General features: G+C 51.6%; 59 protein-coding genes and 1 pseudogene (1 of these 60 cut by a window edge). 21 read left to right on the top strand and 39 right to left on the bottom strand.

All coding sequences use genetic code 11. The features are described 5' to 3' along the window. Positions 1–117 precede the first annotated feature (117 nt). Complete coding sequence (locus AC534G_RS13970; protein ID WP_038640361.1) at positions 118–759, top strand: riboflavin synthase; 642 nt, start codon at positions 118–120, stop codon at positions 757–759. A 47-nt stretch (positions 760–806) separates the two neighbouring features. On the opposite strand, the gene cfa is transcribed toward AC534G_RS13970, so the two are convergent. Both cfa and punC read right to left on the bottom strand, forming a co-directional pair. Further along, positions 807–1,955, bottom strand: coding sequence for a cyclopropane fatty acyl phospholipid synthase (gene cfa / locus AC534G_RS13965; protein WP_069324205.1), 1,149 nt, complete (start codon positions 1,953–1,955; stop codon positions 807–809). Positions 1,956–2,245: 290 nt separating this feature from the next. After that, positions 2,246–3,451: a purine nucleoside transporter PunC gene (gene punC, locus AC534G_RS13960; RefSeq protein ID WP_110498128.1), complete on the bottom strand. Its 1,206-nt coding sequence runs from the start codon at positions 3,449–3,451 to the stop codon at positions 2,246–2,248. Positions 3,452–3,564: 113 nt separating this feature from the next. Between punC and punR the strand changes: the two genes are divergently transcribed. Then, the gene (gene punR, locus AC534G_RS13955) at positions 3,565–4,497 is read left to right on the top strand and encodes a DNA-binding transcriptional activator PunR (RefSeq protein WP_038640367.1); all 933 of its coding nucleotides are present in this window, start codon (positions 3,565–3,567) and stop codon (positions 4,495–4,497) included. On the opposite strand, the gene purR is transcribed toward punR, so the two are convergent. Continuing rightward, positions 4,494–5,519 carry an HTH-type transcriptional repressor PurR gene (gene purR / locus AC534G_RS13950; protein ID WP_110498126.1) on the bottom strand — a complete coding sequence of 342 codons (1,026 nt, stop codon included), beginning with the start codon at positions 5,517–5,519 and terminating at the stop codon, positions 4,494–4,496. The two genes, punR and purR, sit on opposite strands and share 4 nt — an antisense overlap. A gap of 297 nt (positions 5,520–5,816) precedes the next feature. On the opposite strand from purR, the gene cydH reads away from it, so the two are divergent. Both cydH and AC534G_RS13940 read left to right on the top strand, forming a co-directional pair. Further along, positions 5,817–5,906, top strand: coding sequence for a cytochrome bd-I accessory subunit CydH (cydH, locus tag AC534G_RS13945; protein WP_003029209.1), 90 nt, complete (start codon positions 5,817–5,819; stop codon positions 5,904–5,906). Between the two features lie 175 nt (positions 5,907–6,081). Then, on the top strand, positions 6,082–7,251 hold the full coding sequence (locus tag AC534G_RS13940) for an MFS transporter (protein WP_038640370.1): 1,170 nt from the start codon (positions 6,082–6,084) through the stop codon (positions 7,249–7,251). Between the two features lie 39 nt (positions 7,252–7,290). Here AC534G_RS13940 and sodB read toward each other — a convergent pair whose 3' ends face one another. Continuing rightward, complete coding sequence (sodB, locus tag AC534G_RS13935; protein ID WP_003029205.1) at positions 7,291–7,872, bottom strand: superoxide dismutase [Fe]; 582 nt, start codon at positions 7,870–7,872, stop codon at positions 7,291–7,293. Between the two features lie 127 nt (positions 7,873–7,999). Further along, the gene (locus AC534G_RS13930; RefSeq protein WP_110498124.1) at positions 8,000–8,830 is read right to left on the bottom strand and encodes a C40 family peptidase; all 831 of its coding nucleotides are present in this window, start codon (positions 8,828–8,830) and stop codon (positions 8,000–8,002) included. Between the two features lie 334 nt (positions 8,831–9,164). Between AC534G_RS13930 and grxD the strand changes: the two genes are divergently transcribed. Continuing rightward, the gene (grxD, locus tag AC534G_RS13925; RefSeq protein WP_003832760.1) at positions 9,165–9,512 is read left to right on the top strand and encodes a monothiol glutaredoxin 4; all 348 of its coding nucleotides are present in this window, start codon (positions 9,165–9,167) and stop codon (positions 9,510–9,512) included. Between the two features lie 52 nt (positions 9,513–9,564). Here the strand turns inward: grxD and rnt are convergent, their stop codons facing one another. From rnt to AC534G_RS13905, 4 genes are all read right to left on the bottom strand, one after another. Then, positions 9,565–10,212, bottom strand: coding sequence for a ribonuclease T (gene rnt / locus AC534G_RS13920; protein ID WP_038640374.1), 648 nt, complete (start codon positions 10,210–10,212; stop codon positions 9,565–9,567). Between the two features lie 95 nt (positions 10,213–10,307). Continuing rightward, positions 10,308–10,715 (bottom strand): lactoylglutathione lyase, encoded by a 408-nt coding sequence (gene gloA / locus AC534G_RS13915; RefSeq protein WP_038640376.1) that lies wholly within the window; start codon positions 10,713–10,715, stop codon positions 10,308–10,310. A 97-nt stretch (positions 10,716–10,812) separates the two neighbouring features. Next, a complete protein-coding gene (locus tag AC534G_RS13910; protein WP_038640378.1) occupies positions 10,813–11,910 on the bottom strand; it encodes an alkene reductase in 1,098 nt (365 codons plus the stop codon). A 54-nt stretch (positions 11,911–11,964) separates the two neighbouring features. Next, positions 11,965–12,564 carry a TetR/AcrR family transcriptional regulator gene (locus AC534G_RS13905; protein WP_038640379.1) on the bottom strand — a complete coding sequence of 200 codons (600 nt, stop codon included), beginning with the start codon at positions 12,562–12,564 and terminating at the stop codon, positions 11,965–11,967. A gap of 100 nt (positions 12,565–12,664) precedes the next feature. Here AC534G_RS13905 and AC534G_RS13900 point away from each other — a divergent pair, with 100 nt between their 5' ends. The 3 genes from AC534G_RS13900 to sodC all read left to right on the top strand — a co-directional run bounded on the left by AC534G_RS13900 (position 12,665) and on the right by sodC (position 14,456). Further along, a complete protein-coding gene (locus AC534G_RS13900) occupies positions 12,665–12,904 on the top strand; it encodes a DUF1289 domain-containing protein (RefSeq protein WP_038640381.1) in 240 nt (79 codons plus the stop codon). A gap of 49 nt (positions 12,905–12,953) precedes the next feature. Beyond that, positions 12,954–13,850, top strand: coding sequence for an aldo/keto reductase (locus AC534G_RS13895; protein WP_110498122.1), 897 nt, complete (start codon positions 12,954–12,956; stop codon positions 13,848–13,850). 81 nt (positions 13,851–13,931) lie between these two features. Further along, positions 13,932–14,456, top strand: coding sequence for a superoxide dismutase [Cu-Zn] SodC (sodC, locus tag AC534G_RS13890; RefSeq protein ID WP_085049404.1), 525 nt, complete (start codon positions 13,932–13,934; stop codon positions 14,454–14,456). Here the strand turns inward: sodC and AC534G_RS13885 are convergent. From AC534G_RS13885 to AC534G_RS13875, 3 genes and pseudogenes are all read right to left on the bottom strand, one after another. Next, positions 14,432–16,472, bottom strand: a pseudogene (locus AC534G_RS13885) (FUSC family protein). The gene sodC and the pseudogene AC534G_RS13885 overlap by 25 nt on opposite strands. Next, positions 16,469–17,332, bottom strand: a complete 864-nt coding sequence (locus AC534G_RS13880; RefSeq protein ID WP_038640386.1) for an efflux RND transporter periplasmic adaptor subunit — start codon at positions 17,330–17,332, stop codon at positions 16,469–16,471. The pseudogene AC534G_RS13885 and the gene AC534G_RS13880 overlap by 4 nt, the downstream one beginning before the upstream one ends. 2 nt (positions 17,333–17,334) lie before the next feature. Beyond that, positions 17,335–17,571, bottom strand: coding sequence for a DUF1656 domain-containing protein (locus AC534G_RS13875; protein WP_038640388.1), 237 nt, complete (start codon positions 17,569–17,571; stop codon positions 17,335–17,337). 192 nt (positions 17,572–17,763) lie between these two features. On the opposite strand from AC534G_RS13875, the gene slyA reads away from it, so the two are divergent. Beyond that, on the top strand, positions 17,764–18,204 hold the full coding sequence (slyA, locus tag AC534G_RS13870) for a transcriptional regulator SlyA (protein WP_019076732.1): 441 nt from the start codon (positions 17,764–17,766) through the stop codon (positions 18,202–18,204). Positions 18,205–18,250: 46 nt separating this feature from the next. On the opposite strand, the gene slyB is transcribed toward slyA, so the two are convergent. Then, complete coding sequence (gene slyB / locus AC534G_RS13865) at positions 18,251–18,718, bottom strand: outer membrane lipoprotein SlyB (protein ID WP_003029175.1); 468 nt, start codon at positions 18,716–18,718, stop codon at positions 18,251–18,253. 273 nt (positions 18,719–18,991) lie between these two features. Between slyB and anmK the strand changes: the two genes are divergently transcribed. The 5 genes from anmK (at position 18,992) to pdxY (ending at position 23,572) form a co-directional block, all read left to right on the top strand. Continuing rightward, entirely contained in the window at positions 18,992–20,113 is a 1,122-nt protein-coding gene (gene anmK, locus AC534G_RS13860; RefSeq protein ID WP_069324196.1) for an anhydro-N-acetylmuramic acid kinase, read from the top strand. A 93-nt stretch (positions 20,114–20,206) separates the two neighbouring features. Then, on the top strand, positions 20,207–20,530 hold the full coding sequence (gene mliC, locus AC534G_RS13855; protein WP_038640393.1) for a C-type lysozyme inhibitor: 324 nt from the start codon (positions 20,207–20,209) through the stop codon (positions 20,528–20,530). Positions 20,531–20,589: 59 nt separating this feature from the next. Next, the gene (pdxH, locus tag AC534G_RS13850) at positions 20,590–21,246 is read left to right on the top strand and encodes a pyridoxamine 5'-phosphate oxidase (RefSeq protein WP_038640396.1); all 657 of its coding nucleotides are present in this window, start codon (positions 20,590–20,592) and stop codon (positions 21,244–21,246) included. Between the two features lie 126 nt (positions 21,247–21,372). Continuing rightward, positions 21,373–22,647, top strand: a complete 1,275-nt coding sequence (tyrS, locus tag AC534G_RS13845) for a tyrosine--tRNA ligase (RefSeq protein WP_038640399.1) — start codon at positions 21,373–21,375, stop codon at positions 22,645–22,647. Positions 22,648–22,711: 64 nt separating this feature from the next. After that, positions 22,712–23,572, top strand: coding sequence for a pyridoxal kinase PdxY (gene pdxY, locus AC534G_RS13840; RefSeq protein ID WP_061381401.1), 861 nt, complete (start codon positions 22,712–22,714; stop codon positions 23,570–23,572). A gap of 107 nt (positions 23,573–23,679) precedes the next feature. On the opposite strand, the gene gstA is transcribed toward pdxY, so the two are convergent. The 12 genes from gstA to blr form a co-directional block, all read right to left on the bottom strand. Continuing rightward, positions 23,680–24,285 carry a glutathione transferase GstA gene (gene gstA / locus AC534G_RS13835; protein WP_110498117.1) on the bottom strand — a complete coding sequence of 202 codons (606 nt, stop codon included), beginning with the start codon at positions 24,283–24,285 and terminating at the stop codon, positions 23,680–23,682. Positions 24,286–24,389: 104 nt separating this feature from the next. Next, positions 24,390–25,895: a dipeptide/tripeptide permease DtpA gene (gene dtpA, locus AC534G_RS13830; protein WP_038640405.1), complete on the bottom strand. Its 1,506-nt coding sequence runs from the start codon at positions 25,893–25,895 to the stop codon at positions 24,390–24,392. A gap of 613 nt (positions 25,896–26,508) precedes the next feature. Then, positions 26,509–27,144, bottom strand: a complete 636-nt coding sequence (gene nth / locus AC534G_RS13825; RefSeq protein ID WP_038640407.1) for an endonuclease III — start codon at positions 27,142–27,144, stop codon at positions 26,509–26,511. Then, positions 27,144–27,836 (bottom strand): electron transport complex subunit E, encoded by a 693-nt coding sequence (locus AC534G_RS13820; protein ID WP_038640410.1) that lies wholly within the window; start codon positions 27,834–27,836, stop codon positions 27,144–27,146. The genes nth and AC534G_RS13820 overlap by 1 nt, the downstream gene beginning before the upstream one ends. Positions 27,837–27,839: 3 nt before the next feature. Then, a complete protein-coding gene (rsxG, locus tag AC534G_RS13815; RefSeq protein ID WP_038640412.1) occupies positions 27,840–28,460 on the bottom strand; it encodes an electron transport complex subunit RsxG in 621 nt (206 codons plus the stop codon). Between the two features lie 9 nt (positions 28,461–28,469). After that, complete coding sequence (gene rsxD / locus AC534G_RS13810) at positions 28,470–29,522, bottom strand: electron transport complex subunit RsxD (protein ID WP_110498113.1); 1,053 nt, start codon at positions 29,520–29,522, stop codon at positions 28,470–28,472. Beyond that, a complete protein-coding gene (gene rsxC, locus AC534G_RS13805; protein ID WP_110498111.1) occupies positions 29,523–31,547 on the bottom strand; it encodes an electron transport complex subunit RsxC in 2,025 nt (674 codons plus the stop codon). Next, positions 31,540–32,118, bottom strand: coding sequence for an electron transport complex subunit RsxB (gene rsxB / locus AC534G_RS13800; RefSeq protein WP_032943340.1), 579 nt, complete (start codon positions 32,116–32,118; stop codon positions 31,540–31,542). Before rsxB ends, rsxC begins: the two co-directional genes overlap by 8 nt. Beyond that, positions 32,118–32,699, bottom strand: a complete 582-nt coding sequence (gene rsxA / locus AC534G_RS13795) for an electron transport complex subunit RsxA (protein WP_003029144.1) — start codon at positions 32,697–32,699, stop codon at positions 32,118–32,120. The genes rsxB and rsxA overlap by 1 nt, the downstream gene beginning before the upstream one ends. 76 nt (positions 32,700–32,775) lie before the next feature. Further along, the gene (locus AC534G_RS13790; protein WP_038640418.1) at positions 32,776–33,216 is read right to left on the bottom strand and encodes a DUF2569 domain-containing protein; all 441 of its coding nucleotides are present in this window, start codon (positions 33,214–33,216) and stop codon (positions 32,776–32,778) included. A gap of 91 nt (positions 33,217–33,307) precedes the next feature. Next, complete coding sequence (gene ydgT / locus AC534G_RS13785) at positions 33,308–33,523, bottom strand: transcription modulator YdgT (RefSeq protein WP_008784684.1); 216 nt, start codon at positions 33,521–33,523, stop codon at positions 33,308–33,310. 289 nt (positions 33,524–33,812) lie between these two features. Beyond that, the gene (gene blr / locus AC534G_RS13780) at positions 33,813–33,938 is read right to left on the bottom strand and encodes a division septum protein Blr (RefSeq protein ID WP_038643149.1); all 126 of its coding nucleotides are present in this window, start codon (positions 33,936–33,938) and stop codon (positions 33,813–33,815) included. Positions 33,939–34,178: 240 nt separating this feature from the next. Between blr and AC534G_RS13775 the strand changes: the two genes are divergently transcribed. Then, complete coding sequence (locus AC534G_RS13775) at positions 34,179–35,219, top strand: oxidoreductase (RefSeq protein ID WP_038640423.1); 1,041 nt, start codon at positions 34,179–34,181, stop codon at positions 35,217–35,219. A gap of 77 nt (positions 35,220–35,296) precedes the next feature. Here the strand turns inward: AC534G_RS13775 and add are convergent, their stop codons facing one another. From add to AC534G_RS13745, 6 genes are all read right to left on the bottom strand, one after another. After that, on the bottom strand, positions 35,297–36,298 hold the full coding sequence (add, locus tag AC534G_RS13770) for an adenosine deaminase (RefSeq protein WP_038640426.1): 1,002 nt from the start codon (positions 36,296–36,298) through the stop codon (positions 35,297–35,299). 161 nt (positions 36,299–36,459) lie between these two features. Then, on the bottom strand, positions 36,460–37,470 hold the full coding sequence (gene cydB, locus AC534G_RS13765) for a cytochrome d ubiquinol oxidase subunit II (protein ID WP_069324192.1): 1,011 nt from the start codon (positions 37,468–37,470) through the stop codon (positions 36,460–36,462). After that, positions 37,470–38,876, bottom strand: coding sequence for a cytochrome ubiquinol oxidase subunit I (locus tag AC534G_RS13760; RefSeq protein ID WP_038640431.1), 1,407 nt, complete (start codon positions 38,874–38,876; stop codon positions 37,470–37,472). The genes cydB and AC534G_RS13760 overlap by 1 nt, the downstream gene beginning before the upstream one ends. Before the next feature lie 50 nt (positions 38,877–38,926). After that, complete coding sequence (locus AC534G_RS13755; protein ID WP_038640433.1) at positions 38,927–39,433, bottom strand: ferritin-like domain-containing protein; 507 nt, start codon at positions 39,431–39,433, stop codon at positions 38,927–38,929. Between the two features lie 24 nt (positions 39,434–39,457). Further along, the gene (locus tag AC534G_RS13750; RefSeq protein WP_038640435.1) at positions 39,458–39,955 is read right to left on the bottom strand and encodes a YciE/YciF ferroxidase family protein; all 498 of its coding nucleotides are present in this window, start codon (positions 39,953–39,955) and stop codon (positions 39,458–39,460) included. 92 nt (positions 39,956–40,047) lie between these two features. After that, positions 40,048–40,233, bottom strand: coding sequence for a con-10 family general stress protein (locus tag AC534G_RS13745; RefSeq protein ID WP_006684659.1), 186 nt, complete (start codon positions 40,231–40,233; stop codon positions 40,048–40,050). 484 nt (positions 40,234–40,717) lie between these two features. On the opposite strand from AC534G_RS13745, the gene AC534G_RS13740 reads away from it, so the two are divergent. Then, positions 40,718–41,917: a zinc-dependent alcohol dehydrogenase gene (locus AC534G_RS13740; RefSeq protein WP_110498109.1), complete on the top strand. Its 1,200-nt coding sequence runs from the start codon at positions 40,718–40,720 to the stop codon at positions 41,915–41,917. A gap of 68 nt (positions 41,918–41,985) precedes the next feature. Here the strand turns inward: AC534G_RS13740 and AC534G_RS13735 are convergent, their stop codons facing one another. Beyond that, positions 41,986–43,158 carry a MalY/PatB family protein gene (locus AC534G_RS13735; RefSeq protein ID WP_110498107.1) on the bottom strand — a complete coding sequence of 391 codons (1,173 nt, stop codon included), beginning with the start codon at positions 43,156–43,158 and terminating at the stop codon, positions 41,986–41,988. A 10-nt stretch (positions 43,159–43,168) separates the two neighbouring features. Continuing rightward, positions 43,169–44,761 (bottom strand): maltose/glucose-specific PTS transporter subunit IIBC, encoded by a 1,593-nt coding sequence (gene malX, locus AC534G_RS13730; protein ID WP_038640441.1) that lies wholly within the window; start codon positions 44,759–44,761, stop codon positions 43,169–43,171. 169 nt (positions 44,762–44,930) lie between these two features. Here malX and AC534G_RS13725 point away from each other — a divergent pair, with 169 nt between their 5' ends. Further along, a complete protein-coding gene (locus AC534G_RS13725) occupies positions 44,931–45,959 on the top strand; it encodes a Mal regulon transcriptional regulator MalI (protein ID WP_038640443.1) in 1,029 nt (342 codons plus the stop codon). A 45-nt stretch (positions 45,960–46,004) separates the two neighbouring features. On the opposite strand, the gene AC534G_RS13720 is transcribed toward AC534G_RS13725, so the two are convergent. Next, a complete protein-coding gene (locus AC534G_RS13720; protein ID WP_069324327.1) occupies positions 46,005–47,513 on the bottom strand; it encodes a YdgA family protein in 1,509 nt (502 codons plus the stop codon). Between the two features lie 106 nt (positions 47,514–47,619). Next, entirely contained in the window at positions 47,620–48,795 is a 1,176-nt protein-coding gene (manA, locus tag AC534G_RS13715; protein WP_110498103.1) for a mannose-6-phosphate isomerase, read from the bottom strand. Positions 48,796–49,057: 262 nt separating this feature from the next. Here manA and fumB point away from each other — a divergent pair, with 262 nt between their 5' ends. Together fumB and fumC are read left to right on the top strand one after the other, a co-directional pair. Then, positions 49,058–50,704 (top strand): class I fumarate hydratase, encoded by a 1,647-nt coding sequence (fumB, locus tag AC534G_RS13710; RefSeq protein WP_061381392.1) that lies wholly within the window; start codon positions 49,058–49,060, stop codon positions 50,702–50,704. 140 nt (positions 50,705–50,844) lie between these two features. Further along, positions 50,845–52,248 (top strand): class II fumarate hydratase, encoded by a 1,404-nt coding sequence (fumC, locus tag AC534G_RS13705; RefSeq protein ID WP_038640450.1) that lies wholly within the window; start codon positions 50,845–50,847, stop codon positions 52,246–52,248. Here fumC and tus read toward each other — a convergent pair. Both tus and rstB read right to left on the bottom strand, forming a co-directional pair. Continuing rightward, the gene (tus, locus tag AC534G_RS13700) at positions 52,245–53,174 is read right to left on the bottom strand and encodes a DNA replication terminus site-binding protein (protein ID WP_110498101.1); all 930 of its coding nucleotides are present in this window, start codon (positions 53,172–53,174) and stop codon (positions 52,245–52,247) included. The genes fumC and tus overlap by 4 nt on opposite strands. Before the next feature lie 74 nt (positions 53,175–53,248). Beyond that, the gene (rstB, locus tag AC534G_RS13695; protein ID WP_110498100.1) at positions 53,249–54,550 is read right to left on the bottom strand and encodes a two-component system sensor histidine kinase RstB; all 1,302 of its coding nucleotides are present in this window, start codon (positions 54,548–54,550) and stop codon (positions 53,249–53,251) included. Between the two features lie 65 nt (positions 54,551–54,615). Here rstB and AC534G_RS13690 point away from each other — a divergent pair, with 65 nt between their 5' ends. Beyond that, on the top strand, positions 54,616–54,960 hold the full coding sequence (locus AC534G_RS13690; RefSeq protein ID WP_110498099.1) for a DUF1294 domain-containing protein: 345 nt from the start codon (positions 54,616–54,618) through the stop codon (positions 54,958–54,960). Between the two features lie 25 nt (positions 54,961–54,985). On the opposite strand, the gene AC534G_RS13685 is transcribed toward AC534G_RS13690, so the two are convergent. Next, complete coding sequence (locus AC534G_RS13685) at positions 54,986–55,777, bottom strand: MBL fold metallo-hydrolase (protein ID WP_496594415.1); 792 nt, start codon at positions 55,775–55,777, stop codon at positions 54,986–54,988. A gap of 343 nt (positions 55,778–56,120) precedes the next feature. Between AC534G_RS13685 and AC534G_RS13680 the strand changes: the two genes are divergently transcribed. Beyond that, complete coding sequence (locus AC534G_RS13680; RefSeq protein WP_038640460.1) at positions 56,121–57,149, top strand: HoxN/HupN/NixA family nickel/cobalt transporter; 1,029 nt, start codon at positions 56,121–56,123, stop codon at positions 57,147–57,149. A gap of 54 nt (positions 57,150–57,203) precedes the next feature. Here the strand turns inward: AC534G_RS13680 and AC534G_RS13675 are convergent, their stop codons facing one another. Next, positions 57,204–57,369: the 3' end of an L-cystine transporter gene (locus AC534G_RS13675; protein ID WP_110498097.1), read on the bottom strand. Its footprint extends 1,175 nt past the window's final position; 166 of the gene's 1,341 nt are visible here — the last part of the coding sequence; its start codon lies off the right edge, out of view; the stop codon is at positions 57,204–57,206.

The raw sequence follows: 57,369 nt of genomic DNA, 5'->3' as shown, positions 1-57,369 counted from the left end.
GAATACGTAATTCTCCAGTGAAAAAACAGGCAGCGGTGGCGCACTGCTGGCAACCTGAATTTCCACCTGCTATTGTGCTGGGCAGAGATGTCTTAATTGAGTTCAGGAGTGAGAAGTATGTTTACGGGTATTGTGCAGGGCACCGCAAAATTGGTGTCCATTGATGAAAAACCAAATTTTCGTACGCATGTCGTGGAGTTGCCTGAATATATGCTTGATGCGCTGGAGACCGGCGCATCGGTTGCCCACAATGGCTGTTGTCTGACGGTAACCGAAATCAACGGTAATCACATAAGCTTCGATCTGATGAAAGAGACGCTGCGTATCACCAACCTGGGCGACCTTAAGGTCGGGGATATGGTTAACGTTGAGCGTGCGGCAAAATTCAGCGATGAGATTGGCGGGCATTTAATGTCGGGCCATATTATGACCACCGCCGAGGTGTCGAAAATTCTGACTTCGGAAAATAACCGGCAGGTATGGTTTAAAGTTCAGGACCCATCGCTGATGAAATATATCCTGTATAAGGGGTTTATCGGCATTGACGGCATCAGCCTGACGGTCGGCGAAGTCACGCCAACGCGCTTTTGCGTGCATTTGATCCCGGAAACGCTGGAGCGTACGACGCTGGGTAAGAAAAAGCTGGGCGCGCGGGTTAATATCGAAATCGATCCGCAAACGCAAGCGGTTGTTGATACCGTTGAACGTGTGCTGGCTGCGCGTGAAAGCGCCATCAGTAACATAGCGGGCGAGGCCTGAGTCCGGCCTGAAACAAAATGCCCCCGTGAGTACGGGGGCGGCAGCCATTAGCGGGGGACGCGCAGACCGTGTTCGACACCGCGGGAGAAAACCACCTGCCAAAGCTGGATATCGCGAGCACGAAACGCACCGGCGCAGGCGTTCAGGTAATAGCTAAACATCCGTTTAAAACGCTCGGTATAGTTATCGGCGATTTCAGGCCAGGAACGCATGAAGCGTTCGTGCCATGCCATCAGCGTGGTATCGTAATCCGCGCCAAAATTATGCCAGTCTTCCATCACAAAATGCGGCTCGCTGGCGTTGGCAATCTGGCGAACTGACGGTAAACAGCCGTTCGGGAAGATGTATTTATTGATCCACGGATCAACATTATTGTCGGTTTTATTCGAACCGATGCTGTGCAGTAAAAACAGACCGTCCGGCTTTAAATTGCGATCGACAACGTCGAAATAGGTGTTGTAGTTTTTCGGGCCGACATGCTCAAACATGCCGACGGAGACAATGCGATCAAATTTGTCGTTCAGGTCGCGGTAATCTTGCAGCAAAATGGTGACATCCAGTCCCGCGCAACGCGCTTGCGCCATTTTCTGCTGCTCTGCCGAGATGGTCACACCTACCACGCTCACACCGTATTGCGATGCCATAAAATGGGACAAGCCACCCCAGCCGCAACCAATATCGAGCACACGCATTCCCGGCTTTAACTGCAATTTTTCGGCAATCATTTTTAACTTCGCCTGTTGGGCAGATTCCAGGGTATCGGCATCTTTCCAGTAGGCGCAGGAATACTGCATGTAAGGATCAAGCATGCGGCTAAAGAGGTCGTTGCCCAGATCGTAATGTTCTTTGCCGACAACCCAGGCGCGCTTTTTGGTCTGTAAATTAAACAGTCGTGCCGTGGCGATACGTAAGGTATCTTTGAAGTGGCGGGGGAGTTGATTTTCAAGCCCGGCGCGCAATACCTTAGTGAAAAATATGTCCAGCCGATCGCACTCCCACCAGCCATCCATATAGCTCTCACCCAAACCTAACGATCCTTCCTGCAGTACGCGTTTGAAAAAATCGGGGTTCTTGACACGAATATCCGCCGCAGCCGAACCATTAATGGTAATGCCTGCACGGCTCAATAATTCATTGGTGATGCGGTACCAGTTATCATCCGGTACGCTGACGTCTTCTATACACGATGAACTCATAGCTTCTCCATCACTGGTCGGTGATCAGAACCTTAAAACAGCGTAGACGCTTTTTTGGGCTTTGTGAGAAATCTCACGGAATTAATCCGCGAATCTTTAATCCGACGTAGAACAGAGGAAGGGAGGAACCCTTACCGAAAAGGCCATCCGTGGAAAAACAGGAACGTTCTTGTCCCCGTTAATACCTAAAAATTATCGTTTTTGTAACAACTGGAAATCAGTATAAGCCTGATTTTTTGACGATTCAATAGAAAACTGTTAGCGGGCTAACTATGTGCCCGCGACATTTATTAGTGAGACTCACCGTGGGCAATTTGCGCCCGGTCATCTGTTTGACGGGTGTTATCGGTCTGCGATTGCATTTTGTAACCGATGGCTGCCAGCAGCACTGTTGTCAGCATCACGCTGGTGGTGGTGAGCAGCGGGGTGGCGATCAGCCACGACACCATAAGACTTGCCAGGAAGCATAAACCCAGTTGCAGCGTATTTTGCAATGCGGCTGCGCGTCCTGTGGCCTGTGGGAAAGGACGTAACGCCTGAGCGACAACGATAGGATAGATTGCGCCGTTGGCAATCGCCATTACGCAGAATGGGATCAGAATTTCAGCCAGCGCAACATGATGAATAAAGCCGGTAGCCCAGGTGGCAACAACGCTGATGGAATAAAGAATCAGTAACCATGGCAGCATCTGACGACCTTGCCATTTTTGCAGCGCCGCACGGCAACCGTAACCACCAATTAAGAAGGCGATAGTTTGCGGAACATAGCTCAGGCCAATCACTGCCGGGCTGTAGCCCATTTCGCTAAGGATAAACGGTGAACCCGTCAGCCATGCGAAAAAGCTTGCGGAGCAGGCGGCATAAATCAGTACGTTTCCACGATAAGCTTTCGAGCGCAACAGTGTGGCGAAAGTCAGTTTATCCTGGCTGTCGTCGCGTGCTTTAACCGTCGGTTTTAAACGCAGGGCCGGAAGCATCAGAATCAGGGTAATAGCAAACAGGGTGGCGAAAATGGCCTGCCAGGAGAAATGGACCAGAATCCAGCTGCCCAATAACGGCGCGAGAGCCGGTGATAACCCGACCAGCGGCATAATGGTGGCAAAGATGCGGTTTACTTTTTGTGAAGGGTAATAGTCTGTAACCAGCGCCTGCCAGATAACCGACGCGGCACAGACGCCAACGGCCTGAATAAAGCGTAGCGCCAGCAAGCCAGTGGCGTTTTCAACCCACAGCATACCCAGACTACCCAGCGCAAAAATAGATAAACCCAACAGTAAAATCGGTTTACGGCCATAGCGGTCCGAGAGCGGTCCCCACAGTAGTTGTGCGACGGCGAAACCCGCTAAAAATAAACTTAGGCTGGCGCTGACGGCAGATGCAGGTGTTTGCAGATCGGACTGAATCGCGGCAAAGGCGGGCAGATACATATCCGTCGCCAGAAAGCCGAGCACGCTAAGGCCCGCCAACCAGACTAAAAAACCTTTCCCAGGTTGCATCATCATTTCTCTTTTTTTAGCAATAGAACAATGCCGCTGAGTGTAGTGAGTGTAATTCACGCTGTGAAACGCTAATATTTGCTTACTGATTTCAAATTTTTTGTAGGCAGAATATGTGGTCGGAATATTCACTTGAAGTGGTTGATGCGGTTGCACGCAACGGCAGTTTCAGTTCAGCCGCGCAGGAGTTACACCGCGTACCTTCGGCGGTAAGCTACACCGTGCGCCAACTGGAGGAGTGGCTGGCTGTACCGCTTTTTGAGCGACGCCATCGCGATGTGGAATTAACGCCTGCCGGCGCGTGGTTTTTAAAAGAAGGGCGCTCTGTTATCAAAAAAATGCAGATCACTCGTCAGCAATGTCAACAAATCGCCAACGGCTGGCGAGGACAACTGGCAATCGCGGTAGATAACATTGTCCGTCCCGAACGTACCCGGCAGATGATTGTGGATTTCTATCGCCACTTTGATGATGTGGAACTGCTGGTTTTTCAGGAAGTCTTTAATGGTGTCTGGGATGCGCTTTCCGATGGGCGTGTAGAGCTGGCTATTGGCGCCACACAGGCCATTCCGGTAGGGGGTCGCTATACCTTCCGCGACATGGGCATGCTGAGCTGGAGCTGCGTGGTGGCCAGCCATCATCCGCTGGCGTCAATGTCGGGGCCGCTAAGCGATGATACGTTGCGCAACTGGCCGTCACTGGTGCGAGAAGATACCTCGCGTACATTGCCGAAGCGTATAACCTGGTTACTGGACAACCAAAAGCGCGTTGTGGTGCCTGACTGGGAATCTTCCGCAACCTGTTTATCTGCGGGATTGTGTGTAGGCATGGTACCAACACATTTTGCCAAGCCGTGGATTGATAGCGGTAAATGGGTGTCGCTGCAGTTGGAGAATCCCTTTCCTGATGCCGCGTGTTGTCTGACATGGCAACAGAACGATACCTCGCCAGCACTGAGCTGGTTGCTGGACTATTTAGGTGATAGCGAAACGCTGAATAAAGAATGGTTGCGGGAGCCAGATGAGGCCCCCGCACAACAGGCTTAACGACGATAATCGCGGAATGGACCGTCAGCAACGGAGCGGCGCTCTACCAGACGCGGATGAACCTCGATAGACTGCGACTCTTCGCGTTTATTCACGATGCGGTCTAACAGCATATTAAAGGCCGTTTCACCCAGTGAATCCTTAGGCTGGTGAATGGTGGTCAGCGCTGGCGTGAAGAAGCGGGCGTTGCGCACGTTATCATAACCGATGAGCGAGACATCCTGCGGTACGCGCAGTCCCATCTCATCAGCGGCGCACAGCGCGCCCATCGCCATGATATCGCCACCGCAGAAGACGGCGGTCGGACGATGCGACTGTGAAAGAATTTGCTGCATGGCGCGATAACCGGATTCAGGTTCAAAATCGCCCTGTACAATCCAGTTTTCGGGAACCTTAATCAGCGCTTCTTCCATCGCTTTCATAAAGCCAGCCAGACGACCGGCCCCGGTATTCCGCTCCATCGGGCCCGGGATTGCGCCAATCTCGCGATGGCCGCGTTCTATCAGATACCGACCCGCCATGTAACCGCCCTCGAAAGCGTTATCAATGACCGTATCGGTAAAATCAGCCTTAGCTTCGCCCCAGTCCATAACAACCATCGGAATATGGCGATACTCTTCGAGCATCGAAAGCAGAGGTTCCGGATACTCAGAACACATCACTAACAGACCATCAACGCGCTTTTGCGCCATCATCGACAGATAGGCCTGCTGCTTTTCAAGACTGTTCCATGCGTTGCCCAGAATCAGGGTATAGCCTTTCTGGAAACAGTTTTTCTCAACGGCTTCGATAATTTCGGCGAAATAGGCCGCTTCGCTGCTGGTCGCCAGCAAGCCGATAGACTTGGTGTGATTCACCTTCAGGCTGCGCGCAACTGCGCTTGGAGAATAGTGCAGCTCTTTGATCGCAGCCCAAACCGCATTACGCGTTTCTTCCGCGACAAAGCGCGTCTTGTTAATTACGTGTGATACGGTTGTAGTGGAAACGTTTGCTCGCTTCGCTACATCTTTAATTGTTGCCATTACATCTCACTCCAGACCATATCCTAAGCTCCTGAGAATACTCCAGGTAAACGTTTGCCTTCACACACCCTTAACGCAACGTAGGGGTTGCGGCACGCCGGGAAAACGACACGGAACGTCAGGAAGGGGTCAATGGCCGGTACGCTAATCAAGTAAGCGTGGAATTTTGTCTGATCTTAACGAAAAGGGGAAGAGTTAAAAGCAGTTATCAATATAAATCGTGAGAGATTTTTGCTTTCAAGTGTGTAAAAATGCGCAATATCACTTTTTGTGTGGGAATAAAAAGGAGAAAACTTGATGAGCACCGATCTGAAATTTTCGTTAGTGACTACCATTATTGTTCTGGGTTTGATCGTCGCGGGTGGCCTGACCGCAGCACTGCATTGATTTCCCCGAGGGAGTTAGCTCTCCCTCATCCTTTCCGCATCTATTCCCCCTCTATTGTTTGCGAATAAGCAAAAGTCTTTTGCAATTTTGTTAACTTTATTAATTTTGCGATCAATGTCATGCTTTTGACTCTTATTTTATGTCGCGCCACGGCTCGACGTTACGGAGTCGATATATGAAAATCAATTATCCCTTACTGGCGCTGGCGATTGGCGCGTTTGGCATTGGCACCACCGAATTTTCGCCAATGGGATTATTGCCCGTGATTGCCAAAGGGGTGGATGTCTCGATTCCCGCGGCCGGGATGCTGATTAGCGCGTATGCGGTTGGCGTGATGGTGGGAGCTCCGCTGATGACACTGCTGCTGTCCCATCGCGCGCGACGTAATGCGCTGATATTCCTGATGGCTATTTTCACGCTGGGCAACGTGCTTTCCGCTATCTCGCCGGATTACACCACGCTGATGCTGTCACGTATTTTGACCAGTCTTAATCACGGAGCCTTTTTTGGTCTCGGCTCTGTTGTCGCCGCAAGCGTGGTACCTAAACATAAGCAAGCCAGCGCCGTGGCAACCATGTTTATGGGGTTAACGATTGCCAATATTGGCGGTGTTCCCGCGGCGACGTGGCTTGGTGAGACAATCGGCTGGCGGATGTCGTTTATGGCGACGGCGGGTCTGGGCGTCATCGCTATGGTCAGCCTGTTCTTCTCATTACCGAAAGGTGGGTCAGGAGCGCGCCCCGATGTCCGCAGCGAACTGGCGGTACTTATGCGCCCACAGGTGCTGTCGGCTCTGCTGACCACTGTGCTGGGCGCAGGCGCGATGTTCACGCTTTATACTTACATTTCGCCGGTGCTGCACAGCATTACCCATGCCACACCGGCATTTGTGACCGGAATGCTGGTATTAATTGGCGTCGGATTCTCGATCGGAAACTATCTTGGTGGCAAACTGGCGGATCGTTCTGTCAACGGTACGCTTAAAGGCTTTTTGCTGTTGTTGATGGTTATTATGCTGGCCATTCCCTTCCTCGCGCGTAATGAGCTGGGGGCGGCGGTCAGTATGGTCGTCTGGGGCGCGGCGACGTTTGCGGTGGTTCCGCCGTTGCAGATGCGGGTGATGCGCGTTGCCAGCGAAGCGCCAGGGTTATCATCGTCAGTCAACATTGGCGCGTTTAACCTGGGAAATGCGTTAGGTGCGGCAGCCGGTGGGGCGGTGATTTCCGGTGGTCTGGGCTACAGTTTTGTACCCGTGATGGGAGCGATTGTGGCAGGGCTTGCGTTACTGCTGGTCTTTATCTCGGCAAGAAGGCAATCTGAAGAAGTCTGCACTGCCTCCAGCTAAGGCTAAAACGCAGAAGGGAGTCCCTTCTGCGTTATCATTTTATGCTGCGAAGTTCTTCGCAACAAATTCCCAGTTCACCAGCGCCCAGAAGTGCTCCAGGTAGCCAGGACGGGCATTGCGATAATCGATGTAGTAGGCGTGTTCCCATACGTCAACGGTCATCAGCGGCGTCGCGTCGGTCGTCAGCGGAGTACCTGCGTTGGAAGTAGAAACGATAGCCAGTTTGCCATCCGTTCCTTTAACCAGCCAGGTCCAGCCAGAACCGAAGTTTTTGATAGCGGCATCGGTGAATTGCGCTTTGAAATCCGCAAAGCTGCCAAAGGAGGCGGCAATTGCATCGGCCAGTTTACCGGTCGGCTCGCCACCTGCGTTCGGCGCCAGGCAGTTCCAGTAGAACGTGTGGTTCCATACCTGTGCAGCATTATTGAATACACCGCCTTCAGAGCTACGAACGATCTCTTCCAGTGATTTACCTTCAAACGCCGTGCCTTTGATCAGGTTGTTCAGGTTGGTCACGTAGGTTTGATGGTGTTTGCCATAGTGGTATTCCAGCGTTTCGGCAGAAATGTGCGGTGCCAGAGCATCTTTGGCATACGGTAATGCAGGTAATTCAAACGACATTGCTTCTCTCCTTATTATTTATATTGAGTACACACAATAGCCTCATTGTGAGTAAGGATAGGGTAGCAAATTGAAAGGTTATGCAAAAGAAGAACTTACCCTACAGCATGTTCTGTAGGGTAAGTTTTTAGCGAATTGTTTTCGGTGTCATTACCCGGCGAGCGCCCACATAGTGGCGCTGCCAGTAATCTTCGCTCAGAGAAGTGATTTGAATTTCCTGACCGCTGCGCGGTGACTGAATAAATTTACCGTTACCCACGTAAACACCGACGTGATCGGCTGTGCCGCGACCTTGCGTGCGGAAAAAGACCAGGTCACCGTTTTTCAGCTCGCCACGTTCAATCGGTGCGGCGTCACGCAGGTGGTACATTTCATTCGCCGTACGCGGAATGCGGAATTTAACCAGATCTTTATAGGCGTAATAGACCAGGCCGCTGCAATCAAAGCCGGTTCTTGGCGAAGAGCCGCCCCAACGGTAAGGTTTGCCGATTTGGTTCATCAGGGTGGACATAGCGGTTTTCGTCGCTTTCTGCACTTTGACTTTATGCGCCTCAGCAAGCGTTGTCGGTGCGGCGGTTTTCACTTTCACACAGCGCGGCTTATGACCTTTGCGCGGCGTACATTTTTCAGTCCAGGTAACGGCAGCGATCTGTGCTGCGGCATTTTTACTGCGACGGTTTACCGTTTTAGTCGATTTTGCCGGAGTGGCTGTGCGTTTTTTAGAAGAGGAGGCTGTTTTGCTACTGGTTTTGCTGGTGGTTTTTGTCGCCGATTTCTTGTTGGTCCTGGCTGTTTTTTGGCTGGTTGTTGCGCTTTTCTTTTTATCTACCGTTTTGACGGTGTGGGAACTGGTAGGTGTCGTCCTGGCCTGCTTGGAAGCATGCGCCATAGGCGTAAAAGGCAGTGTAGTAAAAAGTAAAGCACAGAGCGTGATCGAGATTCGGTTTATCCGCGCCACTGAGCAGTCCTCTGTTAAGGCAGGTCTATCATACCTGCGTGTGATTTTCAAAACCTGATGATTCTAATCTATCGAAACGGGGAAAGTTAATAGCTTTTTTTGTTTAACGCGGCGTTTCGTTACCGACCGCAAAAAAAAACAGCAAATCAAAGTGTAGCCGGTGAATAAATAATCAAAACCATACACTTCGAGCGGGTAAGTAAGATTAAGAATGCAACTTTTAACGGCAGGCGATAAAATAATAACGCGTAATGAAAATGTTATTTTCCGTTGCCTGCCTGACCCGCTACAATGTCAGACTACTGCCGTAAAAGAAGTTTAAGGAAGCAAGATAATGAGCACCACTATCGAAAAAATCCAGCGCCAGATCGCTGAAAACCCAATTCTCCTGTACATGAAGGGTTCCCCTAAACTGCCAAGCTGCGGTTTCTCCGCTCAGGCCGTACAGGCGCTGTCCGCCTGTGGTGAACGCTTTGCTTATGTTGATATTCTGCAGAACCCGGATATTCGCGCCGAGCTGCCGAAATACGCAAACTGGCCGACCTTCCCGCAGCTGTGGGTTGATGGCGAGCTGGTTGGCGGTTGTGACATTCTCATTGAAATGTACCAGCGCGGTGAGTTGCAGCAGTTGATTAAAGAAACAGCGGCGAAATACAAAACCGAAGAGCCGGACGCTGAGTAATATCAGCTGAAATAAAAAAGCGACCTGTGAGGGTCGCTTTTTTATCGGTCCGTTATGCGTCTTCCGGCACGGGGAGAGGCCAGCCGCCGAGGCGTTTCCAGCGGTTAACGATTTCGCAAAACAGCACGGCCGTACGTTCGGTGTCATACAGCGCCGAGTGCGCCTGAGTGCCATCAAATTCCATTCCTGCCGCCAGGCATGCTTTTGATAACACAGTTTGCCCCAGCGACAGACCGCTTAATGCCGCAGTATCAAAGGTAACGAACGGGTGAAACGGGTTACGTTTCAGTGAGGCGCGTTCTGCAGCGGCCATCATAAAACTGTGGTCGAATGTGGCGTTATGCGCCACCATAATTGCCCGATTGCAGCCGCTGTCTTTAATGCCTTTACGTACCATTTTAAAGATGGCATGTAGAGCGTCGTATTCGCTGACCGCGCCACGTAAAGGATTGTTAGGGTCAATACCGTTAAAGGCGAGCGCTTCAGGCTGCAAATTTGCCCCTTCAAACGGCTCTACGTGGAAATGTAACGTCGTGTCCGGCATCAGCCAGCCTTGTTCATCCATTTTCAATGTGATGGCTGCGATCTCAAGCAGCGCATCGGTTTTGGCATTAAACCCTGCGGTTTCGACATCAATGACGACAGGGTAAAAACCACGAAAACGGTCACACAGACCGGAAAGTTGAGCGTTATCGGACATCTGGGTCTCTTAATACGGGAAAATTGCAGCGCGTATTATGGCAAAATGATGATGATAAAACTACGGGCACAGACGATCTGCGCCCGAGGGGGAGGTTAGTCGCCCAGGCCGCGCCCGGCGTCTTTCTCTTCAATTAATTCAATTTTGTAGCCGTCCGGATCTTCAACAAACGCGATCACGGTTGTGCCGCCTTTTACCGGGCCAGCTTCACGCGTCACGTTACCACCGTTCTGACGAATACGTTCGCAGGCTTCAGCCGCGTTGTCTACGCTCAGGGCGATATGACCGTAGGCTGTGCCCAGCTCATAGTTGTCAACGCCCCAGTTATAGGTCAGTTCGATCACGGCTTCACTGGTTTCAGGACCGTAGCCAACAAAGGCCAGAGAGTACTTGTATTCAGGGTTTTCGCTGGTACGCAGCAGCTTCATGCCCAGCACGTTGGTATAAAACTCGATGGAACGCTGCAGGTCACCCACGCGCAGCATGGTATGAAGTAAACGCATCTTTTTCCCCTTCGAAAATGGCTAATACATTCAAAATGTTGTTTTAGTATAGCGGCGTTGTTACACCGCTATCAATGGCAGAACGGAGATTGTGACGTTAGAGGGTCGGGTAATCGGTGTAACCTTCCGCGCCGCCGCCGTAGAAGCTTTCGGCACGCTGTGGGTTCAGTTCCGCTTTATGTTGCAGACGCGCCACCAGATCCGGGTTAGCGATATAAGCGCGACCAAAAGCAACGGCGTCGATCAGACCTTTCTCGATCAGCGTTTCGGCTTTTTCAGGCGTGTAAGCGCCCGCGCCAATGATCGGACCGTGGAAACGGGCACGCACTTTCTCGCGGAACGCGTCGGAATACGGCTCACCACCAGCCCAGTCCGGTTCAGACATATGCAGATAAGCGATACCGCGCTTGCCCAGTTGTTCAATCAGATACAGCGCGTCGGCTTCTTCATTCGGACCGTTGTCGACGTTCTGGAAAGAGCCAATCGGAGAGACGCGAATGCCAATGCGATCGGCACCCCATTCTTTAATACCGGCATCGACAACTTCCAGCACCAGACGCGCACGATTCTCGACGCTACCGCCGTATTGATCGGTACGCTGGTTAGAGGTTGGCGACAGGAACTGGTGCAGCAGGTAGCCGTGGGCGGAGTGCAGTTCTACCATGTCGAAACCCGCTTCACGCGCGTTAGCAATTGCCTGACGGAAATCATTAACGATACCCGGAATTTCTTCCGTTTCGAGTGCGCGCGGCATAGTCGTATCGGCACGCGTCGCCAGACCGTTTTCATCGCGCAGTGAGGTGCGGGTACCGGCGCTAATCGCGGAAGGTGCTACCGGTGGCTGGCCGTTTGGCTGCAGACTGGCGTGGGAGATGCGCCCGGTGTGCCACAACTGGACAGCAATATGACCTTGCTCAGCATGTACGGCTGCAGTGATTTTCTTCCATGCGGCAATCTGCGCTTCGCTGTGTAGTCCCGGCGCACCGGCATAGCCTTTCGCCTGGGCGGAAATCTGCGTCGCTTCACTGATGATGAGTCCCGCGCTGGCGCGTTGACGGTAATACTCGGCCATCAGCGGAGTAGGGATGTCGCCAGGCTCAATGCTGCGCAGACGCGTCAATGGCGCCATAAAAACGCGGTTTGCTGCCGTAATGGCACCCACTTTCAGTGGGGAAAACAATTTTTCAGATGACATGTGGTACTCCTGAATAGACCGGTCGTCTAGTAATAAAAGAAATAAAAACGCCTGTTAAACGGCAGGCGTTGTAATGATGGTTTTAACGTGCGCCAGCGCATTTTCCAGCGGCGTGGCGCTACGAGAAATCTTGGCCTGAAGATTGGCGCCCAGCCACAGCGCATACAAAACCTGCGCCTGCTGTAATGGCTCACCAACAAAAGACAGACAATGATTGGCCTGACCTTTCTCCAGCGCCTGCGCCAGCAACGCAATAATGTGTCGCGCGCCTTTATCCATCGCGGTACGCATATCTTCTGACAGATCGCACACTTCGGCAGACAGTTTAACGGTTAAACAACCGCTAATAATGCCGTGCTGGCTAAACTGATTCAGGGTTTCCTGATAGTAAGCCAGAATCCTGTCGCGGTAGTTTCCCGCCCCCGTATCAAAATGCGTAGCCAATCGCTGATGATAAGCCGCATAGTGGCGTTCCAGCATCGCGACGCCGAACGCTTCTTTTGAGCGAAAATAGTGATAAAACGAACCCTTAGGCACTTCAGCGGTTTTCAGTAGCTCACTCAGACCCATGCCGGTGAAGCCACGCTGCATGCACAGCAGCTCGCCAGTCGCCAGAAGATGTTCGCGTGTATCGTGTTCAGTGACTTTGTTCATGAAAGAAGCATAATAGACCAGTCGGTCTAATGCAATAGCGCTTGCGAGAAATTCAGTTAACGTCTTCAATAGATATATCAATCTTACTACAGGAGGGGATGTGGCCGAACAGCTGGAATTTTTCCCCGTCCAGAGCCCATGCCGTGGTATATGTCAGTCTGACGAGCGCGGCTTTTGCCGTGGCTGTTTCCGTAGCCGGGATGAGCGTTTTAACTGGCAAAAAATGAGCGATGCCGAAAAGCAGGACGTGCTGCGTCTTTGTCGTCAGCGCCTGATGCGTAAATTACGTGCAAACAAACCCAACCCGCCGGAAGAACCGCAACAACCTTCACTCTTTTAAAAGCGTAATTGCGTATACTCGATGCACATTCATTTATAAGGAAGCTGCTATGGTTCAGCGTATTACTATTGCGCCGCAAGGCCCGGAATTTTCTCGCTTTGTGATGGGTTACTGGCGCCTGATGGACTGGAATATGTCCACGCGTCAGTTAGTCAGCTTTATTGAAGAGCATCTTGACCTGGGCGTTACCACCGTCGATCACGCCGATATCTACGGCGGATACCAGTGTGAAGCAGCGTTTGGCGAGGCGATGAAGCTGGCTCCGCATTTACGTGAGAAAATGCAGATTGTCACCAAATGCGGGATCGCCACGACGGCACGCACGGAAAATGCGCTCGGGCACTACATTACCGACAGCGCCCATATTATTGCCAGCGCGGAACAATCGTTAAAGCTGTTGGCGACCGATCATATTGATTTGCTGCTGATCCATCGTCCCGATCCACTGATGGATGCAGACGATGTGGCCGACGCATTTAAAAAATTGCACCATAGCGGTAAAGTGCGTCACTTTGGCGTCTCTAACTTCACCCCTGCGCAGTTCTCGCTGCTGCAATCGCGTCTGCCGTTTACTCTGGCGACCAACCAGGTTGAAATTTCACCGGTGCATCAGCCACTCCTGCTGGATGGCACATTAGATCAATTGCAACAGCTGCGTATCCGCCCGATGGCCTGGTCCTGCCTCGGAGGCGGTCGTCTGTTTAATGACGATGCCTTCCAGCCGCTGCGCCATGAACTGGCCGCGATCGCAGAAGAGTTGAACGCACAGTCTATTGAGCAGGTGGTGTACGCCTGGATCTTACGTCTGCCTTCGCAACCGCTGCCGATTATTGGTTCGGGTAAAATCGAGCGTGTTCGTGCCGCCATTGAGTCCGAAGCGCTGAACATGTCTCGCCAACAATGGTTCCGAATCCGTAAAGCCGCGCTCGGTTATGACGTGCCTTAATCGCGTTTTTGGCGCTTCACCGTTCAAATTTGTGTCACTGGTTTACACTTATCAATCAGACACCTTTTAGACGGAGGTCTTATGAAGCGTTTGAGTTTAGCCATTATTACCTTACTGGCCTGTGCAGGTGCGCAGGCTACCAGTGAAGAAAAAGTGACGATGAATCTGGTGACGTCGCAAGGCGTCGGCCAGGCGATTGGTACTGTCTCAATTACTGAAACCGGAAAGGGGCTGGAATTTACCCCCGATTTGAAAGCGTTGCCGCCGGGTGAACATGGTTTCCATGTGCATGCCAACGGCAGCTGCCAACCGGCGATTAAAGACGGGAAGGCGTCAGCGGCGGAATCAGCGGGAGGACATTACGACCCTCACCAAACGGGTAAACACGAAGGCCCGGAAGGTGCAGGCCACATGGGTGACCTGCCGCTGCTGGTGGTGAATAACGATGGTAACGCCACAACACCGGTCGTTGCGCCCCGGCTTAAATCCCTGGATGAGGTAAAAGGTAAGGCGCTGATGATTCATGTGGGCGGCGATAATATGTCCGATCAACCGAAACCACTTGGCGGTGGCGGAGCGCGCTACGCCTGTGGCGTTATCAAATAATCAGCTGCTTAGCGTACCCGGTGGTGGTGCCTGTTCAAGCTGTGACAGCGAGCAATGCAGCCGCCAGACGAGGGCCGACAACTCCTGCGCAGCAGGTTGGTGATGGTGGGCGAGCGTCTCGCAGATACGCTGTAGCTCGTTTAGCGTGGCATTCAACGGTCGTTGTTGGACGCCGCGCTCACTCATCACGTCGCGAAGCAACGCGATACATACGTCCCTGACGCGAGCCAGCGGATCTGAGCGCGCCTCCCAGGTACGCAGTTGCCACACCACATGCGAGCAGTTCAGCAAGACAACCCCCCAACGTAATAACCAACGCCTCGCCAGCGCATCCTGACTGTTACTCAGCTGGCTGACGTGATGATAGGTCAACGACTCAAATTCATTCTCACTGAGTGCAGGATGTCGGCTGAGCTGATCGACAAAATCCCGACGCAGGGCGCGAATATGACGGCGGCTTTTCCGCGCATCCGATCCGGGGCGTAGAATGGCGAATGCCAGCCATGACAGCGCCACGCCGGTGATTTTCGCCAAATTGTCATTCAGAAAATCAGCAAAATCGTATACCGGGGGATTCGTTACCGCGATGAACGATCCCATAAACACGATAAGCTGCCCCCAAAGCCCCGCCAGCGCAGGCATTTGTAGCTTTAACAACTGCATGGTGGCGAGGAGCGGGAAGAGAAACAGGATGAACTGCCAGAGGTCGGTAATTTGTACCATCAAACCAAACTTGACCACAAAGCTAAACAGCGACAACAGAACCAACGTGCGCATTAACAAGGAAAGTGATTTGAAGGGCGTGGCAACGGCGGAATACAACACGCTGCTGATGGCCGCGAGCGTGAGTGCGCCAGATCCTGATTCCCATTGTGCGCCAATGCTCCATGCGCCGATAAGCATCAAAGTGCAGAACGTGCGCAACCCGCTCCAGATAGCTTCCGCATTATCGGTATGGCGGGCAAGCCCTGGCGTACGAGCAACATTGATACGTTCGGCGGTAACGCCATTTTCCAGCAAATGCAGGTAATGGCTGCTACGTAAGTAGAGGCGGCAAAAATAGCGCAGCCGTTGCCAGAAGGCGACGTGTCGATAATCGCGGGCATCGACGGGCCGCAGTGGGGCGATGATACGCGCGACGGTATAGCTGTCGGTATTGGATTTGACCAGCGCGCCAAGTAATTGCTCAATGATATCGCGGGTATTAGCGGGAGGGTTAGGCCAGTTCAGCAGCATTCTGCGCAGGCTGGAAATCACGCTGGTCATACGTAGCTGCTGATGCAACAGCGAATTGAGTAAGGCATTTTGGCGGCGAAAGCGGTAGTGACTCCAGAACGCCTGTATACGCAACAGGTTCATGGTCAGAATCTGACCGATAACACCTTCATGTGCCGTGCGGATGGCATCCGTTGTCTCCGGTTGCCAGAGCAAGCTGGCATGTTCCAGCAAACGCGTATGCATGTTTTTCAGTGCTGTAAGCAACGTGGTGCCATCGGAGGTGCTGGGTAGGATCATCATCATCATACCCCCGCACAAGATGCCGACAATGACCTCGCATACGCGGGCCTGCGCGATATCCCATAACTGCGTGATCTCGACGGTATTGACCATGGGAAACGCGATGATCGCCGCCGTGTAACCCGCCAGTTGAAAGGCGTAGGCGACGTTATTAGTAAAATGCGCGCAGGCCCAGGTACAAAAGCCGATCCAGACTGACATGCTCAGCAGAAAAAGCCACGGTTCATTGAGGGTATGGCCGGCAATAATCAGTGCGGCTGTCGCGCCAAGTAAACTACCGGCTACACGGCCCAGGCTTTTGCTGATCACCCCGCCGACGGTAGGGAAACTCACCACCGCCGCGGAAGTCATCGCCCAATAGGGCTCGTCCAGATTGAGATAATAGGCGAAGGTTAACGCCAGACACATTGCAATGGTGTTACGCAGCGCATAACGCCACTGTGCCGGCGTGGCTTTAAACCATGGCCAATTGCCTGGCGTCAGGGGGGGCATTTTCATTTACGCTGGCCGATGGAGACGCTACAGGTGGTACCAGAAACCAGTGTGACATCCTGCGGTAAAGCGTCAAATTCAATGCGTACAGGGACACGCTGCGCCAGACGTACCCATGGCACGTTAGGTTTGATGTCGGGAATCAGACCGGAATCGCTTTCAACACTTTGGTCATAGATTGCGCGACCGATGCTGGAGACGTGACCCTGTAACTTAACGTTGCCGCTGTAGAGTGTAATTAACGCCGGTGCGCCTTCGCGTATGTGACGCAACTTCGTTTCTTCAAAATACCCCATCACATAAAAAGAGTGGCTGTCGACAAGAGCAAACAGCGGCTTACCGGTGGAGGCGTAGTCGCCGGTGCGGGTTGAAAGGTTGGTGACCCAGCCCGCTACGGGCGCTTTGACGACCGTTTGCGACAGTTGCCATTGCGCCTGGCGCAAACTGGCCTCGGCTGCTTCAACGCTTGCCTGCATCGCTTTTACGTTGAGGTTGGCGGTATCCAGATCTTCGGCTGAGATATAATTTTGCGATAAGTGACGACGGCGATTGGCTTCGTTATTCGCTTTTGCCAGATCGGATTGTGCTTTCGCCAACTGTGCTTGCGCATTCAGTTCAGCAATGTGAAACGGTGTCTTGTCGATAGTAAACAGGACATCACCTTTATTCACGAACTGGTTATCTTTTATATTGAGTTCATTAATGCTGCCCGAAACCTGCGGTGTGATGCTGACCTGTTCTGCGCGCACTTTGCCATCACGTGTCCAGGGCGATTGCATATAGTAATTCCACATCCACCATCCGGCAAAAACTGCGATTGCAGCGACTATAATGGTTGAGAAGTATTTAATGGTTTTGAGCGACATAATCACCACACAATCAGCATAACAAAGGCCAGACCTACGCTAAGCGTAAAGAGAGACAGATCCATCAACAGGGGATGCCAGATCTCACCGGAATAAATCCAGTCGCGCAGCAGGCGATGAACAACCAACCAGAGAATAAACCCTGCGACAAACGCCTTGAAAATGGGAGGGAAGTAGACAGATGCACCGATCATTAAATCTTGTAGGGGCAATCCTGTTGCATTAAACATAAACTTCACGGGCAAAATCCTTGACGGAAGAGAGCATTGCTATAGGTTTAGCAAAAAAGAGACGATGAGTCTCTGTAACACATAATGTCTGAAAAAATGTCAACCGGTAAGCAAATTTGGCAATACATTTGTTTTGAGAATACAAATGCTGCACACTATTCTAAAATCAGTACAATAACTTAGCAAGCTAATTATAAGGAGATGAAATTGGAATCGCCATTAGGTTCTGATCTGGCACGGTTGGTGCGCATTTGGCGTGCTCTGATTGACCATCGCCTGAAACCTCTGGAGTTGACGCAGACGCATTGGGTTACGCTGCACAACATTCATCAGTTGCCACCGGATCAATCGCAGATCCAGTTGGCTAAAGCGATTGGCATCGAACAGCCTTCGCTGGTACGTACGCTTGACCAGTTGGAAGAAAAGGGACTCATTTCACGACAGACTTGCGCCAGCGATCGTCGGGCAAAGAGAATTAAACTGACCGAGAAAGCCGAACCACTGATCGCAGATATGGAAGCGGTTATCAACAAGACACGTGGAGAGATTCTGGAAGGGATTTCAGCTGAGGAAATTGATCTGCTGATAAAACTGGTCGCCAGACTGGAACACAATATTATTGAACTGCAGTCTCAGGGCTGAGACGAGAGATGACGTGTGGCCAGAGCCTGACCACACGTAAATTCGATTAACGTGGAGACACGGTAACCTGGCTGCCGTTGTTCGCCATAACAACACGCTGACCCGCAGAGAATTTGGTCGCGCCCTGTTTCTGAACCACCATGATGGTATTACCATCATCCTTACGGATTTCCAGTTCGACACCCTGAGTTTTATTCATCGCGCCTTGCACGCCCTGGCCCGCAACGCCACCGGCAACTGCGCCTGCAGCCGTCGCTAATGAACGACCCGTACCGCCGCCGACGGTGTTACCCAGGAACCCGCCAAGCACCGCACCACCGATAGCACCAATTACGTTTGCGTCATCGCCACCCTGGATTTGCACCGGACGAACATGAACAATCGTACCGTAGGTAACGTTCTGAACTTGTTTCGCTTCGGATGCGGTATATACGTCGCCTGAAAGGCTATCATTGTTCACGCAGCCCGCTAAAGATACGCCCATTAATGAAACAATCAGCACACGTTTAATCATTTACAAATCTCCTTTGTCACCACGAAACGCTAATAAAGCCCCATCATGGTTAAATTATATGGCATTTGTGAGCCTGAGGTCACATGTTCCACTGGCACAATATGAAAATCTTAACCGAAATCGGATCAACCGAGTATAAACGAATCATTCATATAATTGATGTAATTAAGCGACCGTTGGCATGATTTCCTCTCAAAAATCATTCAGGAAGCATGGCATTAGTCTGCACTTTATGGTTGAGTGTCAAGGCTAATTTGCTTAAAAGGATGACGTATGAAATCGGGCCGTTTTATCGGTGTTATGTCTGGAACCAGCCTTGATGGCGTCGATGTTGTGCTGGCGACAATAGATGAAACGATGGTTGCACAGCAGGCGAGTCTGACCTGGCCTATCCCTGGTCATGTAAAACAGGCGATTCTGGATATCTGCCAGGGGCAGCAGCTTACGCTTTCTCAGTTTGGCCAACTGGACGCGCAACTGGGTTATCTTTTTGCTGAGGCGGTAAATGCGCTACTGGCGAAGGAAAAATTGAAACCGCAGGATATCGTGGCGATTGGCTGCCACGGACAAACCGTGTGGCATGAACCGAACGGCGCCGCGCCGCACACGCTGCAAATTGGTGATAACAACCAGATTGTCGCGCGTACCGGGATAACCGTCGTCGGCGATTTTCGTCGACGTGACATCGCGCTCGGTGGGCAGGGCGCGCCACTTGTTCCTGCGTTTCATCAGGCACTGTTGGCTCATCCTACGGAACGGCGGATGGTGCTGAACATCGGCGGAATTGCCAATTTGTCTCTGCTTATTCCGCAACAACCCGTTCGTGGATACGACACCGGGCCGGGCAATATGCTGATGGATGCCTGGATCTGGCGGCAATGCGGTCAACCCTACGACAAAGATGCGCAGTGGGCCATTTCAGGAACGGTAGTCCTGCCGTTGCTGCAAAATATGCTTAACGACCCTTATTTTTCCACGCCCGCGCCCAAAAGCACTGGTCGTGAGTATTTCAATTACGGCTGGATAGAGCGTCATCTGGCGCAGTTCCCGGGAATCAGCCCACGCGATGTACAGGCAACGCTTGCCGAGCTGACGGCCGTCACCATTTCAGAGCAGGTCTTGTTAAGCGGCGGTTGCGATCGCCTCATGGTATGTGGCGGTGGAAGCCGTAATCCCCTGCTGATGATGCGTCTGGCGGCGTTATTGCCAGGTACCGAAGTCACTTCTACCGATGAAGCCGGGATCAGCGGCGACGATATGGAAGCGTTAGCCTTTGCCTGGCTGGCGTGGCGAACGCTGGCTGGATTACCGGGAAATTTACCTTCTGTGACCGGGGCGTCAGAGCCGAGCGTGTTAGGGGCGATTTATCCTGCCAATCCGCGAACTCAGAGTTAACTGAAATTATTCAGCGCGGCATACCGGTAAACTAGGGATATTAGGGAGGGTGCCATTACCCTCCGGGACCAGGAAAGTCTTCAGGATAGGGCTATGAAAAAACTGTTGTTAGTATGTCTGCCGGTACTGCTTAGCGGGTGCAGCGTGTACAACCAATTTGTTGAGCGTATGCAAACCGACACGCTTGAATACCGCTGTGACGAAAAACCGCTTACCGTGAAGCTGAACAATACGCGCCAGGAAGTGAACTTTGTTTATGATAATCAGCTATTGAACCTCAAACAGGGCATGTCGGCATCGGGGGCGCGCTATACGGATGGTATCTACGTCTTCTGGTCTAAAGGCGACGAGGCAACGGTCTATAAACGAGACAGAATTGTGCTAAATAACTGTCAGTTACAGAACCCGAAGCGTTGAGATTTTCACCTGGGCGGCGCACAATAGCGTCACCCACTGACAATCCGTAGCCCAACATCATGTCTGATAACGACGAATTGCAGCAAATCGCGCATCTGCGCCGTGAATACACGAAAGGCGGTCTTCGCCGCCACGATCTTCCCGCCGAGCCCCTTGCGCTGTTTGAGCGTTGGCTGGGGCAAGCCTGCGATGCCAAACTGGCAGATCCTACTGCTATGGTTGTTGCGACCGTTGATGAAAACGGTCAGCCGTATCAGCGCATCGTGTTGCTCAAACATTATGATGACAAAGGGCTGGTTTTCTATACCAACCTCGGTAGCCGCAAGGCGCATCAAATCGAGAAGAACCCCCGTATTAGTTTGTTGTTCCCATGGCATACCCTGGAACGGCAGGTGATGGTGATTGGCAAGGCTGAGCGCCTTTCCACGCTTGAGGTGGTGAAGTACTTCCACAGTCGCCCACGCGACAGCCAGATTGGCGCCTGGGTATCTAAACAGTCCAGCCGGATCTCCGCTCGCGGCATTCTTGAAAGCAAATTCCTTGAGCTGAAGCAGAAGTTTCAGCAAGGGGAAGTTCCGCTGCCCAGTTTCTGGGGCGGCTTTCGCGTAAGTATTGAACAAATGGAGTTTTGGCAGGGCGGCGAAAATCGTCTGCACGATCGTTTTTTATACCAACGTGAAGATAACGCGTGGAAAATTGATCGTCTGGCCCCCTAAAGATGCAAAATTCTTGTTTTAAGCGCTGGTGCTGATCAATCCGGCGCTTTATTCTATGTTTCTTTCGCATCAGGCGAAAAGTCGTGTACCGGCAAAGGTGCAGTCGTTTTATACATGGAGATTTTGATGGCAAGCAGTAACTTGATTAAACAATTGCAAGAGCGGGGGCTGGTGGCCCAGGTGACGGACGAGGAAGCGTTAGCAGAGCGACTGGCGCAAGGCCCGATCGCGCTCTATTGCGGCTTCGATCCTACCGCTGACAGCTTGCATTTGGGGCATCTGGTTCCATTGTTATGCCTGAAACGCTTCCAGCAGGCAGGTCATAAGCCTGTTGCACTGGTAGGTGGCGCGACCGGTTTGATTGGTGACCCGAGCTTTAAAGCCGCCGAGCGTAAACTGAATACCGAAGACACCGTGCAGGAGTGGGTGGATAAAATCCGTAAGCAGGTTGCACCGTTCCTCGATTTCGACTGTGGCGACAACTCGGCGATTGCTGCGAACAACTACGACTGGTTTGGCGGTATGAATGTACTGACTTTCCTGCGTGATATCGGCAAACACTTCTCTGTTAACCAGATGATCAACAAAGAAGCGGTTAAGCAACGTCTGAACCGTGACGATCAGGGGATCTCCTTTACCGAGTTTTCTTACAATCTGCTGCAGGGCTATGACTTTGCCTGCCTGAATAAACTGCACGGCGTGACGCTGCAGATTGGTGGTTCTGACCAGTGGGGTAACATTACCTCAGGTATCGACCTGACCCGCCGTCTGCACCAGAATCAGGTATTTGGTTTGACCGTTCCGCTGATCACCAAAGCGGACGGCACCAAATTCGGTAAGACCGAAGGCGGCGCAGTGTGGCTGGATCCGAAGAAAACCAGTCCGTACAAATTCTACCAGTTCTGGATCAACACCGCCGATGCGGACGTTTATCGCTTCCTGAAATTCTTCACGTTCATGGACATTGAAGAGATCAATGCGCTGGAAGAAGAAGATAAGAACAGTGGTAAAGCACCGCGCGCCCAGTATGTTCTGGCTGAGCAGGTCACACGTCTGGTTCACGGTGAAGAAGGTCTGGTTGCGGCAAAACGCATTACCGAAAGCTTGTTCAACGGCAACCTGAGCGATTTGAGCGAAGCGGATTTCGAACAGCTGGCGCAGGATGGCGTGCCGATGATTGAGATGGAGAAAGGTGCGGATCTGATGCAGGCGCTGGTCGATTCCGAACTGCAACCGTCTCGCGGCCAGGCGCGTAAGACCATTGCGTCTAACGCGGTGACCATCAACGGTGAGAAACAATCCGATCCGGAATATTTCTTCCAGGAGAGTGATATCCTCTTCGGGCGCTACACCTTATTGCGCCGTGGCAAGAAGAACTATTGTCTGATTTGCTGGAAGTAAGATTTAGTTAGCAGGGGCGTGGGAAACTACGCCCCTTTATTTTTTCAGGGTTGTGATAAGTAAAATGAAAAATATCCTCGCCATCCAGTCCCACGTTGTTTTTGGTCATGCGGGCAACAGCGCGGCTGAATTTCCGATGCGTCGTCTTGGCGCAAATGTCTGGCCGCTAAATACCGTGCAGTTCTCTAACCACACGCAGTACGGCAAATGGACCGGTTGCGTTATGCCGCCGACTCATCTGACTGAAATCGTGCAGGGTATTGCCGATATCGATAAACTCCAGACCTGTGACGCAGTACTGAGCGGCTATCTTGGCTCGGCAGAGCAGGGTGAGCATATTCTGGGTATTGTGCGCCAGGTGAAAGCGGCCAATCCGCGGGCAAAATACTTTTGTGACCCCGTGATGGGGCATCCGGAGAAAGGGTGTATCGTTGCGCCGGGCGTGGCGGAATTTCATGTGCGTCATGCGCTTCCCGCCAGCGACATTATTGCCCCGAACCTGGTTGAACTTGAAATTCTGTGCGAACATGCGGTTCACAATGTGACTGAAGCTGTGATGGCTGCCCGTGAGCTGATCGCCCAGGGGCCAGAAATTGTGCTGGTGAAACATCTGGCTCGCGCAGGTATTAGCACCGATCGTTTCGAGATGCTGCTGGTCACTGCGCAACAGGCGTGGCATATCAGCCGCCCATTAGTTGATTTTGGCGCGCGTCAGCCGGTTGGCGTGGGTGACGTTACCAGCGGCTTGCTGCTGGTGAAACTGCTCCAGGGCGCGTCTTTACAGCAGGCGCTTGAGCATGTGACGGCGGCAGTGTACGAAGTGATGATCGCCACCAAAGAAATGCATGAGTATGAACTGCAGGTGGTAGCCGCTCAGGATCGTATCGCGAAGCCTGAACACTACTTTAGCGCGACGCAGTTGTAATCAATGCCCGATGGCGCTCACGCTTATCGGGCGTACGTTTGGCCGTCGGCCAGCCAAGTAAGTAGGCCGGATAAAGCGCCTGGCGCCGCCATCCGGCACATTAGTGATTAGCTCAACCCTTCTGCTTTAAGCGCTGCGGCAACCGCCGGGCGTTCAGCCATACGCGCCATATACGCCTCGATATTGCTTAATCCTGCCATATTCAGCTTAACCGTATAAGCCCAACGCAGCACGGTGAACAGATAAGCGTCTGCAATGCTGAAGCGCGGGCCGCAGATCCATTGCTCATCTTTCAGCGATTCATTCACGTACTGCATTTTTTTCTCCAGCTGCGCGCGAACGGTTGGCTTGAAGTCTTCCGGCGTATCGGGACGGAACAGCGGGGTAAAACCTTTATGCAGTTCTGTCGCAATGTAATTAAGCCATTCGATGGTTTTGTAACGGGAGAGGCTGCTGGTAGGGGCGAGGAGGTGGCGGTCTGGCACTGTGTCCGCCAGGTACTGCATGATGGCGACGCCTTCGGTTAGTAATGTACCGTCGTCCAGCAGCAGCGCGGGAACTTGTCCTTTGGGGTTTACCGCGAAAAAATCATCGCCGTTTTCCAGACGTTTCTTCATCAAATCGACACCATCCAGCGTGAAATCTTTACCGCTCTCACGCAGCGTGATGTGGGAAGCGAGAGAACAAGCGCCCGGTTTGTAGAACAGTTTCATCGGTAACTCCTTTTGGCTGAGGTTTATCGTATGGTAGTGCTACCTCAGGTAAAAAAAAAGCCGCTAACAACCGTTAGCGGCCTGAAAATGAGTTTCCCTGAGAATTACGCTGTCGCGGCCTTAGAGGCTTTCTCATTAACGTCATCGTCCTGAGTCATACGATTCAGTTTCGGCGCCGTCAGCAGCATCAGAACAGCGATAACCGCCGTTGCAACACCAATCTGCAGGAACACACGACCGTAGACTTCCAGAGACATCAGCGGGTCAGTCACGTTTTCTGGAACTGCCATCATGTTGGCGACGTAACCGCCGATGATGTTTGCACCGGCAGTGGTCAGGAACCAGCTACCCATGATGAAGCCCATCAGACGTTGCGGAACCAACTGCGCCACCATGGCCAGACCCAGACCGGAAATCATCAGCTCACCGATGCTTTGCAGGCCATAGCAGATGATCAGCCAGTTAACAGAAACGATGCCCGCATCAGTGGCGAATTTCGCACCCAGCGGCAGGATCAGGAACGCACCGGAACACAGCACCATACCAATCGCGAACTTGGTCGGCATCGGCAGCGTATCACCCATCTTGTTATAGATAGCGGCGAGGATTGGGCTACCAATGATGATCCAGAACGGGTTCAGCGCCTGGTACTGCTCAGGTTCAAAAGCAATACCCAGAATAGAGTGTTCAACGTTACGAATCGCGAAGAAGTTCAGTGAAGTCGGCATCTGGCTGTACAGCACGAAGAAGATAATCGCTTCCAGCATCAGAATGAAGGCGACGATCATTTTACGACGCGCAGCACCGTGCATGGTGAAGGCTTCTTTACCGAAGATAAATACGATACCAATGGCAATCACACCCAGAACCATACGGGCGATTTCCTGGTTGTGCAGCAGCCAGGTCGCAATCGCAATCAGAACCACAACGCCAGCGATGGTCAGCAGCAGGTTACGGAAGTTGATCGGCTCAAAGTCAGGTTTAGAACCGTACTGTTTAACCCAGCGCTGACAGAATGCGAAGTTAACCACGGTGATCAGCATACCTACGACGCTCAGCGCGAACGCGGTGCTCCAGCCGTAACGCGCAGCTAACCATGGCGTTGCCAGCATAGAGAAGAATGAACCGATGTTGACGGACATGTAGTACATGGTAAATGCACCATCAAGACGCGGGTCATCTTTTGCATAGCAGGTAGAGAGCAGGGAGGATGGGTTGGCTTTAAACAGGCCGTTACCGACCGCGATGGCCGCCATGCCCATATAAACAATACCGGCATCGTGACCGGACCATGCAACCAGCGCATAACCGATGGCCAGAACAATGGCGCCCAGCATAATGACACGTTTTGTTCCCAGAACTTTATCACCTAACCAGCCGCCGATGGCAACCAGACCATATACCAGGGCGCTAAAGGACGAGAAAAGGGTGATGGAATCCGCTTCTGACATACCCAGTTGCTTAACCAGGTAGACGGCCATAATCCCTTGCAGGCCGTAATAACCAAAACGTTCCCACAGCTCTATCGAGAAAATGAGATAGAACGCTTTCGGTTGTTTGAAGGCGTTTAAACTAACGCTTTCTGTTGGTTTATTGTTTGCAGTAGACACTTTTACCTCTTTTTTTACATCCCATATCAACGGGGGTGTTCAGGTACGTGATGAATCAAGTTCATCCGTCCGATTGTTATAGTGGGAGGGGAAACGGCAAGTAATGTTCACTATCTTGACCATTCAGACAAGTGGTTTGTAATAATCTGTTACATATATCCTGGGTGGTGAAATCATCGGTACAGAGAAATGTTATCTAGCGTTAAATTTCTTCATTTGAAAAATCGCAGATTTTTACACTGTTTAAGTCACCCAAAAACCGCAATGCGGCGATATGTTCTGCTATTTGCAGTTGAATCCAGTGATATAGGCCATTATCTGAAAAATAGCCAGTGTAATGTTTTGTTTAGAAACTGTTCAGTAAGGTCATCTGATTGTCGCTTTAACTAAAAAATAAAAATTATTTAACATTGTGTTGTCTGAGTGATCTGCATCACGTATAGATAGAAATTTCTATTACTAAAAAAACGATTAACCTGCTCTGGTGTTTATACGCAAGAATAATGCGTTAGATATGCGCAGTTGAATGGCATCATCGACGGGAAAAGATTGTTTAGGGAGTGCATAACTAATCGTTATGTGTCAAAGGGGCAAAGGGAACGCCCCATCAGTATCATATATCAACTTTCTCTTTGAATTCGCAGAGATCTTCGATGATGCAAGAACCGCAGCGCGGTTTTCTGGCAATACAGGTGTAGCGGCCATGAAGGATTAACCAGTGATGGCAATCGACTTTAAATTCACTCGGTACGACTTTCAGTAATTTTTCCTCTACCTGCTCGACGTTTTTGCCTGGCGCAAATTGCGTGCGATTACAGACGCGAAAAATATGGGTATCTACCGCAATGGTAGGCCAACCGAAGGCGGTATTTAACACCACATTGGCTGTTTTTCGCCCAACTCCGGGCAGGGCCTCTAATGCGGCCCGGTCTTCTGGCACTTCGCCATTATGTTTTTCCAGCAGAATGCGGCAGGTCTTAATCACGTTCTCCGCTTTGCTGTTGAACAACCCGATTGTCTTGATGTAGGACTTAACCCCGTCTACGCCGAGCTCCAGCATAGCGGCAGGGGTATTGGCGACAGGGTACAGCTTAGCCGTGGCTTTATTGACGCTGACATCGGTGGCCTGCGCGGAGAGCAAGACCGAAATCAGCAGTTCGAACGGCGATGTAAAATTCAGCTCAGTGGTCGGATGCGGATTGTTATCACGCAGGCGTGTCAGTATTTCCAGCCGTTTTGCTTTGTTCATTACACATTCCCTGTTTCACCAACCGGACTGTCTGCAACAGCCGCTTCGGCACGACGTTTCTTCATTTTCTCATCGATCAGATATTTCACCGCCAGCATCAGACCCAGACCAATGAAAGCGCCCGGTGGCAGCATGGCCAGCAGAAACGGCGTATCGGTATGGAAGATCTCTACGCGTAGTACTTTAGCCCAACTGCCTAACAGACCGTCTGCGCCATCAAATAGCGTGCCGTTACCAATTATTTCACGCAGCGAGCCCAGAACAAACATAGCCCCAGTTGCGCCCATACCGATGGAGAACCCATCAAGGGCGGATAATGCCGGGCCTTTTTTAGCTGCGAAGGCTTCAGCACGACCAACAACAATACAGTTGGTCACAATCAGCGGAATAAAGATCCCCAGAGACTGATACAGGCCAAAAGCGTAAGCATTAATCAGCATCTGTACCGCACTCACGACGGAAGCGATGATCATGACATAAATCGGAATACGAATTTCAGACGGTGTCCAGCGACGCAGGGCTGAAATGGTCAGGTTCGTCAGCGTCAGGACGAGCGTAGTCGCCAGTCCCAGACCTAACGCATTGGTGGCGGTAGACGTTACCGCCAGCAGCGGGCACATACCAAGTAACTGCACAAGCGCGGAGTTATTTTTCCATAACCCCTGGACAATGACATCTTTAATTTCGCTCATGGTTTATTCTCCACAGGCGCTAAGTTGAGGGAGTTGCGCTGGCAACGTCTGCGCATACAAACCGGCGCGTTTCACCGCATTAACTACCGCACGCGGCGTAATGGTTGCGCCAGTAAACTGGTCGAAGTCGCCGCCATCTTTCTTCACCGCCCAGTGGGCATCGTTACCCGCGCCGATCGTTTTGCCGCTAAAGTGGGTGATCCAGTCGGACAGACGCAGCTCAATTTTATCGCCCAGCCCCGGCGTTTCATGGTGTTCAGTCACGCGTGTGCCCAATACGGTACCTGTGAAATCCACACCAACCAACAGCTGAATAGCGCCGGAATAACCATCTGGGGCAGTGGCTTCGAGAATTGCCGCAACAGGTCGATCGTCCTGGCGCGCGATATACACACGGTGAGTCCCTTTACCTAACGCCTGCGCGTTCACCAGATAGCAACTCTCAGACAACGCGTTATTGTAGCGATCGCCAGGCAGAACCTGATCAAACAATACTTTTTGCTGCAACGCCGCTTGTTCATCGATAGTGGATTTGGTTAATTGATTGATTGCCGCGGTTAACCCCGTAGATCCAGCGGCAAATAGCGCCAGAGTAATACCGTGTTTACGAATCGTTTTCAGCATATGTTGTCCTTAGCGATGTCCGTACACGCGAGGGCGGGTGTAATAATCAATCAGGGGAACCGTAATATTTGCCAGCAACACGGCAAAGGCCACGCCATCAGGATAGCCACCAAAACTGCGGATTAACCACACTAACAAACCCGCAAGCGCGCCAAAAATCAGGCGACCACGGTTGGTGGTCGATGCCGTAACGGGATCGGTAAGAATAAAGAAAGCGCCGAGCATCGTCGCGCCAGAAAGTAGATGTAACTGAGGCGATGCCAGCGACTCTGGCGAGAAAATCCAGCCTAAAGTAGCGCAAACAGCGAGCGACAGCAGGAAACTAACCGGGATATGCCAGCGAATCGCTTTTTGCCATAACAGCACAATGCCGCCAGCCAACCAGGCAAGGTTAACCCACTGCCATCCGGCGCCCGCGAGCATGCCGCTGTAAATCGGGTACTGCATTACCTGTTCAACCGTTCGTCCCGCATGCAGAGAAGTTTTGAAGGTATCAAGGGGCGTAGCCTGGCTGATGCCGTCGATTCCCATACGGAGCGCGTTCATATCGCTGCCGCCCGCGGTATGTCCGGTAAAGATTACGTTCAGAGCGTCAAAGAATCCGGGTACCGTGGCTGCAATTTCCTGCGGCGGCAGCCAGCTTGTCATCTGCACCGGGAATGAGATAAGCAGTACGACGTAGCCAATCATGGCGGGATTGAACGGGTTTTGCCCGAGGCCGCCATACAGCTGTTTTGCAATGATAACGGCAAATACCGTACCTAATACCACCATCCACCAGGGGGCCAGCGGAGGAATACTCACGGCCAGCAGCAACCCCGTAAGGAGCGCGGAGTTATCTTTTAAAATCGGCGCAATGGGTTGTTTCCGCAGTTTAAGTACAGCCGCTTCGGCGCCGATAGCGCTAATGGCGGCCAGAACGATCTGCAACAACGTCCCCCAGCCAAAGAACCATAGCTGCGCGACGATTCCCGGCAATGCAGCAAGTAACACCAACATCATGATGCGTGATGTCTGACGTTGGTTATGGGTATAAGGGGAGCTTGCTATTCTGAATACCATTTATTCCTCGTTTACAACCTGCTGCTGTGCGGCTTTTTTAGCCTGGGCGCGTGCGATAGCGGCCGCGACGGCGGCTTTACGCGGATCCACCGGTTCAGCGCTTTCAGTCACCGGCTGCTGCTCAAGCTTACGGGCTTTGGCGCGGGCGATTGCCGCTTCGACGGCGGCTTTGCGCGGATCCACCGGTTCAGCGGTTTCAGTCACCGGCTGCTGCTCAAGCTTACGGGCTTTGGCGCGGGCGATTGCCGCTTCGACGGCGGCTTTGCGCGGATCCACCGGTTCAGCGGTTTCAGTCACCGACTGCTGCTCAAGTTTACGGGCCTTGGCGCGGGCGATAGCCGCTTCGACTACCGCTTTACGCGGGTCGGTACCCGCGCTGCTGTCTTCGGTTTTGTGTGAGTTTTCCGTCCGGGCCGCACGAGCCTGTGCTTTACGCGCCTCGCGAGCGGCAATCACTGCGCTATTGTCAGGTTTTTCGCCAGCCTGAATAACAACCGGTTGCATTGCCTGAGCCTGTTTCTCTTTTACGCGAGCCAACGCGGCGGCGATGGCATCATGATCTTTAGCCGCAGGTTGTACGGCAGCGCTTTTGTGGCGTTCAAGACGTGCGGCTTTTTCACGCTCAAGTCGCGCCTGTCGGGCTTCAAAACGTGCTTTGGCTTCCGCGGCGCGTTTTTCTTCCTGGCTAATAGCATAAATCTCGGCCTTTTCCTGGCGGAAATACTGCACCAGCGGAATATTGCTTGGGCATACCCATGCGCAAGCGCCGCATTCGATGCAGTCTGCAATATTGTGAGTTGTGGCTTTATCGTGCTGCTGCCCTTTACTGAACCAGTAGAGTTGCTGCGGCAGAAGATCGGCCGGGCAGGCATCGGCGCAGGCGCTACAGCGAATGCAGCCTTTCTCCTCCGGCGTTTCACCCATTTCACTGGCAGAGGGGGCCAGAAGGCAGTTGGTGATCTTCACCACCGGTACATCCAGCCATGGCAGCGTAAACCCCATCAGCGGCCCGCCCATAATCACCATCTGGTCGGCGGAAGGGCAGAAACCCGCGTCGCTGAGTAGATGACGAACCGGCGTACCTAAACGCGCCCAGACGTTGCCCGGACGGCTGACGGCTTCGCCTGTAAGCGTCACAACACGCTCGGTAATAGGTTCTCCGTCAATGACCGCACGTTTAATCGCGTAGGCGGTCCCGACGTTTTGCATCAGCACGCCAATATCTGAGGAGCGTCCGCCATGAGGTACCTGCTTACCGGTCAGAATTTGCGTTAACTGCTTGGCACCGCCGGACGGGTACTTGGTTGGGATCACGCGTAAGCTGATATCGTGGGAATCGGCCAGCACCGCACGCAGCATGGAAATTGCCTGCGGTTTGTTATCTTCTATCCCCAGCAGGATCTCACGCGGCTGAAGAATGTGCGCGAGGATGCGGATACCTTCGACGACCTGAGCCGCGCAGTCCTGCATCAGACGGTCATCCGCCGTAATGTACGGCTCGCATTCTGCGGCGTTGATGATCAGCGTTTCAATTTTATCGCCGCCGCCCTGTAGCTTAACCCCGGTTGGGAAACCTGCGCCGCCCAGACCGGCGACGCCGTACTGATGAATACGTGCAATAAGCTCTTCCCGACTACGGGAACGGTAATCGGCCCAGCCATCACGCTCAATCCAGCGGTCTTCGCCATCGGCATCAATGATGACGCTTAGCTCGGCTAATGCCGAAGGGTGTGCGGTGGAGTGTGGCGCAATAGCAACAATAGTGCCTGACGTTGGCGCATGTACCGGCAGCATTTTGCCACGCCCGATGGTTAACGCCTGGCCACGCAGGACGGTGTCGCCCACGTTGACACACAGTTCACCTTCCGCGCCAATATGTTGTTTCAGGGGAATAACGAAGCGCGGCGCCAGCGGAACCTGCCGCAGCGGCGTACCGTTTGACTGGGTCTTCATTTCTGGTGGATGAATGCCGCCATCAAAATCCCAGATTTTGTTTTTTCTGAATGCAGAGAATAACTTAAACATGTTGTTCCACAGGAATGATGCGCACAGGGATAGTGTTTAAATCCCATTTCCAGCTATCGGGCGTCTCAGCCACCGGGCGTAATTCGATACATTGCGTTGGACATGGGTCAACGCACAGGTTGCAGCCGGTGCAGAGATCGCTCATCACTGTGTGCATGGCGCGGGTCGCACCCACAATGGCATCGACCGGACAGGCCTGAATGCACTTTGTGCAACCAATACAATTATTTTCATCAATGACCGCCAGCATTCGCACGGGCGTAACATCTTGTTCATCACCATCAATCGGCTGCGGGTCGACGTTCAACAGGGCAGCGATTTTTAACATCACGGCTTCACCACCGGGCGCGCAACGATTGATTTTTTCACCCTGCGAGCCGATCGCTTCAGCATAGGGATGACAGCCTGGATAACCGCACTGTCCACACTGGCTTTGCGGGAGAATTTCATCAATTTTCTCCACGACCGGGTCATCCTCAACGGCAAAGCGTCGCGAGGCGTAACCCAAAATAGCGCCGAACGCCAGACCCAGCAGACTCACTGCGGCAACGGCAATCCAGATAGCATTCATTACAACTTCACCAAACCACTAAAGCCCATAAAGGCCAATGACATTAAACCGGCGGTAATCAGCGCAATCGCATTACCGCGAAACGGAGCAGGGACGTCTGCCACAGCGAGGCGTTCACGAATGGCGGCAAACAGTACCATTACCAGTGAGAAGCCGACGGCGGCAGAAAAACCGTAGAGCGCCGACTGTAAGAAGTTATGGCCGAGGTTAATATTCAGCAACGCCACCCCCAACACCGCACAGTTTGTGGTGATCAGCGGTAAGAAGATCCCCAGCAGGCGGTAAAGCGCAGGGCTGGTTTTACGGACCACCATCTCGGTAAATTGCACGACGACGGCGATGACCAGAATAAAAGCCAGCGTGCGCAGATAGATGAGATTGAGCGGAATGAGGATCCAGGTATCAATCAACCATGCGCAAATAGAGGCCAGCGTCATGACAAACGTCGTGGCCAGGCCCATACCCATTGCGGTTTCCAGTTTTTTGGAAACGCCCATGAACGGACAGAGGCCCAGAAACTTAACCAGTACAAAGTTGTTGACCAGCACAGTTCCGACAAACAGCAGCAGGTAATCAGTCATTTTTCGGCCTGAAATAAAAAAGCCGCCTATTATCTGACAATCTACAACAGGCGACAACAGGTTAACTGTAGGGTTATTACGGGTTCACAAACGTCGACTTAACGCGCTGTGAGCGCTTGAAGTAGGGCACCAGCAGTGCTGCTGCTAACAAAGGGAACAGCAGTTGGCGCACGGCAAAGGCGTCCGGGACGGGTGAAAACGCAAACGCTTTAATCGCCAGTAACACGGAGATCAACAGCCATAAAATATAGTGCTTCGGCACGCAGGTTCTGCGTTTGAAAAACGCAATCGTCAGCCATAACGTGTAATACCACATGGCGATAGCCGTAATAAAAGAGACGCCCCATAACAACAAATTGGTCGTACTTTGCTCACCAAGCGTTTGGAAGGTTTGCGGTGTGGCCAGCGCAGTGACGTAAAGTAACAACGCCAGCGAAGCACTCAACAACGCAACTAACAGCCAGGCCAATGGCCCAAGTAGCCAGCCTCCGATACGTTGTGCCGGTGTGGTAGTCATCTCTTCTCCAGGTTTACGCGCGCGATCAAACATGCCATTCATTTTGGGGCAATTATTATAAAGCTTTTAACGTTGAGCGCTACTTTCTTCTTTATTGCACGTAATGCCAGACTGATTTAGGCACCTGACCGACGTCAAACAGACGACCTCCGGAGATGAGCTCCGCACGACGGTGGTCTGCTGCACGGTACATATTGATAATGTCGTTATCGTCGGTGAGCGTGTAGTTAAGATGATCGAACAGTTTTTCCAGACTTTCGAGTGAACTAATTTTACGGAATTTTAATAAGTAATCCTGAACAGTCATAAAGAGCAATCCATATATAAAATAATACCAACGGAGTAGAAAATATTAAGAAATAAACAACGTGCACAGGTAAAAGCGGATTTGCGCGCAAATGTAAGAAGAGTATGCATACCTGTAAAAAGCAGGCGCTATGTACGCCTGCGGCAAGGTTAGCGCGCTTCGCGATCCCAGGCAATACGCGCGGGAGCGGGATGCGGCATAATTCGCTTTTTTTGACAGAATTGGATCTTTTACAGCCGGACCCAGCAATGCGTGAAGGTGAATTGCGGGGCAAAAAAGCTGATGACGCTTATTTTTTCTGCACTGCTGCAATTGGCTCCGGTGGCTGGTAATTGTCAATATGATTGGCAATACCCAGCAGGATCACGGAGACCGCAAGAACAATCCAACCTGCTAACTCAATAAGACGATTCATTACTGATGACATTTGCTTTGATTTATCCATAAACACAGGCTGCAAATGTTACTAATCTCTCCATAATACAGCAAGAAGATTGGGAACGATTTCAGCCACTTTTTCGCGGCAAATTCAGCTTAAGAAGCATATGTTTGACTTAAGTTAATAAACAACCTTTGTAGCGCAAAGGTTATTAAACTATTGAGACGTTGCAATGTATGGTGTGAAATAGGTCAGTCTGAATTGAGAGGCAATAACATGAGTGACAACATCCGCGTTGGGCTAATCGGCTATGGTTACGCCAGTAAAACCTTCCATGCCCCCCTGATTGTGGGCACACCAGGCCTGGAACTGGCCGCGGTGTCCAGTAGCGATGAAGCAAAAGTGAAGGCCGACTGGCCTACAGTGACGGTTGTTGCTGAGCCTAAGCACCTTTTTAACGATCCTAATATTGACCTGATTGTGATCCCTACGCCAAATGACACGCACTTCCCGTTAGCGAAGGCCGCACTGGAAGCGGGTAAACATGTGGTTGTTGATAAACCGTTTACCGTGACACTGTCACAAGCTCGTGAGCTGGATGCTCTCGCGCGTAGTCTGGGGCGCGTACTATCCGTTTTCCATAACCGGCGCTGGGACAGTGATTTTCTGACGTTGAAAGCGCTATTGGCGGATGGCGTTTTGGGCGAAGTTGCCTATTTTGAGTCCCACTTCGATCGTTTCCGCCCGCAGGTTCGGGACCGTTGGCGTGAACAGGGCGGTCCGGGCAGCGGTATTTGGTATGATTTAGCGCCACATCTTTTGGATCAAGCGATTAATCTGTTTGGTTTGCCGGTCAGTATGACGGTGGATCTGGCGCAACTGCGTCCGGGCGCGCAATCGACAGATTACTTCCATGCCATTCTGACGTATCCACAGCGTCGTGTGATTCTGCATGGAACCATGCTGGCGGCCGCAGAATCGGCCCGCTATATCGTGCACGGCTCACGCGGGAGCTACGTCAAGTATGGTCTTGACCCACAGGAAGAACGTCTGAAAAATGGCGAGCGCCTGCCTCAGGAAGACTGGGGTTACGACATGCGCGATGGCGTATTGACGCGAGTTGAAGGCGATGAGCGGGTTGAAGAGACCTGGCTGACCGTGCCAGGTAATTACCCGGCGTACTATGCAGGCATCCGTGATGCGCTGAACGGTAATGGTGAAAACCCGGTCCCGGCGAGACAAGCTATCCAGATTATGGAGCTGATTGAGCTTGGCCTTGAGTCCGCAAAACACCGCTCCACACTTTGCCTTGCCTGATAAGGCACATGCCGGATGGCGGATGCCCCGGCATTTGATCCGGCCTACAATGCAACGCCACGTAGGCCGGACAAGCGTCACGCTGCGGCGACTTTCTCGCGAAGCGTACGTTTCTCTTCGTTACTCAGGAATGCCATTTCCAGACCATTGATTTGCGCCTGGCGGATCTGTTCGCGAGTTAAACCCGCGGCAGGAGCGGCAATGGTGTACTCGTGAATAATATCGACACCCTGAACAGCCGGATCGTCCGTATTCAGACTGGCCACAACGCCATGTTCAAGAAATGTTTTCAGTGGATGGGTCGCCAGCGTAGCGACGGTGCTGGTCTGGATGTTCGATGTCAGGCAGGATTCAATGCCGATACGGTGTTCGGCGAGATAATCCATCAATGCGCGATCTTCGACCGCTTTAACACCATGACCAATGCGTTCAGCGCCCAATTCTTTAATGGCCTGCCAGATACTTTCTGGTCCCGCGGCTTCGCCGGCATGGACGGTGATATGCCAGCCTGCATCGCGTGCCTGGTTGAAATGTGACAGGAACAAACTACCCGGGAAGCCCAGTTCGTCACCGGCCAGATCCAGCGCAGTAATATGGTCACGGTGTGCTAACAGCGCATCAAGTTCCTGCAGGCAGGCGGCTTCGCCGAAGGTACGACTCATAATGCCAATTAAACGCGCTTCAACGCCAAAGGCCTTGCAGCCTTCGCGCACGCCTGCAATAACGGCTTCAACCACGCCTGCTACAGGGAGTTGATGGGTCATTGCCATGTAGCCAGGGGAAAAACGTAGTTCAACATAGTGCAGGCCGTTACGTGCGGCATCCTCAATATTTTCAAACGCGACGCGGCGGCAGGCGTCCAGCGAGGCCAGAACCTTTACGCCCCAGTCCAGTTTGGATAAAAAACTGACCAAATCAGGCTCGGTTGACGTCACTTGCACATGAGGGATCAACGTTTCCAGCGTCTGTGCCGGGAGGGTTAAATTGAACTGGCGACCCAGATCGAGGATCGTTTGGGCACGGATGTTACCATCAAGGTGGCGATGGACGTCGGTTAAGGGGAGAGAAGTATCAATCATGGTCGCACTCGTATTTTTAGGTAAAGTGCAGGGCATTATACAACAGAATCATAATTCTCTAATAACTTTGAATAAAGCGCGCCAACACTTTGTAAAAGGGTCACATTGTGGACATTTATTTCAGATTTTCAATGAGTCAGGCGATCGGCGCGCTATTCTGGTCAATGGTAGCCTTCTCCGTCAGATACTTTGCCGCGAAAGACATAGTAGCTCCATGCCGTATACATCAGAATGACCGGAATAATAATAAGCGTGCCAACCAGCATAAACATCTGGCTTGCAGGGGGAGCCGCCGCATCCCATAAGGTAATATGCGGCGGAATAATATAGGGCCACAGGCTGATGCCTAAGCCGCTAAAACCCAGAAAGATTAATCCCAGCGTCAGGATAAAAGGTCGTGCATGGCTGGTGTTGTCGCTGCTCAGACGCCAAATCCACAGGCTGAGTATCGTCACCAGAATGGGGACCGGCACAAACCAGTAGAAATTAGGTAGTGTGAACCAGCGCTCTGCGATGTATTGCCAGCTAAGGGGGGTCCAGATGCTGACCACGGCAATCACCGCCAGCAGAGCGAGCAGAACATGGCGCGTTAATTTACGCATCCGTTCCTGAAGCGCGCCATCGCTTTTCATTATCAGCCAGGTGGTGCCGAGTAACAGATAGGCGGCAACCAGTCCGAGTCCGCAAAACACATTAAATGGGGTCAACCAATCCAAGGCCGACCCGGCAAAGCGTCGTTCTGCTATATCGAAGCCGTTAATCACGGCGCCAACAACGATCCCCTGACTCACGGTCGCCAGCAACGAGCCGCCGGCAAATGCGTAATCCCAAAATAGCCGATGCGAAGGCGTGGCTTTAAAGCGAAACTCAAATGCCACGCCGCGAAAAATCAACCCAATTAGCATCATCGTGAGTGGAATTGCCAGTGCGTCAGCAATCACAGCATAAGCCAGAGGGAATGCGCCAAAGAGACCGGCACCACCGAGCACCAGCCAGGTTTCGTTCCCGTCCCAGACGGGGGCCACGCTGTTCACCATCACATCTCGCTCGCTGGGGGCATGTACAATGCTAAACAACATACCAATGCCCAAATCGAAACCGTCCATTACGATGTACATCAGCGTGGCAAAGACAATGATAATAAACCAGATTACGGTGATATCGATGTCCATCAGATTTTCTCCTCTTCATCCGTTACCGGTTCTGCGGCGGAAAGCGGACGCGCAGGGGTGCCATCGGTTTGTGAGGTCAGTTCACTGACCGGCTGAGGTCCTTTTTTAATCAGCCTGAATATGTAGTGATAACCCACGCCAAAGACGGTGCTATAAACGACGATAAATACCAGCAAACTGATGACCATTTGCGTTGTGCTGTGCAATGAAACGGCATCTCTCGTGCGCAAAAAGCCGTATACGACCCAGGGCTGGCGGCCAACTTCCGTGGTCACCCAGCCGGCCAGTAAGGCCAATAGTCCGGCAGGCCCCATCAAAAGCGCAAACCACTGAAATGGGCGGGAATGGTACAGGCGTTTGCGCCAACGTAACCAGACACTGCAGATACCCAGGGCGATCATCAACACGCCCATGCCAACCATGATGCGAAACGACCAAAATACAATTGCGGAGTTGGGGCGATCTTCCTTGGGAAAATCCTTCAGCGCTGGAACCTGCTTGTCCAGGCTATGGGTCAGAATCAGACTGCCCAGCGCAGGGATCGCCAGAGCGTATTTGGTGCGCTCTTCCTCCATGTCAGGCATGCCAAACAGCGTCAACGGCGTCGCCTCTCCGGGGGGATTCTCCCAGTGTCCCTCAATGGCCGCTATTTTCGCAGGCTGATGCTCAAGGGTATTGAGGCCATGCATATCTCCAATAACCGCCTGAATAGGGGCGACAATCAGAGCCATCCACAACGCCATCGAAAACATTTTACGAATGGCAGGGGTATCGTTACCGCGGAGTAAATGCCAGGCGGCAGATGCGCCAACGAACATCGCGCTACTCAGAAAAGCAGCAATCGACATATGCAATAAGCGATACGGAAATGAAGGGTTAAATATGATAGCCAGCCAATCCTGGGGAATGACATGCCCATTTTCGAGGCTAAAACCTTGAGGTGTTTGCATCCAACTGTTAGAAGCCAGGATCCAGAAGGTAGATAGCAACGTGCCCAGCGCCACCATACAGGTGGTGAAGAAATGCAGCGCTGGAGATACTTTGTTCCAGCCGAATAGCATTACGCCAAGGAAGCCCGCTTCGAGGAAAAAGGCGGTCAGGACTTCATAAAGCAGCAGTGGTCCGGTAATACTGCCGGCAAATTGCGAAAAGCCGCTCCAGTTGGTACCGAACTGATAAGCCATCACCAGGCCGGATACGACGCCCATCCCAAAATTGACGGCGAAGATTTGCAGCCAGAAATTATAGAGCGAGCGCCAGAGATTGTTTCGCGTGCGCAGCCACATCCCCTCCAGCACCACCAGATAGCTGGCCAGCCCAATCGTAATCGCGGGAAAAAGAATATGGAAAGAGACAGTGAAGGCGAACTGAAAACGGGCTAAATAAAAAGCGTCAAGTTCAGGCACGGTACAGACCCCATCCGAGGAAGCTCTGCCTGAAGCAGAGCGTAGTGAGATTATTTTTTGGCTACAACGCCGTCAGCGTCAGACCGTAAGAGAAATTGTTCTGTCGTTTGCGGAATATGTTTAATCAGCCAGTCGGCCATCTCACGTTCCTCTGCCAGAATCGTTTCGATAGCGGGGATAGAGGCGGTATCACCGACCTTTTTAGCGGCGGCCAAAAGCGATGTGTAGCAGGCTATTTCAAATTGCTCGAATACATAGCCGCTAATTGCGCCTTTTACAATTTCGTCAGAAGGAAACATGCCGCCAATCGACTGACCAAAAGCCGCCATTTTACTCATTGAGTCTTTTAATACAGAGCGCGAGATATCGTTTCGATCGAGGATCTCTTCCAACAGAGTAATTTGCCGTTTTGTTTCATTAATATGTTGCTCAATTCTGGCACGCAAATCAGGATAATTATCGATACGACTCGCCATCGATTCCAGCATTGACTCCGCTTGCTTTTCCATCGCGTGCGCATCGCGTAGCCAGTCATGGTAATGTTCTAAGTGATTCATCGTAATTTCCTCGTGTCAGTATGGTTATCGTTTTTCAGCGTCTTTATTAATGTTACCAACCGCAAGATCGGTTAATTTCAGATCGGTTTGTTTCTCTTCTTCAAGCGTTTCTGCGAGGAGTTTTACGGCTTTTTTATATCCAAGTTGTTCTGCCAGCGTTGCCAGTGTGCCGTAGCTGGCAATTTCATAATGTTCCACTTTCTGTGCGGCTGCGATTAATGCCGCATCGCGTACTTCATTTTTCTCGGTGCTTTCAATAACCTCATTAGCCTCTTCAATTAAGCCTTCCATCGCCACACATTTCATGCGCTTAATCTTAATTCCCGGCTCTTGCTCAACGATTTGGTCAATTCGTTCAATTTGCCCCTGGGTTTCTTCCAGGTGGGCATTAAAGGCTTTGCTGAGTTTTTCACTTGATGCGGCTCTGGCGAGTTTAGCCAGTCCGCGCGTTAATTGTTTTTCAGCGCTATAGGTATCTGAAAGTAGGTGAATAAATACGTCTTCAATGCTTTTCATATGCATATTAATATCCTGTAGAGGTTAAAAATAACTGCGAGCCTCATACAGACCCGCAGGACACTCTTTTCATTAAAAGATGAAAATAACGCTAACTATCAGGAGTTGTCAGACTTACGGCCACCACCGTGGCTGCTTTGTCCACCTTTTTTGCCTGCTTCAGATGCGCGTTGCGGATCGTTTTTGAAGTTACCACCGCTATGTTGACCGCCTTTACGGCCCGCTTCTGATGCTTTTTCTCGGTCTTCTGCGAAGTTACCGGAACCACCACGATGCTCTGCCATATATCACCTCATATATCGGTTATGTCAGTCAGATACAAAAAATAATTTCGTATCCGTCGTTGTTCAAGGATTAAAGTTAGCGGCTATTTGTATTAAGTCAAATTTAATGTTGATAGGCGGATTAGTCCGTATTGATAATTTTCAATGGATTGCGGTAAATACCGCTTCGTTTATTATGGTTGACGTTTAATTAATAAATCGCTGTAACCGTCTGAGATTTAGAAGGAATAAAGGCATGATTGCCTGATCAGGATTGTTCTTGTAAATTTTCTTAAATTATAAATAGATCGCAATAAAATCGAAGCGTTCCGCTCAGTCTTAAAATGACATTATTAAATGTCATGGTATTCATTTTGTTCTACGCTTACTACTCTTTTGGGCAAAAACAATACGGAGCGAAAACATGGTTAACCTAAATAATGAAGGAACCAGCCAAATACGATAATTTTTTACTTTTAAGATGATGACTTAAAGGAGAAAAATGATGAAAGCACTGACTTATCATGGCCCTCATCATGTTAGCGTTGATAATATGCCAGATCCCGGCATAGAAGAGCCGGATGATATCATTCTGCGTGTTACTGCGACTGCTATATGCGGTTCGGACCTGCATCTTTATCGCGGTAAGATCCCTGGAATTCATCATGGCGATATATTTGGTCATGAGTTTATGGGCGAAGTGGTTGAAACGGGATCGCAAGTGACGGCTGTAAGTAAAGGTGATCGCGTGGTGGTACCCTTTGTCATTGCCTGTGGCGAATGTTTTTTCTGTCAACTTCATCAGTATGCCGCGTGTGAAAGCACTAACAGTGGCAACGGCGCAGCGCTGAACCGCAAGAATATCACGCCACCGGCGGCACTGTTTGGCTACAGCGATCTGTACGGCGGTATTCCTGGCGGTCAGGCCGAATATGTTCGGGTGCCAAAAGCGAACACAGGCCCATTCAAAGTGCCGGATACGTTGGCAGATGAAAAGGTTCTTTTTCTGTCTGATATTTTACCGACGGCATGGCAGGCTGTGAAGAATGCCGACATTAAGCCAGGCTCCAGCGTTGCTATCTTTGGCGCTGGACCGGTAGGATTATTAACAGCTGCCTGTGCTCGTCTCAACGGTGCCGAACAGATATTTATCATTGATCATAACGATTACCGCCTTGAATTTGCACGACAACGTTATGGTGCGATTCCCATTAACTTTGATAAAAACGACGATCCCGCAAAATGGATTATTGATAACACGGCAGGTCATCGTGGCGTGGATGCGGTGGTTGATGCCGTCGGTTTTGAGGCAAAAGGGAGCCTCACTGAAACTGTACTCAGCACATTAAAAATTGAAGGCAGTAGTGGAAAAGCGCTCAGGCAATGCATTGCGGCAGTGCGCCGGGGAGGAATTGTCAGCGTCCCTGGCGTTTACGCCGGTTTTATCCATGGATTCATGTTTGGTGATGCTTTTGATAAGGGACTGACGTTCAAAATGGGGCAGACACATGTGCATGCTTACTTACCTGATCTGCTTAATTTGATCGAGAAGGGATTGCTTACCCCTGAAGAGATTGTGACGCACCATATGCCGTTGGAAGATGCCGCAAGAGGATATGAAATTTTTGAGAAACGGGAAGATGGGTGTCGAAAAGTTATTCTGGTACCGGGAATGAAAGCGGGATTATCCACGGTGAATGATTGAGGCTGGCTTAATGGAGGAGGCGTCAGGCTGATAAGGCGCGCAATGAGGTTTTCATTGCGCAAACCTGCTTAACGAATTGTACGGATGGCGTTAATCAATCCCTGAACGCCTTTTTCAAGTTTTGAGCGCGGGCATCCGGCATTCAGGCGCACAAAACCGCGTCCTTCTTCACCGTAGGTGTATCCTGGCATGATGGCGACTTTCTGCTGGTGGATAAGCGCTTCCTGCAATTCGCGATCATCAATGTTGAGCGGACGCAGGTCAATCCACGCCAGATAGGTAGATTGCGGAACCTGCCAGCTCAGTTCGGGGAATGCGGCATTAAGCTCGCGTGAGACGTAATGCAGGTTGCTGGCAAGGTAATCCCGCAGCGCATCAAGCCAGCTAGCGCCCTGTTGATAGGCGGCAATATGAGCGGTCAGCGCCAGTACCGCCGGCGAGGAAAGACCATCGCGACCTTTTAATGCGCTGAGATAATCGTTACGACTTTGAGCGTCTTCAATCATCCCGTAAGCCCCGGTCAGTGCGGGAATATTAAAACTTTTTGAACCGGAAGTGAGCAGCGCCCAGCTGTCACGCGCGACGTTACTCCAGGGAATATGTGGGTGATCTCCCCATACCATGTCCATATGGATCTCATCGGAAATAACTTTTACACCATGGCGCTGACACAGTTCCGCCATGGTTTCCAGCTCATCACGCTTCCACACTTTACCCGTCGGATTTTGTGGGCTACAGAGCAGAAGAATTTTGCTCTCTGGACGAGACAGGGCATTCTCCAGCGCGGTCATGTCGCAGTACCAACCGTCAGTGTGTTTTTCCAGTTCGACAGCGCGCACCACACGCTGATTACCCTCGATAGCTTTGTAAAACGCGTCGTAAGCCGGAGTGTGGATAACCACCGCATCACCCGCGGAAGACCACTGGCGAATCAGCTCTGACACCATATAGATGACCGAGGGACCATATACCAGCGACTGAGGATCGATTTTGGTATTGTGACGCGTAAGAAACCAGTGCTGAATGGCCGCCAAAAATTCATCATTTTTCCAACGGCTATAACCCAATACGCCATGGGACAGGCGCTGGGTAAGCGCCTCAAGAATGCAGGGGGCAGTGGCAAAATCCATGTCAGAGATGGTGAACGGTAGCAGATCGGCTGAGCCAAAACGGTCGGCGACGTAATCCCATTGGGTACACCAGGTGCCGTGTCTGTCCACAACCTTTGAAAAATCAAACATAGTGTTGTCCTTAAGCCTGTACGGTATTCATCAGAACCGCGATTTCGTCTTTCACTGACTGGACCTGCGGACCAATAACAACCTGGAGGTTATGCTGATTGAGTTGTACTACGCCAATGGCACGATTGTCCTTCAGAGCTTGTACGTTAACAAGTGACATATCTTTTACTGACAAGCGCAAACGAGTAATGCAGTTATCCAGGCTAACAATGTTTTCCGCGCCGCCCAACGCCGCCAGAATAGCTGGCACGTTGTATCCCGATTTACCTGGCGCTCCAGCCATCACTTTTTCGATAGTGCTGGCCATTTCGACTTCGCGACCCGGTGTCTTCAGATTGAAGCGCGTGATGGCGAAGCGGAAGATAACGTAATACACCGCGAACCAGATAGCCGCGACGACAGGGACCAGATACCACTTGGTAGACAATCCATGCAGGATGCCGAACACCACGAAGTCGATCAGGTTACCGTCAGTGTTACCGATGGTAACGCCAAGCACCGCCATCACGGTGAAGCCGAGGCCGGTAAGCAAAGCATGGATCACATACAGAACCGGGGCCACGAACAGGAACAAGAACTCAAGAGGTTCGGTCGTACCACCAATTACACAGGCAATCAGACCGGAAATTAATAACCCTTTAATTTTATGACGATTCTCTGGACGTGCGCAGTGATACATCGCTAACGCTGCACCCGGTAACCCGCCGAGGAACGCTGGCATTTTACCCTGGGACAGGAAGCGGGTTGCGCTTTCAGAGAAGCCTTGGGTTGTCGGGCAGCTCAATTGAGCCTGGAAAATAGTCAGTGCGCCGCTCACGCTATGACCACAGACTTCCTGCGTGCCGCCGGCTTCGGTAAAGCGAATCAATGCCACCAGAATATGATGCAGGCCAAAAGGCAGCAACAGACGTTCGCCGGTGCCAAACAGCATAGGACCAAATTCACCTGCACTGTTGATGATGTGACCGAGTCCGGTAATGCCCATGGCGAAAACCGGCCAAATCAGGGGAATGACCAGACCGACCAGGCCCATCACTACCGAGGAGATGATGGGAACGAAGCGAGTGCCGCCGAAGAAGGCGAGAGCATCCGGCAGACGAATGTTATGGAAGCGTTCATGCAGCATCCAGACGATGATCCCGGCGATGACGGCGCCGAGGATCCCGGTGTCGATCGACTGGATCCCCAGAATATTTTGCACGTTGTTGGCTTTCAGGATCGCCGCATCAGTGGTGGGTAAGATACCTTTTGCGGTTAACCAGAAGTTGACGGCAAGGTTCATTACCGCGTAACCGACAAAACCAGCAAACGCCGCCACACCTTTGTTCTCGCGCGCCAGGCCAAGAGGAATGGCAATACAGAACATCACCGGTAGGAAGCTAAACGCAAATGAGCCAACCTTGCTCATCCAGGTAAAGATGGCCTGTAGCACCGGATTTCCTAACGCCGGGATTAACGTTAAGACATCGTGGCTGCTTAACGAACTGCCGATCCCTAACATGATCCCGCAAAATGAGAGCAGAGCCACGGGCAACATAAAAGTTTTGCCCAACTGCTGGAAAAATTCCCATAACGTTATTTTTGGTGTGGTTCTCGTCGTCATTAAACGACTCCTTGTTAAATCAGGCTGGCTAATGATGGCGAGAAGATAAAACGTTTTACCTAATTTTAGTGCGGTATAAATCACATTATCGAACGATAATAGGGGGTATAAATATAAGTGATTGATAAAACGTTTTATCCGTCACGTTATCAGGGAGTTTTCTGTTTTTATGGCTATAGCCAAAAAAATAACGATCCATGATGTTGCGCTGGCTGCAGGTGTTTCGGTCAGTACCGTCTCATTGGTACTCAGTGGCAAAGGACGTATTTCATCAGCAACCGGTGAACGGGTAAATGCTGCCATTGAGCAACTGGGGTTTGTGCGTAATCGACAAGCATCAGCCCTGCGCGGTGGGCAGAGCGGGGTAGTAGGGTTGATCGTGCGCGATCTTTCTACGCCGTTTTACGCCGAGCTAACGGCGGGGCTGACGGAAGCATTAGAAGCCCAGGGGCGCATGGTCTTCTTACTGCATGGCGGTAAAGACGGCGAACAGCTGACACAGCGCTTCACCCTGTTACTTAATCAAGGGGTTGATGGCGTGGTGATCGCCGGGGCCGCAGGCAGCAGTGACGCGCTACAGCAACTGGCCGCTGAGAAAGGGATCCCGGTGGTGTTTGCGTCACGCGCCAGCTATATGGATGACGTTGACACCGTCAGACCTGATAACATGCAGGCCGCGCAACTTCTGGTTGAACAACTGATACGTCATGGGCATCAGCGCATTGCCTGGCTGGGCGGGCAAAGCTCTTCATTAACCAGGGCAGAGCGCGTCGGCGGCTATTGCGCGACATTGTTAAAGTATGGTTTGCCGTTTCATAGCGACTGGGTGCTGGAGTGTTCATCCAGCCAAAAGCAGGCCGCGGAAGAGGTGACGGCGCTGTTACGCCGGAATCCCACAATCAGTGCGGTGGTGTGCTACAACGAAACCATTGCCGTAGGCGCCTGGTTTGGTCTGATGAGAGCAGGGCGACAGAGTGGTGAAACAGGCGTGGATCGTTACTTTGAACAGCAAATATCCTTGGCCGGATTTGCCGATGTGGCGGAAAGCGCGCTGGATGACATTCCCATCATTTGGGCCTGCACGCCTGCCCGTGAAATGGGATACACCCTTGCGGAACGCATGCTACAACGCATTGGCCACGATGAAAGCCATTCGCGCAATCTGACGCTTGCCGCCCGACTGGTCGTCGCGAAATAAAAAAAGCCCGATAAGCAATGTTATCGGGCCTGTCGTAAGGGATATTTACTGTTGCGGGGCAGCAGGCGCGTCCGGCTCAGCAAAGGCAGGCATACCGAACATGCCAACAAACTCATCCAGCGACATTTTCTGTCCGTTAAGTGTTACCTGACCGTTCGCATATTGCAGGCTGGAACCGATAACGTTGTCCTGCAGCGTCGTAATACGGAACATCTGACCCATCGCCGCGAGGCCATTAACCTGCTGCTTCGCCAGACCCGCCGCTTCTTCCTGCTGATATCCTTCCAGTTTGGCAATCTGCGTCATGAATTCAGTCGCCATGTCGACAGGGATCGTCAGCTTAGCGTCCAGTGATTTGACGGAGCGATCCACTTCCTGGGCCAGCGTTTGCGGCTCCACGGTGTTTGCGGTCGGATCTTTCAGCAGTAGAGACAGATTAAAGGCGGTTTCACCTTTCGCATTTTTCCAGCTCAGTGGCGCAATGGTGATAACCGGTTCGCCTTTCATCAGAATCGGCAGGGCACTAAAGAAGGCTTCGGTGACTTTCTGCTGATATAGCTCCGGGTTTTGCACCACATCTACCTGTGACATCAACGCCTTGGTCTGGGCGCTATACTGCTGACTGAACTGGTGCAGGGCTTCACCATCAATCTGACCCACTTTCAGCGTCAGTTTGCCGCTACCCATATCCTGGCCCTGCAGTTTAAGGCTGTTCAGAGTGTAATCCAGCTGGCTGTTAACGGTTTTACCCTCGTTGATCAGATCGGATTTACCATCGATACCCATGCCTTCCAGAACCGCCAGCTCTTTACCCTCGACTGAAATTGACAGTTTTTCGAGTGACAACTTCTGGTCGCCAATACGCTCACCAAAGCTGGCGATACTGCTGGAACCTTCAGTTTTCAGGTTATTGAAGGTAATTTGTACCTTCTGGTTGTACTCATTGACCGCATTAACCAGACCACTTTGCGCATCGCCAGTCAGCGAAACAGCATTACCGTCTTTGTCAGCCGTAAACTGGAATTCCCCGCCGCTGAAGGCCACTTTTTCATCGCCATTCTCGTAGTTCAGCGGTTTGAGGGAGAGATCGGAGCGGGTATCGCCGCTGTAACCGATACGGGAGTTAATGATGAATGGCGTTTCACCTTTGGCAATGTCGAACAGTGGTTTGGTGACGTCGTTATTCACCAACGTTGTTTTCACCGAGGCCATGGCGGGGACCAGATTCAGCGACTTCAGCTGTGCCAGCGGGAAAGGACCGTGATCAACCGTTTCATTAAGGACGATGCTTTGCCCCGGCTTCAGCCAGGAATCTTGCTGCCCGGTGATGGGTTTAACCACCAGTTGCAGTTGGCTATTGAACACGCCGCGCTGATAGTTTTGATAACTCAGTTCAATTCCCGCCTCAGGGGAGTAGCGTTTCAACTGATTGTTTGCCTGTGTCACCATCTCGGCGAGATGCGTTTCGAGTTTTTTACCTGTGTACCAGGCGCCGCCCGTCCAGACGATACCCAGTGCAACCACTACACCCGCAGCTACCAGCGATTTTTTCATTTTGATATCCATAAAATAAAACCAGGCGTTTGAAGACGCCTGGAGGAGTGACTTGTCTTTAACTCACTACAGCTTAGCAAGAGTTGTTAAAAATATCAGTATCTTGCTACAGCTTGTTATAAACCCGAGCTAAACGGCCCTTGCCGCTGACGTTTACCGGCGATTCATTCGCACTAATAAAGGCCGACTCACCCGGCTGCAGTACCAGACGCTGCTCACCTTTGCTCAACACGGCTTCACCCTCAATGCAGAACAGAATTGCGGCGCTTTGCTGGCCGATCTCTGCACCAGTGGCCGTTAACTCATGTAGGGAGAAGGCGAAATCGTCGACCGGAATGGGGAAGTCCAGTTCGCCATCTGTTTTAACTGGTGTGGTCAGCAACTGGTTTGCAGGTTTAGCGACAAATTTAACGTTGGCGACCAGTTCCGGGATATCAATATATTTTGGCGTCAGTCCGGCGCGCAGCACGTTATCTGAGTTCGCCATCACCTCCAGCGCCACACCCTGCAGGTAGGCGTGCGGGGTTTCAGCAAACAAGAACATGGCCTCGCCGGGATTGAGTTTAACCACGTTGAGCAGCAGTGGGGAAAAGAGTCCGCTGTCGTTAGGGTAGAAGTCGGCGATCAGGCGGATGGTTTGCCAGGGTTCACCCTGCTGGCTGTTCAGCGCCGATTTCAGGATCGCCAGCGCATGGGATTTCTCCTCATCCTGCATATTGAGCAAACTGGCGAATAGATAGCTCAGACGCTCTGCACTCGGCTCCTGCAGGAAATGCGCAATCGCTGGATGCGCAGCGGAAACGGGTTGTAATAACGCAACAATTTCGGAGAACTCACGAAATGCGTTCATTGCCAGGAAAGGCGTCAAAGCAAAAACCAGTTCTGGTTTGTGGTTAGGATCTTTGTAGTTGCGCTCGGAGGCATCCATTGGGATCCCGGCGGCGTTTTCTTTGGCAAACCCGATTTCAGAATTGTGCTTGTTAGGATGAACCTGAATCGAAAGGGGTTGCGCGGCGCAGAGCACTTTAAACAGGAAGGGCAGTTCACCAAAGCGTTTGGCAACGGCATCACCTAATAGCGCGGATTTATCGCGTTCAATAACGTCGCGCAAAGCAACCGTCTGACCATCAGCGCTCTGAACCTGCGAACTGCTTTTTGGGTGCGCCCCCATCCAAAGTTCAGCCATCGGTTGCTGAGTTGGGTTGGCAATCCCATAAAGTTCCGTTAACGCAGTTTTACTTCCCCAGGCGTAGTTCTGCACTGAGTTGATGAGTTTTTGCATTCTCAAGCCCTGTTTGAATGTGGAATTTTCTCTGGCTATTAAACCAAGAAACCCTGAGGGAAGTAACCTGCGCATGTAAAAAGTCGTACTTGTCTCAGTTTTTGTTAAAAAAATGTGTAGGATATGGTGACTCGCTTTTAATACCCTGAGTATTTCCGGTTGCAGAAAGCCTTGCCTTCTCCAACCCGACTTACGGCAGGGAAGCAGGGCAATGGAACATCTGCCCAGAGAATAACCAGACCTAGCAGTAAGTGAGAGCACAATGTCAAACAAACCCTTTCATTATCAGCATCCTTTCCCGCTTAAAAAGGATGATACCGAATACTATCTGCTGACCAGCGACTATGTCTCCGTTGCCGAATTCGAAGGGCAGGAGGTTATTAAAGTCGCGCCGCAAGCGCTAACCCTGCTGGCTCGTCAGGCTTTTCATGATGCGTCGTTTATGCTGCGTCCTGCACATCAGCAGCAGGTTGCTGATATCCTGCGTGACCCTGAGGCCAGCGAAAACGACAAATATGTGGCCCTGCAATTCCTGCGTAACTCCGACATCGCGGCGAAAGGTATTTTGCCGACCTGTCAGGATACCGGCACAGCGATAATCGTGGGTAAAAAAGGTCAGCGTGTCTGGACCGGCGGCGGAGATGAAGCGGCACTGGCACGAGGGGTCTATAACACCTACATCGAAGACAACCTGCGCTATTCGCAAAACGCCGCGCTGGATATGTATAAAGAAGTGAACACTGGCACTAACCTGCCGGCGCAGATCGATCTGTATACTGTTGACGGCGATGAATACAAATTCTTGTGTATTGCTAAAGGCGGTGGTTCGGCAAACAAAACCTATCTGTACCAGGAAACCAAAGCGCTGCTCACGCCGGGCAAATTAAAAAATTACCTGGTCGAGAAGATGCGTACGCTGGGAACAGCGGCTTGTCCGCCGTATCATATCGCGTTTGTGATTGGTGGAACGTCGGCGGAAGCGACGCTGAAAACCGTCAAGTTGGCTTCGGCGAAATACTACGACGAACTGCCGACCGAAGGTAACGAGCATGGTCAGGCATTCCGCGATGTGGAGCTGGAAAAAGAGCTGTTGATAGAAGCGCAGAATTTGGGGCTGGGCGCGCAGTTTGGCGGGAAGTACTTCGCTCATGATATTCGCGTGATCCGTCTGCCGCGTCACGGCGCGTCGTGTCCGGTTGGCATGGGCGTTTCTTGCTCAGCCGATCGAAATATCAAAGCTAAGATCAACCGTGAAGGCATTTGGATCGAAAAACTGGAGCATAATCCGGGTAAATACATACCAGAAGAGCTGCGTCAGGCAGGCGAAGGCGAAGCGGTGCGCGTTGACCTCAATCGGCCGATGAAAGAGATCCTGGCCCAGTTGTCGCAGTACCCGGTGTCCACGCGTCTGTCACTTAACGGAACCATTATTGTTGGTCGTGATATTGCGCATGCGAAACTGAAAGAACGTCTGGATAACGGTGAAAGTTTGCCGCAATATGTTAAAGATCACCCGATCTATTACGCCGGTCCGGCAAAAACGCCGGAAGGCTATGCCTCTGGTTCACTTGGCCCAACCACAGCCGGACGTATGGACTCATATGTCGACCAGCTTCAGGCCGCTGGCGGCAGTATGATCATGCTGGCGAAAGGCAACCGCAGCCAGCAGGTGACCGATGCCTGCCATAAGCACGGCGGCTTCTACTTAGGTAGCATTGGCGGCCCCGCAGCGGTGCTTGCCCAGGGCAGTATCAAGAGTCTGGAATGCGTGGAATATCCTGAACTGGGGATGGAAGCCATCTGGAAAATTGAAGTGGAAGATTTCCCAGCGTTTATCCTGGTGGATGACAAAGGTAATGATTTCTTCAAGCAAATTCAGACGTCGCAGTGCGCACGCTGCGTTAAGTAACGTCAGCCGCCCTTAGGGGCGGTTTTTTTTCCGCACGAACCACCAAACGACAGTTTAATCCTCGTTAATACTGATAAGACCAATGCAAGTGGGCAATGTCGAAACATAACCTAATCAATTCTTAATGTAAGGAGCAGGTAATGGTAACGGTACGCCGCGAGAATGATTCAATGGGCGCAATTGATGTTCCTGCCGATAAGCTTTGGGGGGCGCAAACCCAACGTTCGCTGGAGCATTTTCGTATCTCTACGGAGAAAATGCCGGTCTTGCTGATCCATGCGCTGGCGCTGACGAAACGGGCGGCTGCCAAGGTTAATTTAGATCTCGGGCTGCTGGCGGAAGATAAAGCCACCGCGATTATGCAGGCCGCAGATGAGGTATTGGCGGACAAACATCGGGATGAGTTTCCGTTGGCCATTTGGCAGACGGGGTCCGGCACGCAAAGCAATATGAATATGAATGAGGTGCTGGCAAACCGTGCCAGCGAATTGCTGGGCGGCGTGCGGGGAATGGAGCGAAAAGTTCACCCCAACGACGATGTTAATAAAAGCCAAAGCTCGAATGATGTCTTTCCAACAGCGATGCATGTTGCCGCGCTGCTGGCGCTGCGCAAATCACTGATCCCGCAATTAACGGTGTTGACCAAAACGCTCAGTGATAAATCCCACGCGTTTGCCGATATCGTCAAAATTGGCCGGACGCATCTGCAAGATGCGACCCCGCTTACGCTTGGGCAGGAAATTTCCGGCTGGGTGGCGATGCTCGAACATAACCTCAGACACATTGAAAACAGTTTACCCCATGTGGCGGAACTGGCGTTGGGGGGAACGGCGGTGGGAACTGGACTGAACACCCATCCTGAATATGCGCGTCGGGTCGCGGATGAGTTGAAGGTCATTACCTGCGCGCCGTTTGTTACTGCACCGAATAAATTTGAAGCACTGGCGACCTGCGATGCGTTGGTTCACGCCCACGGAGCGCTCAAGGGGCTGGCGGCGTCACTGATGAAAATCGCCAACGATGTGCGTTGGCTGGCATCCGGTCCGCGCTGTGGTATTGGTGAAATTTCAATTCCTGAAAACGAACCGGGTAGCTCCATTATGCCGGGTAAAGTCAATCCGACTCAGTGTGAGGCGCTGACCATGCTTTGTTGCCAGGTGATGGGCAATGATGTTGCCATTAATATGGGCGGGGCGTCAGGTAACTTTGAACTTAACGTTTATCGACCGATGGTCATTCACAACTTCCTGCAATCAGTGCGTTTGCTGGCGGACGGGATGGAAAGCTTTAACGAGCATTGCGCGACGGGTATTGAACCCAATCGTGAGCGAATCGACCAGTTACTCAACGAGTCGCTGATGCTGGTTACCGCACTCAATACCCATATCGGTTACGACAAAGCCGCTGAGATAGCCAAAAAGGCGCACAAGGAAGGGCTGACGTTAAAAGCATCAGCCCTGGCGCTGGGATATTTAACCGAAGCGGAGTTCGACAGTTGGGTACGACCGGAACTGATGGTTGGCAGCATGCGACCGGGCAGTTAATCAGCAACGTACAGGTGCAGTCGGGGAATAATCAATCTCAACGGCTGCGCCTGAGGTTTAAAACGATGCTGAACGTTGTCGGCATCGTAATTCAGTAACTCGCCGATATCGGGTACGGTCATACCGTTGTTGTTGTTGATTAGCGCAATCAGCGGCGTCGGGCAGGCGTATTGCACCTGTTTTTGCTCTCCTTTGTACCAGACGCGGGCGATGGGCTGCACTTTCACCGGTCTTTTAATCTTCAGTTTTGCCTGCTGTGGCAGGGCTGCGATGTCCTGATATTCCCGCTCCAGCTTCGCCTGCCACTCTTCACGCGTCCATGGGTGTACGCTGCGCGGCGACGTCAGACTCTTTTCCAGTTGCTGCAGGACTTCATCGCGCTTCAGGTTTTTAATGATGTGTTTGTTAGCCCAGCCAAAGCGCAGGGTGGCGGGTTCTTTCACCAGCGTGAGCGTACGATAGGCATTCAACGTAATCAGTCCCGGCAAGTGGCGATGCACCCATTCGAAACGTGCCGCCGGCGGCAGTCCCGATTCCACAGTGACAATGCGCTCAAACGTCGTTTTCAACTGGTTGATACGCTGAATTTGTTCTTCCAGAGCACATTGTGCCGCGTTATCCACCTGATAGCACAACACGCCAGGAAGACGGACGGCCGCTTTGCTGCTGCGGTTCTCGGATTGCTGCTGAATAAACAGATGGCGATAGTGACGCAGTGCCAGCGATTCAGCCTCTTTGCCTAAATGTTGTTTTACATCGATGCTCTGCAAAGGGGCATGTTCTGCCTCCTTGACGACTTCTGGTAACGAGAACACGCGCGCAATCAGCAGTGTCTGCTGCAACAAATTTTCGCTCAGCAGCGCCAGCTCCTGTTCCATCTGGCGGAAGGTGCTGTTCAGACGGTCAACGAGATCGTAACGGGCCATGTGTTTTACCCTTTTAGTTACAACATACTTTTTTATAGCACAACATTTGCCGCCTGACCACCGAGCGGCATGGGTCAGGCAGTGGGAAATTCAGGAATGTTATGCCAGACGGGCCAACTGAAAGAAAAACGAGCCCCGCCCAGTTCACTTTCATCGCAGACGACCGTACCGCCCATAGCCAATGCGATCGAGTGGACGATGGCTAACCCAAGTCCGCAACCACCGGTCGCCCGGTCACGACTGGGATCGAGGCGTACGAATGGCTCAAAAACTTGTTCACGCGCCGCAGGTGCGATACCCGGACCGTCGTCTTCCACGATCAGTGTCGCCTGGTTACCGTCCAGCTGCAGACTGGCTTGTACCGTCGACTGGCAATAGCGCAGGGCGTTATTCAGCAGATTATCCAGCACGCGCTCCATCAGGCGCATATCCAGTGCACCGTAATCGCCACTCTGAAGATGGCGTAGCCGCACCTCATGGTCAGGATTGACGCTTTGCACATCCTCAAGATGGGTTGTCAGCCAAAGGGGCAGGTCGGGTACGCTAAGCTTCAATTCATTTTGTGGGCGATCCAACCGGGCGTAGGTCAGTAACTCTTCGATCAACGCTTCCAACTGGCCGATATCACGATTCAGTGCCTGAGATTCATGCTCGGTGAGGTTCTCACTCATCTCCAGTCGGTAACGTAAGCGTACCAGTGGAGTCCGAAGCTCATGGGCAATACCATCAATAAGCTGTTTTTTACTGGCGATCAGCGCATTGATATTGTCCGCCATCTGGTTAAACGCCACACCAAGACGCTCAAAACTGGAACCGTTATCAAAATGGAGGCGTTCGCCCAGATGTCCCTCACCAAAACGTTGTGCTGCGGCTTCCAGTCGGAGCATTTCCTGCCAGTGGGGGCGCATCCAGATAAACACCGGGAAGGCCAGCGAAATGGCAATGAACGCCATCAGCGCGATGTCCAGCAAGCGCATTTGATGCAGAAAATAGAGATAGGGTACCGGGCCGACGGCCAGCACGTAATGGCTGCGCGGGATTCGTTGAATAAAAGTGTACTGATCGTCAAGCGCGACAATATCGCCTTCGCGCAGGCGCTGCATGGTTGGGGCATCCAGCGTGTATTTATTCAGCGGTTCAACGCGCAGATCAAAAGAGAGGTTCAAATCCATCTCCTTTAGCGTCTTACCCCAGTCACGTGGTGGGATCTCGCGCAGTTCACTGCGCATCAGGTACAACGAGCTTTTCATTAAATCGTCGAGCGACTGTCTGCCCGCGCGTTCTGCGGTGAATTTGTATACAAGGCCGACCAGCAAGGTCATCACCAGAAAGCAGACAAACAGCAGGAGATAAAACTGTACAAACAGCTTCTTCATATAAAATCACCGAATACGCAATATAATGCGTACTGATACTCTCAAAATTGTTGTGATATAAAAATATGAATTTCAATCGTTGTTGTTATTTGCTACTCATTTTCGCAGCAACAGGCTGTATTTTCACCGCACAACCTGTGGTTACGTGGCTAATAGTTGCCAATATACTGACGATGGCGCTATACGGCGTCGACAAAATGGCCGCTCGTAAGGCCTGGCGCAGGGTGCCTGAGTCTACTTTGCTGATGTTTGGTGTTGTTGGCGGGTGGGGTGGCGCGATAGCGGGTCAACAAATTTTCCGCCATAAAACACAAAAGCAGCCATTCAAAACCTATTTTATTATTAGCGTGATAGTCAGTCTCTCGTTGATGGGGGCGGTTTATCAGTTCTATCCATTTTCATCTTCCTGAGTGAGGGAGAGAGTGAACGGCCCGATTATCTAAGGCAGGAGATATACTTTTTGCCTGAACGGCGTACGATTTCATCGGCATTGTCCTTAATATCTTTTCCCTCAAATGCGCCGTAGAGTTGTTTAAATTTTACCGTACTCAGGCGGTGAGTGATGTCGCTGACCGTTGCGACTGGCAGCGGCAGCATATTGGGGTAACTCCACATAAAGGAGACGGCATGCGTCCCTGGTGTGACCTGAACGATGTCGCCGGAAAGCACCAGGCCTTCATTTCGTGCCCAGTGCAAAACACAGCCACCGGAAAAGTGTCCCCCCAGTCGTATCACACTGACGTCCTGGGCGAGTTCAAGGTTGTCGCCTTGCCAAAATCTAATCCACGGGCTGTCGCGCATCACCCACTCGCTATCACTGGCATGGAGGTAAATCGGAGCATTAAATTCTGCAGCCCAGTCCTGCATCGTTGTGTAGTAGTGAGGGTGTGATATCGCAATAGCCTTAAGCCCGCCCAGAGACGCTATTAGCATTTTCGTGGCATCATCGAGCGTAGCAATACAGTCCCACAGAATATTGCCCTCGGGAGTACGTAGAATAAATGCCCGCTGATTAATCGCAAAATCAGGAACGGTGCGGATGCTGAGAAGATCGCCGTTGTGTTGTTGCCACTTATTTGTATGTGAAGCACAAAGGGTGGAAAAATCGATCCATTTCTGCCCTGTCGCGGGGACATACTGGCGTTCATCATTACAGATAGCGCAATATTGTGGATGAGAATCCGTTTTCTCATAGGATGTCCCGCAGGCTTTGCATAAAACAATCATCGCGTTTCCTCATTTAACAACCACAATCAGCATGGCACACGGAGACATAAGAATGTGCCCATTAGTGCTCTGGGCCATAATCTTCTGCGGAATGCTTCAATGCCTGATTCTTGATTTCGGAGTTAAAGCCGGTTTTTGTAAGAGGGGGACAACGCGACTATATACCCCTGTGCGTAGCGGAGTGAGCGATGGCGGAACTCGCATCAGTGGTAATCAACTTTGATCTATGACACTGGGTTGGTAATTCTTAAGAGTTATCATTAGCCTGGTAAACGTTTTATTAATCAATCAGTGAACGGCGGTGTAGTGTGTTGTTTAGCGCAAATTTGACAGGCTGGAAACAATGAACGCATTGTTTTCAATATTAAAAAAACGCCCAAACATTATTTCGTTGATGGTTTTACTCATCGGGGCAAACATTGTGGCGTGGCTGTGGGCTTTTACCGCGTTTAGCAACAACACGTCGTTACTGGCGCTGTGTCTAATCGCGTGGTGCTATGGTTTGCGCCATGCCGTGGATGCCGACCATATTGCTGCTATAGATAGCGCGACGCGCAAACTGATGCAGCAGAAAAAACGCGCCCTGACGACGGGAGCCTGGTTTTCCCTTGGTCACTCCACCATTGTTGTGCTGGCAAGCATTGGCATTGCGCTGACCACCAGCGTTTTTAAGCAGCATATGACCTGGTTTCAGAATGTCGGCGGTCTTATCGGTACCACGGTCTCTGCCGCATTTCTGCTGATTCTGGCCACTATCAATCTCATTATCTTCTGCCATGTCTGGAAGGCTTTTCGCCATCTTAAACGCACCGGTACTTACGCTGGCAACACGGAAAATATTACGGTTTCAGGTCCTTTGAACTGGATTTTTCGCTCAGCTTTCCGCCTGGTAGGTAAAGACTGGCATATGTATTTTGTCGGTTTTCTGTTTGGTCTGGGTTTTGATACCGCCACTGAAATTTCTCTGCTGGGTATTTCCGCTTCAAGCGCGTCCAGTGGCATGTCGGTCTGGTCAATATTAGTTTTCCCGGCGCTGTTTACCTGCGGGATGGCGCTGATTGATTGCCTTGACAGCATCCTGATGGTTGAGGCCTATGGATGGGCGTTTAATAAGCCGCAGCGCAAGCTTTATTACAATATGACCATCACCGGAACCTCGGTGATTGTTGCGCTATTTATCGGTGGACTGGAGGCGTTGGGACTTCTCTCTGACGCATTTTCACTCCAGGGAGGATTATGGGATACCGTCAGCAATTTGAGTGACCATATGGGCAATGTCGGTTTTGTGATTATTGGCGTTTTTATCTGCTGCTGGATTATTTCTGCCGTGAATTACCGTTGGAAAAAATACGACGGACTGACATTCAGTTGACACAAAAGAAAGCCTTCCGTTTACAGGAAGGCTTAGTTCTTACTGGAAGGCTGATTAATTCGCGTTCACGCGTTGCGGTTCTTCTGCTCTTTTTTTCAGGAGCCTGTTAGCCAGTACGCCTGACATCATCGAACCATTCACGTTGAGTGCCGTTCTGGCCATATCAACGACAGGCTCGATAGCAATGAAAATCCCCACCAGCGCGACAGGGAAGTTCAGC

The sequence above is a fragment of the Citrobacter sp. CRE-46 genome, assembly GCF_059615875.1.
Note: the sequence above shows the minus strand (reverse complement) of the source record. Positions and strands in the feature narration are given on the sequence as shown.

Coding starts and splice junctions, on each gene's coding strand:
- AC534G_RS13970 (WP_038640361.1), top strand. CDS start 118: ATGTTTACGGGTATTGTGCAGGGCACCGCAAAATTGGTGTCCATTGAT.
- cfa (WP_069324205.1), bottom strand. CDS start 1,955: ATGAGTTCATCGTGTATAGAAGACGTCAGCGTACCGGATGATAACTGG.
- punC (WP_110498128.1), bottom strand. CDS start 3,451: ATGCAACCTGGGAAAGGTTTTTTAGTCTGGTTGGCGGGCCTTAGCGTG.
- punR (WP_038640367.1), top strand. CDS start 3,565: ATGTGGTCGGAATATTCACTTGAAGTGGTTGATGCGGTTGCACGCAAC.
- purR (WP_110498126.1), bottom strand. CDS start 5,519: ATGGCAACAATTAAAGATGTAGCGAAGCGAGCAAACGTTTCCACTACA.
- cydH (WP_003029209.1), top strand. CDS start 5,817: ATGAGCACCGATCTGAAATTTTCGTTAGTGACTACCATTATTGTTCTG.
- AC534G_RS13940 (WP_038640370.1), top strand. CDS start 6,082: ATGAAAATCAATTATCCCTTACTGGCGCTGGCGATTGGCGCGTTTGGC.
- sodB (WP_003029205.1), bottom strand. CDS start 7,872: ATGTCGTTTGAATTACCTGCATTACCGTATGCCAAAGATGCTCTGGCA.
- grxD (WP_003832760.1), top strand. CDS start 9,165: ATGAGCACCACTATCGAAAAAATCCAGCGCCAGATCGCTGAAAACCCA.
- rnt (WP_038640374.1), bottom strand. CDS start 10,212: ATGTCCGATAACGCTCAACTTTCCGGTCTGTGTGACCGTTTTCGTGGT.
- gloA (WP_038640376.1), bottom strand. CDS start 10,715: ATGCGTTTACTTCATACCATGCTGCGCGTGGGTGACCTGCAGCGTTCC.
- AC534G_RS13910 (WP_038640378.1), bottom strand. CDS start 11,910: ATGTCATCTGAAAAATTGTTTTCCCCACTGAAAGTGGGTGCCATTACG.
- AC534G_RS13905 (WP_038640379.1), bottom strand. CDS start 12,564: ATGAACAAAGTCACTGAACACGATACACGCGAACATCTTCTGGCGACT.
- AC534G_RS13895 (WP_110498122.1), top strand. CDS start 12,954: ATGGTTCAGCGTATTACTATTGCGCCGCAAGGCCCGGAATTTTCTCGC.
- sodC (WP_085049404.1), top strand. CDS start 13,932: ATGAAGCGTTTGAGTTTAGCCATTATTACCTTACTGGCCTGTGCAGGT.
- AC534G_RS13880 (WP_038640386.1), bottom strand. CDS start 17,332: ATGTCGCTCAAAACCATTAAATACTTCTCAACCATTATAGTCGCTGCA.
- slyA (WP_019076732.1), top strand. CDS start 17,764: ATGAAATTGGAATCGCCATTAGGTTCTGATCTGGCACGGTTGGTGCGC.
- slyB (WP_003029175.1), bottom strand. CDS start 18,718: ATGATTAAACGTGTGCTGATTGTTTCATTAATGGGCGTATCTTTAGCG.
- anmK (WP_069324196.1), top strand. CDS start 18,992: ATGAAATCGGGCCGTTTTATCGGTGTTATGTCTGGAACCAGCCTTGAT.
- mliC (WP_038640393.1), top strand. CDS start 20,207: ATGAAAAAACTGTTGTTAGTATGTCTGCCGGTACTGCTTAGCGGGTGC.
- pdxH (WP_038640396.1), top strand. CDS start 20,590: ATGTCTGATAACGACGAATTGCAGCAAATCGCGCATCTGCGCCGTGAA.
- tyrS (WP_038640399.1), top strand. CDS start 21,373: ATGGCAAGCAGTAACTTGATTAAACAATTGCAAGAGCGGGGGCTGGTG.
- pdxY (WP_061381401.1), top strand. CDS start 22,712: ATGAAAAATATCCTCGCCATCCAGTCCCACGTTGTTTTTGGTCATGCG.
- gstA (WP_110498117.1), bottom strand. CDS start 24,285: ATGAAACTGTTCTACAAACCGGGCGCTTGTTCTCTCGCTTCCCACATC.
- nth (WP_038640407.1), bottom strand. CDS start 27,144: ATGAACAAAGCAAAACGGCTGGAAATACTGACACGCCTGCGTGATAAC.
- AC534G_RS13820 (WP_038640410.1), bottom strand. CDS start 27,836: ATGAGCGAAATTAAAGATGTCATTGTCCAGGGGTTATGGAAAAATAAC.
- rsxG (WP_038640412.1), bottom strand. CDS start 28,460: ATGCTGAAAACGATTCGTAAACACGGTATTACTCTGGCGCTATTTGCC.
- rsxD (WP_110498113.1), bottom strand. CDS start 29,522: ATGGTATTCAGAATAGCAAGCTCCCCTTATACCCATAACCAACGTCAG.
- rsxC (WP_110498111.1), bottom strand. CDS start 31,547: ATGTTTAAGTTATTCTCTGCATTCAGAAAAAACAAAATCTGGGATTTT.
- rsxB (WP_032943340.1), bottom strand. CDS start 32,118: ATGAATGCTATCTGGATTGCCGTTGCCGCAGTGAGTCTGCTGGGTCTG.
- rsxA (WP_003029144.1), bottom strand. CDS start 32,699: ATGACTGATTACCTGCTGCTGTTTGTCGGAACTGTGCTGGTCAACAAC.
- AC534G_RS13790 (WP_038640418.1), bottom strand. CDS start 33,216: ATGACTACCACACCGGCACAACGTATCGGAGGCTGGCTACTTGGGCCA.
- ydgT (WP_008784684.1), bottom strand. CDS start 33,523: ATGACTGTTCAGGATTACTTATTAAAATTCCGTAAAATTAGTTCACTC.
- blr (WP_038643149.1), bottom strand. CDS start 33,938: ATGAATCGTCTTATTGAGTTAGCAGGTTGGATTGTTCTTGCGGTCTCC.
- AC534G_RS13775 (WP_038640423.1), top strand. CDS start 34,179: ATGAGTGACAACATCCGCGTTGGGCTAATCGGCTATGGTTACGCCAGT.
- add (WP_038640426.1), bottom strand. CDS start 36,298: ATGATTGATACTTCTCTCCCCTTAACCGACGTCCATCGCCACCTTGAT.
- cydB (WP_069324192.1), bottom strand. CDS start 37,470: ATGGACATCGATATCACCGTAATCTGGTTTATTATCATTGTCTTTGCC.
- AC534G_RS13755 (WP_038640433.1), bottom strand. CDS start 39,433: ATGAATCACTTAGAACATTACCATGACTGGCTACGCGATGCGCACGCG.
- AC534G_RS13750 (WP_038640435.1), bottom strand. CDS start 39,955: ATGCATATGAAAAGCATTGAAGACGTATTTATTCACCTACTTTCAGAT.
- AC534G_RS13745 (WP_006684659.1), bottom strand. CDS start 40,233: ATGGCAGAGCATCGTGGTGGTTCCGGTAACTTCGCAGAAGACCGAGAA.
- AC534G_RS13740 (WP_110498109.1), top strand. CDS start 40,718: ATGAAAGCACTGACTTATCATGGCCCTCATCATGTTAGCGTTGATAAT.
- AC534G_RS13735 (WP_110498107.1), bottom strand. CDS start 43,158: ATGTTTGATTTTTCAAAGGTTGTGGACAGACACGGCACCTGGTGTACC.
- malX (WP_038640441.1), bottom strand. CDS start 44,761: ATGACGACGAGAACCACACCAAAAATAACGTTATGGGAATTTTTCCAG.
- AC534G_RS13725 (WP_038640443.1), top strand. CDS start 44,931: ATGGCTATAGCCAAAAAAATAACGATCCATGATGTTGCGCTGGCTGCA.
- AC534G_RS13720 (WP_069324327.1), bottom strand. CDS start 47,513: ATGAAAAAATCGCTGGTAGCTGCGGGTGTAGTGGTTGCACTGGGTATC.
- manA (WP_110498103.1), bottom strand. CDS start 48,795: ATGCAAAAACTCATCAACTCAGTGCAGAACTACGCCTGGGGAAGTAAA.
- fumB (WP_061381392.1), top strand. CDS start 49,058: ATGTCAAACAAACCCTTTCATTATCAGCATCCTTTCCCGCTTAAAAAG.
- fumC (WP_038640450.1), top strand. CDS start 50,845: ATGGTAACGGTACGCCGCGAGAATGATTCAATGGGCGCAATTGATGTT.
- tus (WP_110498101.1), bottom strand. CDS start 53,174: ATGGCCCGTTACGATCTCGTTGACCGTCTGAACAGCACCTTCCGCCAG.
- rstB (WP_110498100.1), bottom strand. CDS start 54,550: ATGAAGAAGCTGTTTGTACAGTTTTATCTCCTGCTGTTTGTCTGCTTT.
- AC534G_RS13690 (WP_110498099.1), top strand. CDS start 54,616: ATGAATTTCAATCGTTGTTGTTATTTGCTACTCATTTTCGCAGCAACA.
- AC534G_RS13685 (WP_496594415.1), bottom strand. CDS start 55,777: ATGATTGTTTTATGCAAAGCCTGCGGGACATCCTATGAGAAAACGGAT.
- AC534G_RS13680 (WP_038640460.1), top strand. CDS start 56,121: ATGAACGCATTGTTTTCAATATTAAAAAAACGCCCAAACATTATTTCG.